Annotated in this window: 52 protein-coding genes and 2 riboswitches (1 of these 54 only partly in view); of the genes, 44 read left to right on the top strand and 8 right to left on the bottom strand. The window is 64.2% G+C overall.

Annotation, left to right across the window (positions count from 1 at the left end):
- The 11 genes from adh to AC0L3X_RS05460 form a co-directional block, all read left to right on the top strand.
- Window positions 1–240, top strand: partial view of an aldehyde dehydrogenase gene (gene adh, locus AC0L3X_RS05510; RefSeq protein ID WP_071913544.1) — the final stretch only. Its footprint begins 1,278 nt before the window's first position; only the last 240 of its 1,518 coding nucleotides appear in the window; its start codon lies beyond the left edge, outside the window; the stop codon is at window positions 238–240.
- A 253-nt stretch (window positions 241–493) separates the two neighbouring features.
- Window positions 494–1,798: a glycerophosphodiester phosphodiesterase family protein gene (locus AC0L3X_RS05505; protein ID WP_473316295.1), complete on the top strand. Its 1,305-nt coding sequence runs from the start codon at window positions 494–496 to the stop codon at window positions 1,796–1,798.
- 254 nt (window positions 1,799–2,052) lie between these two features.
- Window positions 2,053–3,075, top strand: a complete 1,023-nt coding sequence (gene pdhA / locus AC0L3X_RS05500; RefSeq protein ID WP_063983080.1) for a pyruvate dehydrogenase (acetyl-transferring) E1 component subunit alpha — start codon at window positions 2,053–2,055, stop codon at window positions 3,073–3,075.
- Window positions 3,076–3,104: 29 nt separating this feature from the next.
- On the top strand, window positions 3,105–4,505 hold the full coding sequence (locus AC0L3X_RS05495) for a pyruvate dehydrogenase complex E1 component subunit beta (RefSeq protein WP_283016633.1): 1,401 nt from the start codon (window positions 3,105–3,107) through the stop codon (window positions 4,503–4,505).
- Between the two features lie 3 nt (window positions 4,506–4,508).
- Window positions 4,509–4,811, top strand: a complete 303-nt coding sequence (locus AC0L3X_RS05490; protein WP_028149595.1) for a DUF5076 domain-containing protein — start codon at window positions 4,509–4,511, stop codon at window positions 4,809–4,811.
- 2 nt (window positions 4,812–4,813) lie between these two features.
- Window positions 4,814–5,266 (top strand): nucleoside deaminase, encoded by a 453-nt coding sequence (locus AC0L3X_RS05485; RefSeq protein WP_283016632.1) that lies wholly within the window; start codon window positions 4,814–4,816, stop codon window positions 5,264–5,266.
- A gap of 57 nt (window positions 5,267–5,323) precedes the next feature.
- On the top strand, window positions 5,324–6,670 hold the full coding sequence (locus AC0L3X_RS05480) for a pyruvate dehydrogenase complex dihydrolipoamide acetyltransferase (RefSeq protein ID WP_283016631.1): 1,347 nt from the start codon (window positions 5,324–5,326) through the stop codon (window positions 6,668–6,670).
- Window positions 6,671–6,678: 8 nt separating this feature from the next.
- A complete protein-coding gene (locus AC0L3X_RS05475; protein WP_063983083.1) occupies window positions 6,679–6,912 on the top strand; it encodes a hypothetical protein in 234 nt (77 codons plus the stop codon).
- Window positions 6,913–6,929: 17 nt separating this feature from the next.
- Complete coding sequence (gene lpdA, locus AC0L3X_RS05470; protein ID WP_283016630.1) at window positions 6,930–8,351, top strand: dihydrolipoyl dehydrogenase; 1,422 nt, start codon at window positions 6,930–6,932, stop codon at window positions 8,349–8,351.
- Window positions 8,352–8,534: 183 nt separating this feature from the next.
- Entirely contained in the window at window positions 8,535–9,776 is a 1,242-nt protein-coding gene (locus AC0L3X_RS05465; protein ID WP_283016629.1) for a threonine synthase, read from the top strand.
- A gap of 127 nt (window positions 9,777–9,903) precedes the next feature.
- Window positions 9,904–10,875, top strand: coding sequence for a tripartite tricarboxylate transporter substrate binding protein BugD (locus tag AC0L3X_RS05460; RefSeq protein ID WP_259257381.1), 972 nt, complete (start codon window positions 9,904–9,906; stop codon window positions 10,873–10,875).
- A 79-nt stretch (window positions 10,876–10,954) separates the two neighbouring features.
- Here the strand turns inward: AC0L3X_RS05460 and AC0L3X_RS05455 are convergent, their stop codons facing one another.
- The 3 genes from AC0L3X_RS05455 to AC0L3X_RS05445 all read right to left on the bottom strand — a co-directional run bounded on the left by AC0L3X_RS05455 (window position 10,955) and on the right by AC0L3X_RS05445 (window position 14,529).
- Complete coding sequence (locus tag AC0L3X_RS05455) at window positions 10,955–11,341, bottom strand: response regulator transcription factor (protein WP_208087041.1); 387 nt, start codon at window positions 11,339–11,341, stop codon at window positions 10,955–10,957.
- 87 nt (window positions 11,342–11,428) lie between these two features.
- The gene (locus AC0L3X_RS05450) at window positions 11,429–12,106 is read right to left on the bottom strand and encodes a response regulator transcription factor (protein ID WP_085404624.1); all 678 of its coding nucleotides are present in this window, start codon (window positions 12,104–12,106) and stop codon (window positions 11,429–11,431) included.
- Window positions 12,103–14,529 carry a PAS domain-containing protein gene (locus tag AC0L3X_RS05445; protein WP_283016628.1) on the bottom strand — a complete coding sequence of 809 codons (2,427 nt, stop codon included), beginning with the start codon at window positions 14,527–14,529 and terminating at the stop codon, window positions 12,103–12,105. The genes AC0L3X_RS05450 and AC0L3X_RS05445 overlap by 4 nt, the downstream gene beginning before the upstream one ends.
- Window positions 14,530–15,231: 702 nt before the next feature.
- On the opposite strand from AC0L3X_RS05445, the gene AC0L3X_RS05440 reads away from it, so the two are divergent.
- The 3 genes from AC0L3X_RS05440 to AC0L3X_RS05430 all read left to right on the top strand — a co-directional run bounded on the left by AC0L3X_RS05440 (window position 15,232) and on the right by AC0L3X_RS05430 (window position 16,186).
- Complete coding sequence (locus AC0L3X_RS05440; protein ID WP_014495024.1) at window positions 15,232–15,630, top strand: hypothetical protein; 399 nt, start codon at window positions 15,232–15,234, stop codon at window positions 15,628–15,630.
- A complete protein-coding gene (locus AC0L3X_RS05435; protein WP_084795121.1) occupies window positions 15,627–15,815 on the top strand; it encodes a hypothetical protein in 189 nt (62 codons plus the stop codon). Before AC0L3X_RS05440 ends, AC0L3X_RS05435 begins: the two co-directional genes overlap by 4 nt.
- Window positions 15,816–15,883: 68 nt before the next feature.
- Window positions 15,884–16,186 (top strand): hypothetical protein, encoded by a 303-nt coding sequence (locus AC0L3X_RS05430; RefSeq protein ID WP_193560865.1) that lies wholly within the window; start codon window positions 15,884–15,886, stop codon window positions 16,184–16,186.
- 90 nt (window positions 16,187–16,276) lie between these two features.
- On the opposite strand, the gene AC0L3X_RS05425 is transcribed toward AC0L3X_RS05430, so the two are convergent.
- Complete coding sequence (locus AC0L3X_RS05425; RefSeq protein WP_354123718.1) at window positions 16,277–18,463, bottom strand: lytic transglycosylase domain-containing protein; 2,187 nt, start codon at window positions 18,461–18,463, stop codon at window positions 16,277–16,279.
- A 326-nt stretch (window positions 18,464–18,789) separates the two neighbouring features.
- Here AC0L3X_RS05425 and AC0L3X_RS05420 point away from each other — a divergent pair, with 326 nt between their 5' ends.
- The 13 genes from AC0L3X_RS05420 (at window position 18,790) to AC0L3X_RS05360 (ending at window position 34,134) form a co-directional block, all read left to right on the top strand.
- Window positions 18,790–20,526 (top strand): adenylate/guanylate cyclase domain-containing protein, encoded by a 1,737-nt coding sequence (locus tag AC0L3X_RS05420; RefSeq protein ID WP_354123719.1) that lies wholly within the window; start codon window positions 18,790–18,792, stop codon window positions 20,524–20,526.
- A 126-nt stretch (window positions 20,527–20,652) separates the two neighbouring features.
- Window positions 20,653–20,829 carry a hypothetical protein gene (locus AC0L3X_RS05415; protein ID WP_166341944.1) on the top strand — a complete coding sequence of 59 codons (177 nt, stop codon included), beginning with the start codon at window positions 20,653–20,655 and terminating at the stop codon, window positions 20,827–20,829.
- A 151-nt stretch (window positions 20,830–20,980) separates the two neighbouring features.
- Window positions 20,981–21,193: a hypothetical protein gene (locus tag AC0L3X_RS05410; protein ID WP_354123720.1), complete on the top strand. Its 213-nt coding sequence runs from the start codon at window positions 20,981–20,983 to the stop codon at window positions 21,191–21,193.
- Window positions 21,194–21,297: 104 nt separating this feature from the next.
- Window positions 21,298–21,555 (top strand): hypothetical protein, encoded by a 258-nt coding sequence (locus AC0L3X_RS05405; protein WP_354123721.1) that lies wholly within the window; start codon window positions 21,298–21,300, stop codon window positions 21,553–21,555.
- Window positions 21,556–21,684: 129 nt separating this feature from the next.
- Window positions 21,685–21,906 (top strand): hypothetical protein, encoded by a 222-nt coding sequence (locus AC0L3X_RS05400; protein WP_063986347.1) that lies wholly within the window; start codon window positions 21,685–21,687, stop codon window positions 21,904–21,906.
- 75 nt (window positions 21,907–21,981) lie between these two features.
- Window positions 21,982–22,195: riboswitch (cobalamin riboswitch) on the top strand.
- Window positions 22,196–22,309: 114 nt separating this feature from the next.
- Complete coding sequence (locus AC0L3X_RS05395; protein ID WP_473316293.1) at window positions 22,310–24,427, top strand: TonB-dependent receptor plug domain-containing protein; 2,118 nt, start codon at window positions 22,310–22,312, stop codon at window positions 24,425–24,427.
- Window positions 24,428–24,474: 47 nt separating this feature from the next.
- A complete protein-coding gene (locus AC0L3X_RS05390; protein ID WP_354123723.1) occupies window positions 24,475–25,485 on the top strand; it encodes a DUF6925 family protein in 1,011 nt (336 codons plus the stop codon).
- Window positions 25,486–25,546: 61 nt separating this feature from the next.
- Window positions 25,547–26,125 carry a hypothetical protein gene (locus AC0L3X_RS05385; protein ID WP_063983095.1) on the top strand — a complete coding sequence of 193 codons (579 nt, stop codon included), beginning with the start codon at window positions 25,547–25,549 and terminating at the stop codon, window positions 26,123–26,125.
- Window positions 26,126–26,237: 112 nt separating this feature from the next.
- Window positions 26,238–26,455: riboswitch (cobalamin riboswitch) on the top strand.
- Window positions 26,456–26,577: 122 nt separating this feature from the next.
- A complete protein-coding gene (locus AC0L3X_RS05380) occupies window positions 26,578–29,481 on the top strand; it encodes a ribonucleoside-diphosphate reductase subunit alpha (protein ID WP_354123724.1) in 2,904 nt (967 codons plus the stop codon).
- A gap of 10 nt (window positions 29,482–29,491) precedes the next feature.
- Window positions 29,492–30,646, top strand: a complete 1,155-nt coding sequence (locus AC0L3X_RS05375; protein WP_063986348.1) for a ribonucleotide-diphosphate reductase subunit beta — start codon at window positions 29,492–29,494, stop codon at window positions 30,644–30,646.
- Window positions 30,647–30,721: 75 nt separating this feature from the next.
- Window positions 30,722–31,180 (top strand): GNAT family N-acetyltransferase, encoded by a 459-nt coding sequence (locus AC0L3X_RS05370; RefSeq protein WP_071913592.1) that lies wholly within the window; start codon window positions 30,722–30,724, stop codon window positions 31,178–31,180.
- A gap of 412 nt (window positions 31,181–31,592) precedes the next feature.
- Entirely contained in the window at window positions 31,593–33,317 is a 1,725-nt protein-coding gene (ilvD, locus tag AC0L3X_RS05365; RefSeq protein WP_247305303.1) for a dihydroxy-acid dehydratase, read from the top strand.
- Window positions 33,304–34,134 carry a tetratricopeptide repeat protein gene (locus AC0L3X_RS05360; protein WP_071913596.1) on the top strand — a complete coding sequence of 277 codons (831 nt, stop codon included), beginning with the start codon at window positions 33,304–33,306 and terminating at the stop codon, window positions 34,132–34,134. Before ilvD ends, AC0L3X_RS05360 begins: the two co-directional genes overlap by 14 nt.
- A gap of 82 nt (window positions 34,135–34,216) precedes the next feature.
- Here AC0L3X_RS05360 and xth read toward each other — a convergent pair whose 3' ends face one another.
- The gene (xth, locus tag AC0L3X_RS05355) at window positions 34,217–35,014 is read right to left on the bottom strand and encodes an exodeoxyribonuclease III (RefSeq protein ID WP_354131576.1); all 798 of its coding nucleotides are present in this window, start codon (window positions 35,012–35,014) and stop codon (window positions 34,217–34,219) included.
- 133 nt (window positions 35,015–35,147) lie between these two features.
- Between xth and AC0L3X_RS05350 the strand changes: the two genes are divergently transcribed.
- Window positions 35,148–37,478, top strand: coding sequence for a hybrid sensor histidine kinase/response regulator (locus tag AC0L3X_RS05350; RefSeq protein ID WP_063983105.1), 2,331 nt, complete (start codon window positions 35,148–35,150; stop codon window positions 37,476–37,478).
- Between the two features lie 77 nt (window positions 37,479–37,555).
- Here the strand turns inward: AC0L3X_RS05350 and AC0L3X_RS05345 are convergent, their stop codons facing one another.
- Complete coding sequence (locus tag AC0L3X_RS05345) at window positions 37,556–38,254, bottom strand: hypothetical protein (protein WP_473316292.1); 699 nt, start codon at window positions 38,252–38,254, stop codon at window positions 37,556–37,558.
- 445 nt (window positions 38,255–38,699) lie between these two features.
- Window positions 38,700–39,029: an iron-sulfur cluster insertion protein ErpA gene (gene erpA / locus AC0L3X_RS05340; protein WP_014495044.1), complete on the bottom strand. Its 330-nt coding sequence runs from the start codon at window positions 39,027–39,029 to the stop codon at window positions 38,700–38,702.
- Between the two features lie 324 nt (window positions 39,030–39,353).
- Between erpA and AC0L3X_RS05335 the strand changes: the two genes are divergently transcribed.
- The 12 genes from AC0L3X_RS05335 to surE all read left to right on the top strand — a co-directional run bounded on the left by AC0L3X_RS05335 (window position 39,354) and on the right by surE (window position 51,600).
- A complete protein-coding gene (locus AC0L3X_RS05335; protein WP_094184451.1) occupies window positions 39,354–40,562 on the top strand; it encodes a deoxyguanosinetriphosphate triphosphohydrolase in 1,209 nt (402 codons plus the stop codon).
- Window positions 40,563–40,571: 9 nt separating this feature from the next.
- Window positions 40,572–42,362, top strand: coding sequence for an arginine--tRNA ligase (argS, locus tag AC0L3X_RS05330; protein WP_354131575.1), 1,791 nt, complete (start codon window positions 40,572–40,574; stop codon window positions 42,360–42,362).
- A gap of 141 nt (window positions 42,363–42,503) precedes the next feature.
- A complete protein-coding gene (locus tag AC0L3X_RS05325; RefSeq protein ID WP_354131603.1) occupies window positions 42,504–44,105 on the top strand; it encodes an SPOR domain-containing protein in 1,602 nt (533 codons plus the stop codon).
- Between the two features lie 46 nt (window positions 44,106–44,151).
- Window positions 44,152–45,180: a beta-N-acetylhexosaminidase gene (gene nagZ / locus AC0L3X_RS05320; protein ID WP_354131574.1), complete on the top strand. Its 1,029-nt coding sequence runs from the start codon at window positions 44,152–44,154 to the stop codon at window positions 45,178–45,180.
- On the top strand, window positions 45,177–46,016 hold the full coding sequence (locus tag AC0L3X_RS05315) for a segregation and condensation protein A (protein WP_063983110.1): 840 nt from the start codon (window positions 45,177–45,179) through the stop codon (window positions 46,014–46,016). Before nagZ ends, AC0L3X_RS05315 begins: the two co-directional genes overlap by 4 nt.
- Before the next feature lie 21 nt (window positions 46,017–46,037).
- Window positions 46,038–46,787: an SMC-Scp complex subunit ScpB gene (scpB, locus tag AC0L3X_RS05310; protein ID WP_473316291.1), complete on the top strand. Its 750-nt coding sequence runs from the start codon at window positions 46,038–46,040 to the stop codon at window positions 46,785–46,787.
- A gap of 167 nt (window positions 46,788–46,954) precedes the next feature.
- Complete coding sequence (locus AC0L3X_RS05305) at window positions 46,955–47,191, top strand: twin-arginine translocase TatA/TatE family subunit (RefSeq protein WP_028156107.1); 237 nt, start codon at window positions 46,955–46,957, stop codon at window positions 47,189–47,191.
- Window positions 47,192–47,277: 86 nt separating this feature from the next.
- On the top strand, window positions 47,278–47,823 hold the full coding sequence (tatB, locus tag AC0L3X_RS05300) for a Sec-independent protein translocase protein TatB (RefSeq protein ID WP_354131573.1): 546 nt from the start codon (window positions 47,278–47,280) through the stop codon (window positions 47,821–47,823).
- Window positions 47,820–48,632, top strand: a complete 813-nt coding sequence (tatC, locus tag AC0L3X_RS05295) for a twin-arginine translocase subunit TatC (RefSeq protein WP_063983113.1) — start codon at window positions 47,820–47,822, stop codon at window positions 48,630–48,632. Before tatB ends, tatC begins: the two co-directional genes overlap by 4 nt.
- Before the next feature lie 204 nt (window positions 48,633–48,836).
- Window positions 48,837–50,168, top strand: a complete 1,332-nt coding sequence (serS, locus tag AC0L3X_RS05290) for a serine--tRNA ligase (RefSeq protein WP_063983114.1) — start codon at window positions 48,837–48,839, stop codon at window positions 50,166–50,168.
- 197 nt (window positions 50,169–50,365) lie between these two features.
- Window positions 50,366–50,728: a hypothetical protein gene (locus AC0L3X_RS05285; RefSeq protein ID WP_354131572.1), complete on the top strand. Its 363-nt coding sequence runs from the start codon at window positions 50,366–50,368 to the stop codon at window positions 50,726–50,728.
- Window positions 50,729–50,832: 104 nt separating this feature from the next.
- Window positions 50,833–51,600, top strand: coding sequence for a 5'/3'-nucleotidase SurE (gene surE, locus AC0L3X_RS05280; RefSeq protein WP_085404650.1), 768 nt, complete (start codon window positions 50,833–50,835; stop codon window positions 51,598–51,600).
- A 3-nt stretch (window positions 51,601–51,603) separates the two neighbouring features.
- Here the strand turns inward: surE and AC0L3X_RS05275 are convergent, their stop codons facing one another.
- Complete coding sequence (locus AC0L3X_RS05275; protein ID WP_028152469.1) at window positions 51,604–51,975, bottom strand: response regulator; 372 nt, start codon at window positions 51,973–51,975, stop codon at window positions 51,604–51,606.
- 237 nt (window positions 51,976–52,212) lie between these two features.
- Here AC0L3X_RS05275 and AC0L3X_RS05270 point away from each other — a divergent pair, with 237 nt between their 5' ends.
- From AC0L3X_RS05270 to AC0L3X_RS05255, 4 genes are all read left to right on the top strand, one after another.
- Window positions 52,213–52,863 (top strand): protein-L-isoaspartate(D-aspartate) O-methyltransferase, encoded by a 651-nt coding sequence (locus tag AC0L3X_RS05270; RefSeq protein WP_028152470.1) that lies wholly within the window; start codon window positions 52,213–52,215, stop codon window positions 52,861–52,863.
- 109 nt (window positions 52,864–52,972) lie between these two features.
- Window positions 52,973–54,355, top strand: coding sequence for a LysM peptidoglycan-binding domain-containing M23 family metallopeptidase (locus AC0L3X_RS05265; RefSeq protein ID WP_354131571.1), 1,383 nt, complete (start codon window positions 52,973–52,975; stop codon window positions 54,353–54,355).
- 401 nt (window positions 54,356–54,756) lie between these two features.
- The gene (locus AC0L3X_RS05260) at window positions 54,757–55,752 is read left to right on the top strand and encodes a formylglycine-generating enzyme family protein (RefSeq protein ID WP_283016605.1); all 996 of its coding nucleotides are present in this window, start codon (window positions 54,757–54,759) and stop codon (window positions 55,750–55,752) included.
- A gap of 114 nt (window positions 55,753–55,866) precedes the next feature.
- On the top strand, window positions 55,867–57,543 hold the full coding sequence (locus tag AC0L3X_RS05255) for an arylsulfatase (protein ID WP_283018879.1): 1,677 nt from the start codon (window positions 55,867–55,869) through the stop codon (window positions 57,541–57,543).
- The last annotated feature ends 128 nt before the right edge of the window (window positions 57,544–57,671 follow it).

Raw genomic sequence — 57,671 nt, 5'->3', positions numbered from 1 at the left:
TATGGCCTGGGAGCCGGCGTCTGGAGTCGCGATGCCAACCGCTGCTACCGCTTCGGCCGGGCCATCCAGGCCGGACGGGTCTGGACCAACTGCTACCATGCGTATCCTGCGCATGCCGCGTTCGGCGGCTACAAGCAGTCGGGCGTCGGTCGCGAGACCCACAAGATGATGCTCGATCACTACCAGCAGACCAAGAATCTCCTGGTCAGCTACAGCCCGAAGAAGCTTGGCTTCTTCTGATCGGGCAAGATCTGATTGGGCAATATCTGATGGGGCAGGAGAGGGCGGTGCAACCTTGCGCCGTCCTCTCCGCCGTCATCCGTCTGTCAGAGTCTTGAGACAAGACGACAGCGCCGACCGTATTCGGTTCGGCGCCCGCGGCATTCGAAGCGATGCCGGGCAAAGACGGAGGCTTGGTGATGCGGAACAGTCGTTCAGGACGGACAATGGGTGTCGCAGCGATGCTGTTCGGCGCGGCGTGCTGCCGCTGTCGATGGCCTTTGCACAGTCCGGCGCGGCGCCAGCTGGCGCCAAGCCCTTCCTGACCGTCGATGGAAAGGCGCCACTGGTCCTTGGCCATCGCGGCCTGCCGGGCCTGGTACCTGAAGAGACCGAGGCGTCGTACGACCTCGCCGCGGCGCTCGGGACCGATGCGCTCGAAGAGGATTTGCACCTGACCAAGGATTGCGTTCTGGTCGTGCGCCATAACCCCTGGCTGAGCGACAACACCAACATTGCCGAGGTGGCGAAGACCAATGCGGTCGTCGCTGCCCGCAAGCGCACCGTGCCCGGTGTGCGCGTCAAGGCCCCGTCGGCCACCGGCGTGCCTGCCGACTACCTGACGGATCTCAGCGACCAGGCCGATCCCAAGTCGGTGCTGAAGTCGCTGATCGTGGACGGCGAGGATCATACCAACGATTGGTCGATCAGCGACTTCACCATGGCCGAGCTGAAGCAATGGATCGGCGGCACCACCTATGACGCGGCCAACGAGCGGCCGAAAGTCTTCAACGGCAAGCTCCCGATCATCAGCTTCCAGGACGTCATCGACATCGCCAAGGTCAAGAGCAAGGAGACCGGGCGGTCCATCCTCGTCTATCCCGAAACCAAGAACCCGACCTGGAACAATGCCCAGGCGATCGCCAATGGCTGCGGCGCGGCCGGCAGTCGTCCGCTCGAGGATGCCCTGATCAAGATCATCGGGGATAACGGCCTCAATACCAAGGACGCTCCCATCCTGGTCCAGAGCTTCGAACCCGGCAGCCTGAAATATATGCGCAGCCACGGCCTCCAGACGCGGCAGGTCCAACTCGTCGACGGCAACGGAATCGACTTCAAAACCGGCAAGGTTCTCCTCAACAACATCACGAATTCGCGCCCGTTCGACTGGACGGTTGCGGGCGATGCGCGCTTGTACGATGCGATGCTGACGCCCGAGGGGCTTGCCGAGATCAAGACCTACGCCGACGGCATCGGTCCGTGGAAGGCCTATATCGTTCCGCTCAAGATCGCGCCGTGGAAGGACAGCAACGCCGATGGCACGCCCTACAAGGGATCGACGCCGGAGGCCTCGACGCAGGACGCGACCAGCCTTGTCGCGGACGCGCACAAGCTCGGTCTTTTCGTCCATGTCTTCACGTTTCGGAACGAGAAGAAGTATCTTGCCGCCGACTATCGCGGCGACCCGAGCCTTGAATATCTCAAATTCTACCGGCTCGGCGTCGATGGGGTCTTCAGCGACTTCACGCATACCGGCGTTGCCGCCCGTGCGGCGTATTTGCGCGAGTTGGGCTGGTAAGGCTGGCACGGCGAATCGGACGCGCGTGGGATTTCGGATACAAAACGGCGCGTCCGATTTCTCTGCGTTGGCTGCCCACGTTCCCTTCGCTGACCGGTGAGCTAAAGTTGCCCGATCGGCGGCAAAGGTTTTGCAAAGTTTCGGCCACGTTGCAGTGCGGCATAATGAAAGTCGCGCCATGCCGCCGCGGTCCTTTCCAAGGGCGTTTGACTTGGGTTAGAGAGGGCTGAAGTTTTCTCTGACCCGGAATTCCCATGGCCGCACCCAAGAAAGCCGCCGCAAGCACTCCACAGGACAAGACCGACGGCGGTTCGCCCCCGGAATTCACCAGAGAGCAGGAGCTCAAAGCGCTCCGCGACATGCTCCTGATCCGGCGGTTCGAGGAAAAGGCCGGCCAGCTCTACGGCATGGGCGCGATCGGCGGCTTCTGCCACCTCTATATCGGCCAGGAAGCCGTGGTGGTCGGCATGCAGATGGCCCTGAAGCAGGGCGATCAGGTCATCACCGGCTATCGCGATCACGGTCATATGCTTGCCACCGGCATGGAGGCCAACGGCGTCATGGCCGAGCTCACCGGCCGGCGCGGTGGCTATTCCAAGGGCAAGGGCGGCTCCATGCACATGTTCAGCAAGGAGAAGCACTTCTACGGCGGCCACGGCATCGTCGGCGCCCAGGTCTCGCTCGGCACGGGTCTGGCCTTCGCCAACCACTATCGTGGTAACGACAATGTCAGCGTCACCTATTTCGGCGACGGCGCGGCCAACCAGGGCCAGGTCTATGAGAGCTTCAACATGGCGGAGCTCTGGAAGCTGCCGGTGATCTACGTCATCGAGAACAACCGCTACGCCATGGGCACCTCGGTGTCGCGCGCTTCGGCGCAGCAGGATTTCTCCAAGCGCGGTGCGTCCTTCAACATCCCCGGGATGCAGGTCGACGGCATGGACGTCCGCGCCGTGAAGGCCGCGGGCGAGGAGGCGGCGGCCTGGTGCCGCGCCGGCAAGGGCCCCTTCATCCTGGAGATGCAGACCTACCGCTATCGCGGCCACTCGATGTCCGACCCCGCCAAATACAGAACGCGCGAAGAGGTCGAAAAAGTCCGCCACGACCAGGACCCGATCGAGCAGGTGCGCAACCGCCTGCTCGCAGCCAAGGTGAGCGAGGCCGATCTCAAGGCGATCGACGCCGAGGTCCGCGACATCGTCAATGCGTCCGCCGACTTCGCCCAGCATGATCCCGAGCCGGATGCCGCCGAGCTCTGGACCGACATTTATCGCTGAACGCGCGCAAGCTTTCTTTTGGAGTCGATATGCCAATTCAAGTGCTGATGCCCGCGTTGTCACCCACGATGGAGAAGGGCAACCTTGCCAAGTGGCTGAAGAAAGAGGGCGAGACGATCAAGTCTGGCGACGTCATCGCCGAGATCGAGACCGACAAGGCGACCATGGAGGTCGAGGCGACCGATGAAGGTACGCTCGGCAAGATCCTGATCCCCGAGGGCACCGCCGACGTTGCCGTCAACACGCCGATCGCGACCATCCTCGCCGATGGCGAGACGGCCGCCGATCTCGCCAAGGCGCCGGCCGCGCCCGTGCCGAGCGTCGCGCAGGAAGTCGCCGAATCCCGCTCGCCGGTCGGCGAAGGCAAGCCGATGATCTCGGCGCCGAAGGCTGCGGCTGCCCCTCAGGCCGTTGCCGAACCCGATCCCGAAGTGCCCGCCGGCACCGCGATGGTGACGCAGACCATCCGCGAAGCGTTGCGCGACGCCATGGCCGAAGAAATGCGCCGCGACGCCGACGTCTTCGTGATGGGCGAGGAAGTCGCTGAATATCAGGGCGCCTACAAAGTGACCCAGGGCCTGTTGCAGGAATTCGGCGCCAAGCGCGTCATCGACACGCCGATCACCGAGCACGGCTTTGCCGGCATCGGCGTCGGCGCTGCCATGACCGGGCTGAAGCCGATCGTCGAGTTCATGACCTTCAACTTCGCCATGCAGGCGATCGACCAGATCATCAACTCGGCGGCCAAGACGCTCTACATGTCCGGCGGCCAGATGGGCTGCTCGATCGTGTTCCGCGGCCCGAACGGCGCCGCCGCGCGCGTCGCCGCCCAGCACAGCCAGGACTACTCGTCCTGGTATTCCAACGTCCCGGGTCTCAAGGTGGTCGCGCCGTTCTCCGCAGCGGACTACAAGGGCCTGCTCAAGGCTGCGATCCGCGATCCCAATCCGGTGATCTTCCTCGAGAACGAGGTGCTCTACGGCCATACCGGCGAAGTGCCGAAGCTCGATGACTTCGTGATCCCGATCGGCAAGGCGCGCATCGTGCGCTCGGGCAGCCACGTCACCATCATCTCCTGGTCGAACGGCATGACCTATGCGCTGAAAGCCGCCGACGAACTCGCCAAGGACGGTATCGAGGCCGAGGTGATCGACCTGCGCACGCTGCGGCCGATGGACACCGAGACCATCGTCAACTCGGTCAAGAAGACCGGCCGTGCAGTCACGGTGGAAGAGGGCTGGGCGCAGAGCGGCGTCGGCGCCGAGATCGCCGCGCGCATCATGGAGAACGCCTTCGACTATCTCGATGCGCCGGTCGCGCGCGTCTCCGGCAAGGACGTGCCGATGCCCTATGCCGCGAACCTGGAGAAGCTCGCGCTGCCGTCGGCAGCCGAAGTGGTCGAGGCCGCCAAAGCCGTCTGCTACAGGTAGATCATGGCGGGCCCGAAGGAGCAGCCATTGCCACCCGACGTCCTCGCCCGCGACGATGCGGTCGAGATCCTGCGCGTATTCGTGCTGGACGGCGGGCTGTCGATGGCGTTCCAGCGCGCCTTCGAGGAGCCCGACATGTGGGGCCTCCTTCTCGTCGATCTCGCCCGTCACGCGGCGCGCGCCTATGCGCGCGAGAGCGAATACACCGAGGAGGATGCGCTGAGCCGGATCCTCGAGATGTTCCAGGCGGAGATTGAACGGCCGACCGATACGGGCACGACGACACCGCGCGGGAAGGGGCACTGATCGTGGCGATCGAAGCCCATCATTTCGATTTCATGCTGGAGGCGATCCGCGAGGCGGAGGCCTCGATCGCGCAAGGCGGCCTGCCGATCGGCGCCGTGCTGACGCGCGGCAACGAGATCATCGCCCGCGGCCACAACAACCGTGTGCAGGAAAAGAACGTCATCCTCCACGGCGAGATGAGCTGCCTGCGCGAAGCCGGCGTGATCTCGTTCCACGACACCGTCATGTACACCACGCTGTCGCCATGCTCGATGTGTGCTGGCGCACTCGCTCTGTTCAAGGTCCAACTGGTGGTGATTGGGGAATCCGTCACATTCCCGGGCTCCAAGGACATTCTCGACAAGTTCGGCATCTCCTGGATCGACCTTGCCGACGATCGCTCCATCACCATGATGAAGAATTGGCGTTCCATCCCTGCCAACGAACGCCTGTGGCAGGGCGACATCGGCAACTAAACCTGGTCGTCTTCGCTGTCGGAGACGACGTATTGCAAAGTTCTTCTTGAGGTCAGCATGCCCATCAACATCCTGATGCCCGCTCTCTCGCCGACAATGGAGAAGGGCAACCTCGCCAAGTGGCTGAAGAAGGAAGGCGACAAGGTCAAATCCGGCGATGTCATCGCCGAGATCGAGACCGACAAGGCGACCATGGAGGTCGAGGCGATCGACGAAGGCACGATCGCCAAGATCCTCGTGCCCGAGGGCACGCAGGACGTCCCGGTCAACGACGTGATCGCCGTGCTGGCCGGCGAGGGCGAGGACGTGAAGGCGGCTGGTGCCGCCAAGCCCAGCGCCTCGGCCGCACCTCCGAAAGCTGCTGAAGCGCCCGCCGCCGCGCCGGCTCCCGCTGCCGCGCCCAAGGCGGCGCCGTCGCCTGCCGCTGCACCGGCGCCGCAGGCCGCAGCTCCAGCCGCGCAGAGCAACGGCCATGGCGGCCGCGTGTTCTCGTCGCCGCTGGCGCGCCGTCTCGCCAAGGATGCAGGCATCGACGTGTCGATGGTGACGGGCACCGGCCCGCACGGCCGCGTGGTGGCGCGTGACGTCGAGCAGGCCAAGTCCGGCAAGGGCCTGAAGGCGCCTGCCGCTGCGCCGTCCGGGGCGCCCTCGATCGCGCCGACCATGTCGGACAAGCAGATCCTGTCGCTGTTCGAGCCCGGCTCCTACGAGATCGTGCCGCATGACGGCATGCGCCGCACGATCGCGCAGCGCCTGACTGCGTCGATCCAGAACGTCCCGCACTTCTACCTCACCATCGACTGCGACATCGGCAAGTTGCTCGCCGCGCGCGAGGAGATCAATGCGGCTGCTCCCAAGGACAAGGAGAAGAAGCCGCTCTACAAGATCTCGGTCAACGACTTCGTCATCAAGGCGATGGCCGTTGCGCTCCAGAGGATCCCGAACTGCAATGTCAGCTGGACCGAAAGCGGCATGGTCAAGCATCACCATTCCGACGTCGGTGTTGCCGTGGCGATGCCCGGGGGCCTGATCACGCCGATCATCCGCAAAGCCGAGACCAAGACGCTCTCCACCATCTCCAACGAGATGAAGGATTTTGCCGCGCGCGCCCGCTCGCGCAAGCTGAAGCCCGAGGAATACCAGGGCGGCACCACCGCAGTCTCCAACCTCGGCATGTTCGGCATCAGCCACTTCACCGCCGTGATCAACCCGCCGCATGCGACCATTCTCGCGGTCGGCACCAGCGAGGAGCGCCCGGTCGTGCGTGGCGGCAAGATCGAGATCGCGCACATGATGAGCGTGACCTTGTCCTGTGATCACCGCGCCATCGACGGCGCGCTTGGCGCCGAGCTGATCGGCGCGTTCAAGCAGCTGATCGAAAATCCCGTCATGATGATGGTCTGAGATGGCGCATGAGGACGCGCTGGCCCTGGATCTCGATGCTGGTCTCGCTGATCCTCACGCTCAGCCCGCTCGGCCGCGACATCGTTGACTCCGCCTTCTTCGCCGGCGAGGCGCTGTCGCGTAACATCTGGGCGCCGATCGCGCTCACCATCTTCGCCGTCATGGCGGCCGCCATTCTCTCGGAATGGCTGATCAGAACCTACATCCGCAATCGCCGCGCCCGCGGCGCAACGACCGCTTGAGTTGAACGGGAGCCGCCATGGCCGATACATCCTTCGACGTCATCATCATCGGCTCCGGCCCCGGCGGCTATGTCACCGCGATCCGCGCCGCCCAGCTCGGCTTCAAGGTCGCGATCGTCGAGAAGTCCTATCTCGGCGGCATCTGCCTGAACTGGGGCTGCATCCCGACCAAAGCGTTGCTGCGCTCCGCCGAGATCTACCACTACATGCAGCACGCCAAGGATTACGGCCTGTCGGCGGAGAAGGTCTCGTTCGACCCGAAGGCGGTGGTGCAGCGTTCGCGCGGCGTCTCGAAGCGGCTGAATGACGGCGTCGGCTTCCTGATGAAGAAGAACAAGGTCAGCGTGATCTGGGGCGCGGCCTCGATCGACGCGCCCGGTAAGGTCACCGTGAAGAAGTCCGACGTCGAGGGCCCGAAGGGCGCGCTGGGCGAGGGGGCTTACCAGGCCAAGCACATCATTATTGCAACCGGCGCGCGGCCGCGCGTGCTGCCCGGGCTCGAGCCTGACAAGAAGCTGATCTGGACCTATTTTGAAGCGATGGTCCCGGAGAAGATGCCGAAGTCGCTGCTGGTCGTCGGCTCCGGCGCGATCGGCATCGAGTTCGCCTCGTTCTTCCACACCATGGGCTCCGAGGTCACCGTGGTCGAGGTGCTGCCGCAGATCCTGCCCGTCGAGGACGCCGAGATCGCGGGCCTCGCCCGCAAGCGTCTGGAAAAGCAGGGCATCAAGATCATGTCCTCGACCAAGGTCACGAAGCTGGAGAAGAAGGCCGACAGCGTCGTCGCCACCATCGACGACGGCAAGGGCAAGCCCGTCACCACCGAGTTCGAGCGCGTGATCTCGGCGGTCGGCGTCGTCGGTAATATCGAGAATCTCGGCCTGGAAAAGCTCGGTGTGAAGACTGACCGGGGCTGTATCGTGATCGACGGCTACGGCAAGACCAACGTCCCCGGCATCTACGCCATTGGCGATGTCGCCGGTCCCCCGATGCTGGCGCACAAGGCCGAGCATGAAGGCGTGATCTGCGTCGAGGCCATCAAGGGCTTGCATCCGCATCCCATGGACAAGAACCTGATCCCGGGCTGCACCTATTGCCAGCCGCAGGTCGCCTCCGTCGGCCTCACCGAAGCCAAGGCCAAGGAAAGCGGCCGAGAGATCCGCGTCGGCCGTTTCCCCTTCGTCGGCAACGGCAAGGCGATTGCGCTGGGTGAGGATCAGGGCCTGGTCAAGGTGATCTTCGACAAGAAGACCGGTCAGCTCCTCGGCGCCCACATGGTCGGTGCTGAAGTCACCGAGCTGATCCAGGGCTACGTCGTCGCGATGAACCTGGAGACGACCGAAGAAGAGCTGATGCACACGGTGTTCCCGCATCCGACCCTGTCGGAGATGATGAAGGAAGCCGTGCTCGATGCGTATGGAAGGGTTTTGAATATTTGAGGATTGGACGGCGGCGCCGTGCCCGATCCGTCATCCTGAGGTGCGAGCAAAGCGAGCCTCGAAGGGTGAACGGCCGAGATGCAGCAGCCGGGCTCGTCGCCCTTCGAGGCCTCCGCTTCGCTCCGGCACCTCAGGGTGACGAGTTCAATAGCAACCAAGCAGAACAACAAGAGGGGTCAACCCATGCACGATAACGACAACCTGACCATCGAACGCCCGACCTTCGTCACGCACCTGGAATGCGCGATGGAGGGCGATCATTACGCTGCCGACCAGGTCCACAATCTCTCCAAGGCCGGCAAGCCGCTTTTGGTGCGCTACGACCTCGCGGGCGTGAAGAAGGCGCTGACCAAGGACGCGCTTGCCCAGCGTCCTGGCGACATGTGGCGCTACCGCGAGCTCTTGCCTGTGCGCAAATGCAAGGACATCGTCTCGCTCGGCGAGGTCACGACGCCGCTGATCCGGCTGCCGAAGCTCGGCGCCAAGCTCGGCGGCGGCGAGATTATCGTCAAGGACGAGGGACGCCTGCCGACCGGCTCGTTCAAGGCGCGGGGCCTCGTGATGGCGGTGTCGATGGGCAAGGCGCTCGGCATCAAACACATGGCGATGCCGACCAACGGCAATGCCGGCGCGGCGCTCGCAGCTTACGCCACGTCGTGCGGCATCAAGACCACGATCTTTTGCCCGGCGGACACGCCGGAAGTGAACGTCAGCGAGATCGAGCTTCAGGGCGCGACCGTCTATCGCGTCAACGGCTATATCGACGATTGCGGCAAGATCGTCGGCGAAGGCAAGGCAAAAGTCGGCTGGTTCGACACGTCCACGCTCAAGGAGCCGTACCGCATCGAGGGCAAGAAGACGATGGGCCTGGAGCTCGCCGAGCAGCTCGGCTGGGAGGTGCCCGACGTGATCTTCTATCCGACCGGCGGCGGCACCGGCCTGATCGGCATGTGGAAGGCTTTCGACGAGCTGGAGAAGATCGGGTTCATCGGCTCCAAGCGCCCGCGTATGGTCGCGGTGCAGGCGTCGGGCTGCGCGCCGATGGTGCGGGCCTATGATGCCGGCACCGAGCATGCGACGCGCTGGGAGGACGCCCACACGATCGCGTCCGGCATTCGCGTGCCGCAGGCGATCGGCGATTTCCTGATCCTGCGCGCGGTGCGCGAGAGCAAGGGTTTTGCCATCGCGGTCGACGACGACAAGATCTCGGCGGCGCTGAACGAGGTCGCACGCGAGGAGGGGCTGCTGCTGTGCCCCGAGGGCGCCGCCACCTACGCCGCCTACAAGGACAGCCTTGCCGACGGCCGCGTCAGCAAGACCGACCGCGTGATGCTCTTCAACTGCGCGACGGGCCTGAAGTACCCGCTGCCGCCGGTGACCCGCACGCTCGATCGCCACAAGCCGATCGACTACACGCAGTTCTAGGCACGACCAGACCGCCGGAGCGCGATGGTCGCGCTCTGGCGCGTCATTTCGTCTCTTCACGACCGATCCCTCTTCCCGTACGCGGGAGGGCACAAAAAACAACAAAGACATCGCTGGGGAGAAGACAATGAAGAAGGCCATCTGGGCTGGGCTGTTCGGTATTCTCGCTGTGACCGGCGCCGCGCGCGCCGACGACTATCCCTCGCATCCCATCACCGTCATCGTTCCCTTCGCGGCCGGCGGGCCGTCGGATGCGATGGCGCGCGTGCTCGCCGAGCGCATGCGGGTGACGCTCGGCCAGCCGCTGGTGATCGAGAATGTCACCGGCGCGGGCGGTTCGATCGGCGTCGGGCGCGCCGTCCAATCGGCGCCGGACGGCTACACGATCTCCTTCGGCCATCTCGGCACCCATGTTGCCAACGGCGCCGTCTACAAGCTCAAATATGACCTCGTTGCCGATCTCGAGCCGGTGGTGCTGCTGCCGAGCAATCCGATGATCGTCGTCAGCAAGAACGCGGTGCCCGCGACCTCGTTGAAGGAGCTCATCGAGTGGCTGAAGTCGCGGCCGTCGCCGCCGACCGCCGGCACCGCCGGCGCGGGCTCCGGCAGCCATATCGCCGGTGTCTATTTCGAGAGCGTCAGCGGCATCAAGCTGCAATATGTGCCGTATCGCGGCACGGCGCCCGCGCTGAACGATCTCATCGCCGGCCAGATCGACGTCATCATCGATCAGACCTCCAACTCCATCAACCAGGTCCGCGCCGGCACGATCCGCGCCTATGCCATCACCGACGACAAGCGGCTCTCGTCGGCGCCGGACATTCCGACGGCAGCCGAGGCGGGACTGAAAGGCTTCAACATGACGTTGTGGTCGGGCCTGTGGGTGCCGAAGGGCACGCCGAAGGAGATCGTCACCAAGCTCAATGCGGCCGCCGTGGAAGCGCTGAACGATCCCGCCGTGAAGAAGCAGCTCGAAAGCCAGGGCCTCGAGATGACGCCCAAGGATCAGCTCACGCCCGAAGCGCTCGGCGCGCGCCAGAAGGCGGAAATCGCAAAATGGTGGCCGATTATCAAGGCCGCCGACATCAAGGTGGATTGAGGCGGATTGCCTTTTCGGATGCGGCCACAACGTCAAGTGGCCGCACCCTGTGGAACAATCAGGTTCACGCGGCGCCGCGTTACGTCTTGGCTTCGCTGTGCTTCGACAGGGCCGTCTCCAGACAATTGATCAGAGCCGGCGTGGAAAACGGCTTCGCGAGAAAGCAGATGGCGCCAGCTTTCAGCGCGCGGTCGCGCACGGCATCGTCGGGAAAGGCGGTCATGAAGATAAACGGCGTGCGGTGACCGAGGCCGCGCATATGCATCAGGAGATCAACGCCGCTCATGACCGACATCTGCACATCCGCGATCACGCAGGACGTCGTCCTCAGTTCGGCCGACTGGAGAAATTCGAGAGCGGAGCCAAAGATGTAGACGGTGTATCCCCGCGACGTCAGCAGATTGTTGGTCGCAAGGCGGACGGATGGATCATCGTCAATGACGGAAATGACCGAAGGGACTGACAAGATGATCGCTCCTGATCGGGGAGCGGCCGCGCGCGGCGCAGCCGCCCATCGGAAAATGGGCCCCCGGAGCGACCTTGGAAAGCATACTTAGGTTTGCACCTTTCCCCCCGGGCGTGGAATTCCGAGCACCTCGGTCATTCTGACGAGATCGGCCAATGACTTCGCACCCATTTTCCGCATGATCTGCCCGCGATAGATCTTGACGGTAATCTCAGCCAATCCAAGCTCGGCAGCGACTTGCTTGTTCATCAGGCCGGACGCAACCAGGGCGAGAATGTCGCGTTGACGCGGCGTCAGGCCTTCGAAGCGAGTCCGCACGCTCGACACCGACTTCTCGGCATCGCGCCGCTTGCGATCGCGTTCGATCGCAGCCTGGACCGCGTCCAGCATGTCCTGGTCGCGCACCGGCTTGGTCAGAAAATCGATGGCGCCACTCTTCATGGCCCGGACGGTCATGGGGATATCGCCATGACCGGTGATGAAGATGATAGGCGTGCGAATGTCGGCCTTCACGAGGTCCGCCTGGAGGTCGAAGCCGCTCGAGCCGGGCAGGCGGATGTCGAGCACGAGGCAACTGGGGACCACCGGCGGCTTGGCTTCCATGACCTCCGCCGCCGAGCCGAAGGCCTCCACCCTGAGGCCGACCGATTGGAAGAGATTGGTGAGCGCCCGCCGCATCGACGGATCGTCATCGACGATCAGGACGATCGGATCATCGGCCCCCGCCTGTGCCTGCGCCTGCGTTGGCTTGGCGTGGTCGGTCACGACGCGGCCTCGTGTGGGAAGGGCAGGGCAATCTGGAATGTTGCACCGCTTCCCTCATTTGGGAATGCCGAAAGCCGGCCCGCGTGAGCCTCGATGATCGATCGGCAGATCGATAGTCCCATCCCCAGGCCGCTCGACTTTGTGGTGAAGAACGGCATGAACATGCGGTCTGTCACGTCGCTGTCAAGGCCGAGACCGCGATCCGTCACGGTAAGAAGCAGGTGCTCGTCGCCGTCTCGACTGGAGCGAATTGCCAGCTCGCGCGGGAGCTCGACATTGGCTTGCATGGCTTCGATCCCGTTCATGACGAGGTTGATCAGCACCTGCTGGAGCTGGATCCGATCGCCGCAAATGTTGGGCAGGCCCGACGACAACTCCATCCGCACCGACACGGCATGGGTAGCGAGCTCGCGCCGAACGAGGGCCATCACCTCCCTCACGACCTGATTGATGTCGACTGGGACCATCTCGATTTCGGTCTTTTTCGCGAGCGCCCGGATCCGGCGGATCACCTCGCTGGCCCGATTGGCGTCCTCGACGATCCACTCGACGGAACGGCGCGCAGCGTCGAGATCGGCCGGGTCGCGGCCGAGCCAACCGATACAGGCGTCGGCATTGGAAATGACGGCGGCGAGCGGCTGATTGATTTCGTGGGCAATCGAGGCGGTGAGCTCGCCGAGCGTCGTGATGCGCGTGACATGCGCGAGCTCGGCTTGCGCTTTGCGCAGGGCATCTTCGGCCTGCTCGGTGCGGATCGCCGCTGTCACATCGCTGCTGACGCCACGATAGCCGAGGAAGTTACCATTCTCGTCATGGAAGGGCTTGCCGCTGGTACGCACGTAAATCTGAGATCCGTTGCGATCCCTGCTGCGGTAAACCAGGTCGCGGAACGGAAGGTGGGCATCGAGCGCCGCGCGATGCTGCTCCCATTTCTCGGGCTCGAACTCGGCATCGGGCGGAATGTCCCAACGGGTCAGCCCGATCAAGCCGGTCGGCACCGGACTGGCCGTGTCGGCGTGTTCCGATATCCGGGTGATGCGGTGATCCGGCCCAGTCTCCCAAAACCAGTCCGATGCGGTTTCGGCATAGTCGCGGAAGCGCTGCTCGGATTGCTTGAGCTCGTCAAAGGCCTTTTGCAGCGCTTCTTTTGCGGCGAACTGCTCGGTGACGTCCACGTGCGTGCCGATGATTTCCATCACATCGCCATCGCCGCCTTTGACAGGATGTCCCTCCGTATGGACACGTCGTATCGAACCGTCCGGACGCGCAATCCGAAAGTCGATTTCGAAGGGCTCCCCTTGGTGGATTGCGCGACGTTCCACGTCGGCAATTCGTCGAAAGTCATCGGCGAGGATCCGTTGCTGGAAAGCCCGCGCCGGGACATCGATCTGGTCCGGCTCAAATCCGAACAGGCGGTAGAGTTCAGCCGATCGGTAGGCAAACTCCTGACGACGCACGTCCCAGGCCCAGCTGCTCGTATGGCTGAGGCGCTGGGCTTCGGCCAGATAGGCCTCACTGCGGCGCAGCCTCTTCTCTGTTTCCTTTGCAATCGTGACATCGGTGACAGCGCCGGCGAACTCGATGCGCCCGGATGCACGTCTCACCGCGCGTGCCACGGAATGGAGATATTTGATGGATCCATCCGGCATCAACAGGCGATATTCATGGTCGAAATCCTCCGCCTCGCGGAAGGCTCGATCAAGAGTCTTGCGGACCGCATCGCGGTCCTCCGGATGGATGCGCTGAAACACGAAGCCCAGGTTCGGCTGCATGGCCGGGTCACATTGGAAAATGCGAAAGGTTTCCCTCGACCAGAAGATCTCGTCGGTCGCGGGGCTCAAGCCGAAGCTGCCCGTGCGGCTCAGTTCCTGAGCCTGGGCGAGGTAGGCCTCGCTCTGCCGCAGCGCATCCTCCGCCTCCTTACGCTGGGTGATGTTTTCGCAGGCGACCAGCACGACTGGCGTGCCGTCGCCGCGCAGCATCGCCTTGGCGTTTTCACGGACCCAGAGAACCGAGCCGTCCTTGCGGATCTTGCGAATCTCCCAGGTATGCGACTGGTCCACGGTTTCCAGGCACAGCCCTACGCATTGACGGACAAAATCGCGGTCTTCCTCGAAAAAGACGTTCAGCACGGATTGGCCGGTCAACTCGGCCGCCGTGTAGCCCAATTGTGCGGCGCCAAACGTGTTCACGTTGAGCACCGTCCCGGCCGGATCGACCATGAAGTACATGACCGGATTGTGCTCGAACACCTCGTGCCACTGCTTCACGGCGTCGCGTAGATCGATGATGTCCTGTCGCGAGTCATCACCGACCGCGGGACTGTCCTTCTCGCCGGTGCCGAAAGATCGAAGCGCCGCGAGGCCGCCGAGCAGCAATTGTGCGGCCGAATTTCCAAATTTCGCGATTTGGCCAGGCATCATCGCGGGCGTCCCGGCTCGCAGGGGTCGAAGCAAGTAGAGCACTTTGCAACCAGGGGAGCAATTCCCTCCGACCAAAGTAGAACTTCGCGCCGAAACTCGCGGCAGCCGTGCAGCCTTCCGGCCTTGCGCCGTCTCGTTGCGAAGGTGCGGCGAAGGCCCGGAAAACTACGGGACAAACCTACGTATAGCTCGCGCATCCCAAGTCATAGCGCACATTTACCTCCGTACAATTGAGTCGTCCGTTGCATGCGGACTAGTCTCACAACCATCGAAGGGACGCGATGTGCAAGGCCACAAGCCGGCGATTGGCTCGATGTGCTGCTGATAGCTCCGCGTCCATTGCCCGACCTGCCGCACGCTTGGCTGGTCGCGATTGAGAGGCCGCATTTCAGTAACGAGCGTGGATGGTCGGGCGTCAGCGTACGCGCGAAGCCACGACCATGAGAGCCGGGAGGAGAGCATGATGTGCGATACGCCTGAACACTCCGAGCGTGGCCCTGCTGCAAAGGCCTGCGCTGTCTGTAGCGGCAAGTTTGGCCTGATCCGATATTATTCGTGGCGAGCGCCGCTGTGCTCCAGAAAATGTCTCGATCGCTTCAGGGCGCGCCGCGAACGCGACCGCCGATGGTTGTTTCGATTTCAGGCGGCATGAGGATTAGCCCTTCGATCGGCTCCATTCGGCAATTCTGAACCGGAGGCTGCGTGCTGAACCGTGCTTGCAAGCTCCTCTTGATGATCGCGCTGCCGCTTCCGTTGGTAACGGGGGTGAAGGCCGACGAGCTCGGACAGGATGGTGCACATCGTCATCATCCGCTCCAGGATCAGCTCCTGCACGAGAAGTTCTATTCCAGCTGGCACATGCCCGATAATCCTGTGCTCAGCTGCTGCAACAGTGCGGATTGCTACCCGACCGAGGTGCGATACGTCGACGGCCGGATCTACGCGCGGCGCCGGGAAGACGGGAAGTACATCCTCATTCCATCCCAGAAGGTCGAGCGAAACAGGGACAATCCCGACGGCCGCAACCATCTTTGCGCGCCGCCGCCGTCCGCCTCTCTTGTCGACACGGTCTACTGCTTCGCGTTGGGAGGTGCCACGTGAGATTCATATTGGTGAACGGCAGGACCCCTTTCCGCAAGACATTCTGTCTATGGTGCTGCGAGGAGATCAGCGGCGGCTATCTGCGCGACGCGAAGACGCTGCTGCCCTATTGCGGCTACGAGTGTTACGCGCTCCATCATGAAGCGGCGCCGTTGATCGAGAGGCGAGCGCAAGCGGCGTCTTGAGCTGACGGGTGGGCGAGGCGCATCGGCCGATGCGACTGCTGGCAGGGGAGGACAGAACGTTGAAATTCATGCTCGTCAACCAGGACCAACCGCATCATGGCGTCTCCTGCAGCGCGTGCGCCCGGCCGCTGGGCTCGAGCTACGTCCGGCATGTGTCCACGCAACGGCAGTACTGCGAGTATGATTGCTACCGCAGATATCAGCAGACGAGCATGGAAGCGCTCTGGCCTTACCGCAGTTCGCTCGAGATGGTTACGGTGTTGGCGGCCATTTCGAGCTGGAGTTGGATGATGCAATTCGGCGCGCTCTCGGGCGCGCTGACGGAAGCATTTCTGCGCGCGCACGAACCTTCTGACCACGGAAGGAGGTGACGGCTAGCCTAACGATGCGGGCCGCGCAGAGTCGGCGGCCGCAGTCACTGCATCCAGCTTCGCGCCGCGTCCAGCCCCGGCGTTGCGAAGCTAGGGCGCGGCGGCTGCGGCCGCTGCCGTGGGTGCCGCGCTGACTTCGTGCGTCGTGACGCGTTGCTCGGACTTCGCCGTGGCCGTGCCGCTGCCCTCGAACCGGGCGCGGTAGACCAGCACATTCTCCATCACGCGCTGGACGTAGTTGCGTGTCTCCGACAGCGGGATGCGCTCGACCCAGTCGACCGGATCGACCTTGGGGTCGCGCGGGTCGCCGCGCGCCTGCACCCATTCGCGCACCCGGCCGCGGCCGGCATTGTAGCCCGCGAAGGTCATGATCTGGTCGCCGCGATATTCCGACAGCAGCGCGCTGAGCTCGGCCGCGCCCATCTGCGTGTTGTAGACGGGATCGGACACCATCCTGTCCCAGTCATAGGTCAGGCCAAAGCGCTTTGCGGTATCGCGGCCCGCCTCCGGCGTCACCTGCATGAGGCCGACCGCGTTGGCGGGTGACTTGTCGCGCTGGTCGAACGAGCTTTCGGTGCGCGCCACCGAATAGATCACGCTGGTCTCGATCGCGGGCGCGACCTGCTTGTGCTCGGGAATGCCGATGGTCGGGAAGGCGTAATGGTCGAGCGCAAGCCCGCGGGCCAGCGCCGACTTGCCGACCTCCAGCATCACGCGCGCATCGTTGCGCCGGCCGGCGAGCTCGCCGAGCGCTTCCAGGGCTGCGACGTCGGTGCTCTCCTTGGCAAAATCCTCGGCGTAATAGAACACCATGTCGCGCTCGCCGATGCCGTAGAGCATCTCGGCGGCGCGGACGCGCTCGTCCGCGGGCTGCGTGTCGGCCGCGGCCAGCACGGGCGAGGGCGGGCGCAGCTCGATCCCGTCGACGCCGAGCCTGGCGCGTGCGAGCTGGCCGTAATAGGCGGTCGGATAGCGCGCCGCCGCCTGATAGCTCATGCGGGCATCCGCCGTCGCCCCCATCGCCTCGGCCGCGCGGCCGCGCCAGTAATGCGCACGCGACAGCGCGATCGGATTGGCCGAGCCTTCGTCGATCGCGGCGAAATGCACCATGGCCGCCTTGGGATCGTTGAGATAGCGCAGCGCAATCCAGCCGCACATGAAGTGGTAGTCGACGCGATAGACTTCCATCACGGGCACCGCCGCCGCGCGCACCACGTCGTAGGCGGTCTTGAACTTGCCCTGGTCGAGAAGCTTTCGCGCGAGCAGGCGCCGCTCGCGCCACCAGGCATCGGTGTCCTGGGCCGCCATCGTGTCGGGCGCGGCGGCCAGGATCACCTCGGCAGCGTCGTCGATGCGGTCGTTCTGGAGATGCCACTGCGCGCGGCACAGGACATAGCCGAGATCGCGGCGTGCTTCGGTCGAGACGTCCTCAAGATAATCCTTGGCCTTGTTGGCCTTGCCGGTGACGGCCGAGCAGGCCTTGACGATCGCGAGCGCGTCTTCGCCGATCCGCTTGGCCGCGCGCCTTGCACCGGCGTAGTCCTTGGCGCCGAGGCGCTTGTCCATGCGGGCGCGATGATCGTCAGCGGTCAGGAGATCGCGGAACGCCTCGTAGGAATCCTCCTCGCTGCGCTCGGACAATTCGTCCGTGCGCCAGGCCTCGCGCACCAGGCGCGTAGCCCTGTCATTGTCGCCTTCACCCAGGAGCACGCGGGCGAGCGCGAACTTGCCCTTGGCGCTGGTCGGCCGGTCCATCGTGAACTTGTGCACGGCCGCCGCGTCGCTCTTCTCCTGCCACAGCCGCGCTTCGGCGCGGCGGCGGAGCAGGGCGCTGCTCGGCCAGTCCGGATTGGCGGCGAGGAAGGCGGCATAGCGCTTGAAAGGTGCCGTGCTCTCGGAATGGCGGAGCATGAACCAGTCGGCGAGCTTCTGTCCGGCCGGATCGGCAATGCGGTCGCGCGCGGCGCTCGCATCGTCGGTCTTGCCCTTGCGCGCGAGATCGATGGCGTCCTTCAGCGCGGCTAGGTCGCCGGTGAGCGGCGGCGGCGCCGGCTTGTCCGAGGGCTCGTCGTCCTTCTTCGACTTGCGCTTGGCCTCGGCGTGCTTGCCATGGCGCGACTTGACCGCAACATGGCGCTGCTTGCCGCCGGCTTTCGTCTCATGCGTTTTCTTTGACGCCGACGATTTGTGACTGCTCTTCGCTGCCAGCTCGGCAGGAAGAAGGGCCAATGCGGCCACGGCAACGACACACGCGAGCGAGCGTAGGCACTGGTTCATTCGATGGTCCCCCTGCGAAACCACTACAAACCAAGGTCCGCGACGACATGCGGCTTGAGAATCAAAGACGACACCCAAAACGATGCCACGACATCGTTTCGCAGTCCTCACGCTCCTTCAACAATGCGGCAAAATACCGATGGGAACTCGGGAACTTCCGAAATGGCGGAAAGGGCAATGCCTTCAACCTTTGTTAACGAATAGGGCTCGCGCGACGGTTGCGCACGGTCAGGGGCGTCGCACGGGCCAGATTGCGCGTGTTCCCGCCGCCAAAACCGGTGTATTGAGTTCCCAACCGGTCCTTTCAGCTCTTACCCCCACCGCTCATGCCACTTTTCAACCAGTCGATCAGGCGCAAGATCGTCGGGATCGCCCTCGGATTGATCGTCCTGATGCTGGTCACCGCGATTCTTTCGATGGTGATGTCGAGCCAGGTCGGCGTCCTGCTCGACGAGCTGACCGATCGCTACATTCCGGCCTACGGCCATCTGGCGCGCGCCAACATCCGCTCGCTGGAGCGCTCGGTGGCGCTGCGGCGGATGGTCATGATGAAGATGCAGGCACCCTCGGAGGAGGAGGCCTATGCGGCGCGCCTGCGCGAATTCGAGGAGGCCGATCGGAAGATCGACGAGGAAGGCGAGGCCGCGCGCACGCACATCAACGCGATCATCGACGACAAGAGGACGCCTTCCGACAATGCCGGGCTGGCGCGGATCGAGACCCGCATCGAAACCGCTCTCACCGAGCTGCGTCACGACATGAATGAGGACCACGCAAAACTCCTCAAGCAGGTCGAAGGCAAGCAGATGACGGAGGCGCGCGGGACCCTTGAGCATCTCGACACCATACGCGACCAGTTCAACCAGAAGATCGACGCGATCCGCGCCGACATGCTGAAGCAGGTCTTCGCCAGTACGGCGACAGTGATCGGTCGCCAGCGCCAGGCGATGATCATTTCGGGCATCGTCACCATCCTCGCGGCGGTGGTCGGATTTGCTTTCGCGCTCCTCGTCTCCAGTGGCATCACGCGACCGGTGCGGCTGTTGCTCGCCGGCACCCGCGAGGTCGAGGCGGGTCGCTTCGACAAGACCATCACGGTCTCGACCCAGGACGAGATCGGCGAACTCGCCGCCGCCTTCAATCGCATGATCGAGCAGCTGCGGCACAACGAGCGGATCCGTGAGACCTTTGGCCGCTATATCGATCCCAAGGTGGCGCAGGGGCTGATCGACCGCCCGGAGGTCGCCATCGACGGCCAGCGCCGGGTGATGACGATCATGTTCTCCGACATGAGCGGCTTCACCTCGATGAGCGAGGGCATGACCCCGCGTGGCCTCGTCAAGGTGATGAACCACTATTTCACGGTGATGTCCGCGCCGATCCGGAGCCATCGCGGCGTCATCGATAAATATATCGGCGATGCCATCATGGCCTATTGGGGCCCTCCCTTCATTGAGGAGGACGAGCCGGCGCTGTTCGCCTGCTACGCCGCCATCGACATGGCCGATGAGGTGCCGGCGTTGCAGAAGCAATTGCCTGACCTGCTCGGCATCCGCGCCATGCCAGGCCCTTGCGATCTGCGCATCGGGATTGCCACCGGCGAGGTCCTGACCGGCAGCATCGGCTCCGAGCTGATGATGAGCTTCACCGTGATGGGCGATGCCGTGAACCTCGCTTCGCGGCTCGAACTGGTCAACAAGATCTACGGCACGCGGATCCTGATCGCGCAGGCCACGGCGGACGCGATCGGCTCGAACCTCGAGCTGCGCGAGATCGATCGTCTGGCGGTGGCCGGCCAAAGCGCATCGCAGGCCATTTTCGAGGTGATGAGCAAGGCGCACGGGCTCAGCGTCCCGCAGGAGAGCCTGCGCGCACGCTACGCCGAAGGCCTCGCCGCCTACCGCGCGCAGCGCTTCGACGAGGCTCGCGCCGCGTTCAATGCAGCGCTCGAAGCCGTGCCCGGCGACGGTCCCTCGCGCACGCTGCTCGGCCGCATCGCGCAGTTCGAAGCCAATCCGCCGGACGCCAATTGGGACGGCGCCTGGCGGCTGGAGCAGAAATAGCCGTCCTTGCCGGGCTTGCACCGCCCTTGCTGGAAAAAACGTTTCTACTCGATAACGATGTTCGCCGTGACCTATTTCTCAGGCTTAGGTTTGACGTCCCTTGTGGCGTTTGATGGGGACACGCCGATGACAGAACTTCATGACAGGCTGGAACGGTTCGAGACGCTCACCGCCGAATGCGAGCTGATTGCCAAGCTCGCCACCGACAGCACCAAGCGCGAGTTCTATCTGAGACTCTCGGAGCAGTACCGTCAGCTGGCGGTGGATATGCGGAAGGCGATCGCGACCAAGGCCGCGGCCTGACGCCACCTGCAATCCGTTCTTAATGTTTGGCGCGCATCCTTCGGGATGCGAGCGTCGCGATCATGATTGCTCGCATTGGGAATGCCGAGGTCCGTTGCGGTGCAGCGCATCTCGCTGACGTCGCTTTGCCGCTCCTCACCAGGGCAATCCCATGCGCCTTCTCGCAGTCCTCATCTTCGCGCTCATGACGGCCGCCTGCAACCAGGAGCAGGACATCACCGGCTCGACCCCGGTCTGTGCGATGCGGAGCTACACGTCCTACAATCCCCGCGACATGAACCAGTGCGTTGCCGCCTGCAAGGCGTGCGACCACGGCAACACCGTCACCTGCACCACGTCATGCACCCTCAAGGGCGCGCACTGAGCGGCGGCGCTGCCTGAAGCTGAGGAGCAGACGGTGCTCGGGCACCGGAACGATTCACATGGGTTAGTCATTGAAGGGGCAGGCAGGACGCGGAGTCCTATGGAATGGGTATGCTCGATCCCGGTCGGTTCCTGGTGTCGTGCTCGCATTGCGATGCATGGCCGATGGCGGCCAACGTCAAACGTTCGAGCTGGTCGGCGTCGCCGCACGAGGTCCGCTTCGTATGCCCGCGCTGTCGCCGCGAGGAGATCGCCATCATCTCGGCCTCCGGTGAACTGACCCCGATCCGGCGCATCGACGCTCCGCTGCGCGACGTCACCGCGGCCTGGGCTCAGGCCCAGCGGCCAAGAGGGCGGGCGTAGCCCGCCCGTCACAGGACCAAGAGATCGGGCGTAGTCGGCTCTGCGCAACGCCTTGCGCGGTCCGTTTTTTGGAACCCGGCCTACGCCGACGCGTTTCCGCTCCGACATCAACGCATCGAGGCCCTGCGAATGATCAGCGAGCATTTCGACACCCGCACCCGGATCAACATGAAGCTGGCGCTGGATCGGGTCTGCCGCAATCGCCCGGTCGGCGAGGACCATTGCTTTCGCAGGTCCGTTGCCGAGAACATCATCCGCTGCGCGCTCACAGGCCGCACCGGCATCGGCCAGCTCGTCGATGCCGGCGAGCGGGCGATGATCAGGACGCGTTCGGAGCGGGAGCCGGCCTGATTGCGCCGGCTCAATCTCCGGTGCGGCGCTCTGACCGTGATGCAACCGGCCGATTGACTCTTCGCTTGCCCGCCCCGTAGATTGGCTGGTGACGGTTCTCCTCACGGAGATCAAAAGGGAACGTGGTGCGAGGTTTTCCCGATACCGGGATATTCTCAACGCCACGGCTGCCCCCGCAACTGTAAGCGGCGAATCTTTCGTCATATGCCACTGGGAATCTCGGTCCTGGGAAGGCGACGTAAGGTAACGACCCGCGAGCCAGGAGACCTGCCGTCAGCCGTGGTCACACGCGAAGATGTCGGTCGGGGAGTACAGACATTAGCTTCACCGGAGCAATCGAACGCTCCGCCGTGAAACCTCGTTCGCTGTGACGTGCCACTGACGTCATACCGAGGTTACAAGAGTGTCCCGTATTGTCTTTGCCGCCAGGCGCTTCCGCGCCGGCGTTGTCGCGTTCGTTTCCCTGTATTCGCTCGATCTGTCCATTGCCCAGGCCCAGCAGTCGGCATCGCCCGATCTGCTGCCGCCGGTCGAGGTCGCGCCGACCGAGCGTGCGGCCAAGCCGCGAGCCGCGCGGCCTGCGCCCGACCAGCCCGAGCAGCGGCGCGTCGCTCGGCTGCCGAAGCCCGAGCTGGTGCCGGCGTCGCCCCCGGTTGCCGGGGTATCCGCGGCCAACCTGTTTCCGACGGTCGTCGTCAGTCCGACGGGCGTTGTCACTCCGACCAATCTGGTTGCGAGCTCGGTGACGGTTCTGACCGCCAGAGACATGGAGCGCGATCAGCGCCGGACCGCACCCGATGCGCTGAGCGCGGTTCCTGGCCTGAACCTCGTGCAGACCGGCGGTCCGGGTGGACAGACGTCGATCTTCATGCGCGGAACGAATTCCAACCACACCAAGGTCCTGATCGACGGCATCGATGTCAGCGATCCCAGCAACCCGAACCGTTCGTTTGATTTCGGCCAGTTGCTCACCTCCGACATTCAGCAGATCGAAGTCCTGCGCGGTCCGCAGGGCGGTCTCTACGGCGCAGACGCGCTGGGTGGCGTGATCTCCATCGTGACGAAGAAGGGCGACGGTCCCGCCCGCGCCACCGGCTCGGTCGAGGGAGGCTCGTTCGGAACGTTCAATCAAACTGCAGGTCTGAGCGGTTCACAGGACCACTTCAACTATGCCTTCAACGTCGCGCATTTCCACGCGAACGACGTGCCGGTGACGCCGGTCGAATTGCTGCCGCCGGGGCAGAAGGCGATCGGCAACTATTACGACAACATGACCTATTCGACGAAGCTTGGCGTCGAATTGAGCGAAAACCTGACGCTCAATAGCGTGGCGCGGTACACCGACGCCACCCTGCGCTTTACCGGAGACACCTTCGATCCCGTCACATCCGCGAGCTTTCCCGCGGCCGCGCAAAGCACGCAGACGGTGCACCAGCTCTTCACGCGCGGGGAGGCGGTCTGGTCCGCTCTCGACGACCGGATGAAAAGCTATTTCGGCGTCAACTACACCAATCACTGGAACTACAACATCTCGCCCGGCGACGCGATGGCCACGATCACGACCGGCGACCGCGTCAAGTATGATTGGCACACCACGACCCAGCTCGCGCCCAACAACAATGTCATCATTGGCGCGGAGCATGAGACCGAAACACTGCAAACGGCGACGGTTTCGGCGCAAAACGTCAACAAGGCCGGATATATGGAGCTGCAGTCCCAGTTCCGGGATCGCATCTTCTTCACGGCCAATGTCCGGCAGGACGACAACGAGCGGTTTGGAGAGCATCCGACCTTTCGTCTGGCGTCTGCCGTGATCGTGCCGGTCACGGATACGAAGTTCAAGGGAAGCTACGGCACGGGGTTCAAGGCGCCGACGCTCAACCAGCTTTACGTCAGCTTTCCCGCGTTCTTCTTCTTTGCAAATCCCAACCTCAGGCCCGAGGAAAGCGTCGGATACGACGCCGGCTTCGAGCAACCCTTGTTTGGCGATCGTGTCCGCTTCGGGTCGACCTACTTCCGTAACAACATTACCGACCTGATCCAGAGCACGTTCGATCCCGTGACGTTCACGAGCACCAGCACCAATATCGGCAAGGCGATCACGGAGGGCACGGAGAGCTTCGTCGCGGCTGCGATCACCGACCGGCTTCGCGTTCGTGCCGACTACACTTTTACCCGCGCAGTGGATGCAACGGCGGGACTGGAGCTGCTGAGGCGTCCGAAGGAGAAGTGGAGCGCAAATGTCATCTGGAATCCGATCGACCCGCTCACATTGTCCGCAACCGTGTTGCACGTCGGGAGTTTCGTCGATGGCAACCGCGACTTCAGCATTCCGCGTCTGCTGGCTCCGGCCTACACCGTCGTCAATGTGGCGGCCGAATATCTGGTCACCGACCAGGTGAAGGTGTTTGGCCGGGTCGATAATCTCGCCAATGTGCACTATCAAAATCCGACCGGCTTTCTGCAGCCGGGACTGGGCGTCTATGGCGGCATTCGGCTGGCGAATTACGACGTCAGATAGCGAGAGAGAGAGAGAGAGAGAGAGAGAGAGAGAGAGAGAGAAGCCTCATGACGACGGCCGATCCGCTCATGGACCTGATCGCAAGCCAGCTTGCCGACGCTGAGGCCGGCTGGAGCGTCGGCACGTTCGGTGCCATTGCCGAGTTCACACGCGAGCCCGGTGAGGCCCTCGATATGGAGCAGTCTCGCAACGGGATCAGCGCCGTGACGCAGAAGGGTGGGATACGCGTTGTCTCCCACCCGGATCTGCGCCTGATCGCATCGGAATCGCCGACCACGGAGAGCTGGAGCCACCGCATCGCGCTGTGTCTTCCGCATGAAGCCAGCGCCATGAGTGGTCGTACCGTGCTGACCGAGCTCGGTCCGGATGTCGAGGCGCTCCTGACGAGGGATCGCAGCGGCATCCTGTTCGACCTTGGTCTCGGAACGTTGCAGATCGACGCCTGCATCCGCGTCAGCGATGCCGATGCCGTCGCCGCGCTCAGGAGCCGCACGGGCCAATCCGTGTTCGCGCCCGAAAGCGACGCCATGCGGATCATTCTGGCCGCCAATCCGCACCGCGTCTTCATCAGCCGCATCGGGCGCGCCGAGGTATTCCAGCCGATCCCGCCGCCGGGTGGGCGAAGCCCTGACGGCCCGCACACCCACGTCCTGCCAAAGCTGCTCGCGCATCGCCGCACCCATGCCGCCACCGAGCCGCTGCCTGAGGGGTGGATCCCCTGCGCGCATCTCTATCCGGCCCATCCGCTCCGCGATCAGCTCGGCCGCAAGCGCGCTTTTCGGCCGGATCATCACGCAGCCTTCCAGGCGCTGCTCGAGCTCTATGGGCTGCCGGAGCTAACGGTGTGCAAGAGGGCCGTGGTCGACGCGGTCGCGAAGGGGCGGGGACCTGAGATGGCGACGCTTCCGCCCGATCGCACAGCGCGCGCCACCGTTCGCGTGGCCTTGCGCCAATTGGCGGCCAAGGAGCCGCACACGGCGGCACTCGCCGCCTGGCTTGCCGCCTACGACCGGCGCGATCCAGCCGAGACTGAAGATCCCATGGAGGCTCTTCACTGAGTCAGACGTGATGCCGCGTTTCAGCAAAAATGTGCTACAAATCCCGCAAGGAGATCGTTCCATGACTGTCACCATCCTGCCGCCCCACGCCGACCGTTTCCGCCTTCATCCGGTCGCGTCGCGCCTCGCGCCGATGTTCTGCTTTGCACTGCTGACGGTGTCATGCGCGCTCGCGAGCTTCGCGCTTGCCTGCGCGACGCCGTTTGCGGCGTTCGCCGTCGTCGCCGCCGCGATGCTGCCGATGCGTCCGGCGCTGCTCGTCGTCACCGGCGCCTGGCTCGTGAACCAGACCATCGGCTTTGGCGTGCTGCACTATCCCATCGATGGCAGCACCATCGCCTGGGGCTTTGTCATCGGTGCTGCCGCGTTGCTGTCGACGGCAGCGGCATCGACCGTTCTCCGCCTGCTGCCGCAGGGCCGCACGCCGCTGATGCTGGCCATCGCGCTCGTCGCCGCCTACGCCGCCTATGAGCTCGCGCTGCTTGCCGCGACGCCGTTCCTTGGCGGAGAGGGCGCGTTCACTGCGGCCATCGTGACGCGCATCGGGCTGACCAGCGCCGTCTGGCTCGCCGGCCTCGTCGCCGCCTGCGAGATCGTCCGCCTGGTCGATCCGTTCGGGCGCGCGATGCGGAACGCGTAATGCTGGATGTGCGTCATCCCAAGGGTTGCGCGAGCCAGGCGGGAACTCCCGCATTCCACAGGGAACACCGCTTCCGGCCGCAACGAATCGTTGACACCCGGCTGCATATGTCACCACATGTGGGCGTCACGGTTCCGCTGGATCGCAAGATTTAGTGGCTAAGAGGGAAGCCGGTGAACCGCGCGAGAGCGCGGAATTCCGGCGCTGCCCCCGCAACTGTCAGCAGCGAGCTGCTTCCGAACAATCGTCACTGGTGCGTTTCGCGCCGGGAAGACGGGAAGTGGGCGACGACCTGCGAGCCAGGAGACCTGCCGCGACGATCTGAACGTCCACGGGCGGGGTGTCCGGCGGTCGCTTGCACGCACCGCCCGGCAACTCTGCCGCCGGCGTTTCTGCAGCGTCCTTCCTTACAGCCCCGTTCAAACACAACGCGCGCATCACGGGGCCCTTTGATGTCACTCAACCTGCACGACGCGGACACCGCTTCCGCACCCATCGTTCATTTGCGTCCACAATCGCTTGCGCCTGCTTCGAGCGAGCCGGCCATGCAGATCATCCGTCGCAACGGCAAGGTCTCGCCGTTCGATTCCGCGAAGATCGCGGTCGCCATGACCAAGGCGTTTCTTGCGGTCGAAGGCACCAGTGCGGTCGCCTCGCGCCGCGTCCATGAGAGCGTGGAGCAGCTGACGGCCGAAGTCGTCGCTGCGTTGATGCGGCGGGCAGGCGAGGGACGCACCTTCCATATCGAGGATGTGCAGGACCAGGTCGAGCTCGCCTTGATGCGGAGCGAGCACCACAAGGTCGCACGCGCCTATGTGCTGTACCGCGAGGAGCGGTCGCGCCAGCGCGCCGAGGAGGCGGCCGCGGAAGCGACGCCCGCTGTCGCGCCGGCACTTCATGTCACGCTCGCCGACGGTTCGCGCGTTGGTCTCGACACCAAGCGGCTTGCGCTGATTATCGGCGAAGCCTGCGCCGGTCTCGACGGCGTCTCCGCGGCACCCGTGCTCACCGAGACCACCCGCAATCTCTACGACGGCATCAGCCAGGACGAACTGGCGCTGGCCTCGATCATGGCCGCACGCACGCTGGTCGAGCAGGAGCCGAATTATGCTTATGTCAGTGCGCGCCTGCTGCTGGACAAGCTCCGCGGCGAGGTGCTGTCCTATGTCCATGCCGGGCCGACCTTCGCCTCGCAGGCCGATATGGCTGTGCGCTATGCCGAATATTACCCGGCCTACGTGAAGACCGGCATCGCTGCCGAACTGCTCGATCCTGAACTGGCCCGCTTCGACCTCGGCCGGATCGCGGCTGCACTCAAGCCCGAGCGCGACCTGAACTTCCAGTTCCTCGGCCTCCAGACGCTGTACGACCGCTACTTCCTGCACGTCCGCGGCAAGCGGATCGAACTGCCGCAAGCTTTCTTCATGCGCGTCGCGATGGGTCTTGCGGTGCGCGAGATCGACCGAGAGGCCAAGGCGATCGAGTTCTACGATCTGCTGTCATCGTTCGACTTCATGGCCTCGACGCCGACGCTGTTCAATTCGGGTACGCTGCGTCCGCAATTGTCGTCCTGTTTTCTCACAACAGTCTCGGACGACCTCGACGGCATCTTCAAGTCGATCAAGGACAACGCACTGCTGGCAAAATATTCCGGCGGTCTCGGCAACGACTGGACGCCGGTTCGCGGCCTCGGCGCCCACATCAAGGGCACCAACGGCGAGAGCCAGGGCATTATTCCATTCCTGAAGGTCGCCAACGATACCGCGATTGCCGTCAACCAGGGCGGCAAGCGCAAGGGCGCCGTCTGCGCCTATCTGGAAACCTGGCACGTCGACATCGAGGAGTTCCTTGACCTGCGCAAGAACACCGGCGACGACCGCCGCCGCACCCACGACATGAACACCGCCAATTGGGTGCCGGACCTGTTCATGCAGCGCGTCGATATCGACGGCGAATGGACGCTGTTTTCGCCGGACGAGACGCCCGATTTGCACGGTCTCTACGGCGAGGCGTTCAAGACGGCTTACGAGGCCTATGAGACCAAGGCGAAAGCCGGCGGCATGCGCGTCTTCAAGACCGTGCGCGCGAGCGACCTCTGGCGTCGCATGTTGACGATGCTGTTCGAGACCGGTCATCCCTGGATCACCTTCAAGGACCCCTGCAATCTGCGTTCGCCGCAACGCCACGCGGGCGTGATCCATTCCTCGAACCTCTGCACCGAGATCACGCTGAACACCTCGGGCGACGAGGTCGCGGTCTGCAATCTCGGCTCCGTCAACATGCTCAACCATGTCGGGCCTGATGGTGTCGACCAGGCCAAGCTGAAGCGGACGGTGACGACAGCAGTACGGATGCTCGACAACGTCATCGACATCAATTTCTACACGATCCCCGAAGCGCGTCGCTCCAACATGCGTCATCGACCCGTCGGTCTCGGCCTGATGGGATTTCAGGAAGCGCTTCAGATCCAGCGCATTCCGACCGCGTCCGACGCGGCCGTGACGTTCGCCGACACCAGCATGGAGGCAATCTCGTTCCACGCGATCGAAGCGTCGTCCGATCTTGCCGCGGAGCGCGGACGCTATCCGAGCTTCGAGGGCTCGCTGTGGTCGAAGGGCGTCTTGCCGCTCGACTCCATCCAGCTTCTCGCCGACGCGCGCGGTGGTCTCGACGTTGATCGCTCCGCAACACTCGACTGGGATCGCCTCCGCAAGAAGGTCACGTCCAGCGGCATGCGCAACTCGAACGTCATGGCGATCGCGCCAACGGCGACGATCTCCAACATCTGCGGCGTCTCGCAGTCGATCGAGCCGAACTATCAGAACCTGTTCGTGAAATCGAACATGTCCGGCGACTTCACGGTCGTGAACGAGTTCCTGGTGCGCGACCTCAAGGCGAGGGGGCTTTGGGACGAGGTGATGGTCTCCGACCTCAAATATTTCGACGGCAGCGTCGGCCAGATCGACCGCGTTCCTGACGATCTGAAGGCGCTCTACGCCACCGCCTTCGAGATCGACAGCGCCTGGCTGATCGAGGCGGCCGCGCGCCGGCAGAAATGGATCGACCAGTCGCAGTCGCTCAACATCTACATCGCCAATCCCTCCGGCAAGAAGCTCGATGCGCTCTACCGGCTGGCCTGGCGGCGCGGCTTGAAGACGACCTACTATTTGCGCTCGCGCAGCGCCACGCATGTCGAGAAATCGACGTTGAAGGGCACCGATGGAAAGCTCAATGCGGTGTCCGCGTCTGTGGCGGTGTCGCACGCGCCGATCATGATACCGACCTCTGCGGTGCCGGACCTCGACGGCATCAAGGCCTGCCGGATCGACGATCCCGAATGCGAAGCGTGCCAGTGAGGAGATGACGATGCTCGACTGGTCCGATACCGAAACCACAGCGGCCGCTCCTGCCGTCTCAAGTCTCGCCACCGCACTGCGTCCGCAGACCCAGCTCAAGCTCGAGCCGGCCGACCCGACCGGCTTAGGCGCGATCGATCGCGCCGGCGGCCGCGTCTCGGTCGACGAGAAGCGGATGATCAACTGCCGCGCCGACGTCAACCAGCTGCTTCCGCTGAAGTACAAATGGGCCTGGGAGAAGTATCTCTCAGGCTGCAACAATCACTGGATGCCGACCGAAGTCTCGATGCAGGCCGACATCGCGCTATGGAAGTCGCGGGACGGGCTGACCGAGGACGAGCGGCGCGCGATCAAGCGCAATCTCGGCTTCTTCGCAGCCTCTGAATCGCTCGTCGCCAACAACATCGTGCTGGCGATCTACCGACACCTCACCAATCCGGAGTGCCGGCAGTACCTCCTTCGGCAGGCCTTCGAGGAGGCGGTGCACACCCACACCTTCCAGTATATCGTGGAAAGCCTCGGCCTCGACGAAGGCGAGCTGTTCAACATGTACCGCGAGGTGCCGTCGATCACGGACAAGGCGGCCTGGGCGCTCAAGCACACGCAGCACCTGGACGATCCGTCGTTCCAGACGGGGACGCCGGATAGCGACCGCGCCTTCCTGCGCGATCTCGTCGCCTTCTATGTCGTGTTCGAGGGGATGTGGTTCTACACCGGCTTCGCGCAGATCCTGTCGCTCGGCCGCCGCAACAAGATGGTCGGCATCGCCGAGCAGTATCAATACATCCTGCGCGACGAGAGCATCCATCTCAACTTCGGCATCGACGTGATCAACCAGATCAAGATCGAGAACCCGCATCTGTGGACGGCGGCGTTCCAGGACGAGATTCGCGGCATGATCCGCGACGCAGCCGAGCTGGAGGCCGCCTACGGACGCGATACGATGCCGCGCGGCTTCCTTGGGCTGAATGCCGCGCTCTGCGAGCAGTACATGCACTTCATCGCCAACCGCCGCTGTGCGCAGATCGGGCTCGCTCCGGTGTTCGCCGAGGTCGAGAACCCATTCCCGTGGATGTCCGAGGCAATGGACCTGAAGAAGGAGAAGAACTTCTTCGAGACCCGCGTCATCGAATACCAGAATGGTGGTGCGCTGACTTGGGAATAGCACCGATCATGGCTATGCCGCGGGCGTGTCACCTGTGCTTAAACGGTGGCACGCGTGCGACAGCAGGGGGATGAGGTGGAGATCCGACGAGACGATCCGACGGCGCCCTATGTCGCCGACTTGTTGGCACATCATCTCGAGGAGCTGCGCAGCGTCATGGCCGAGCGCGCCTTCGCTCTCGATGCCACCGGCCTTTCGGCTGCCACCGTGACCTTCTGGACGGCTTGGCAGGACGATGTCCTGCTCGGGTTCGGTGCGCTGAAGGAGCTGGATCATACGCATGGCGAGGTGAAGTCGATGCGTGCCGCTCCCGCTGCACGGGGCACCGGGGTAGGGCGCGCACTGCTGAGTCATATCATCGCCGAAGCCCGCAGGCGGGGTTACGTGCACCTCAGCCTGGAGACCGGCACGGCAGCCCTGCACGCGCCCGCCATCTCGCTCTACCGCAGCGCCGGTTTTGTCTCCTGCGCGCCGTTCGCCGACTATGAGGCAAGCCCGCACAACCAGTTCATGCGGCTCGACCTGACGGATTGAGCTGGGCGCTTGGCGCTCATCAGTCCCGCCTCAGGATGACGGTGTTGGTACTGCGGGCCGCCGCGACTCAGGTGAGGCACGCTCCGTTCCCGAGACCCGCGTTTTGGTGTTCCGTAGCAGAGTTGAAATCTAAAGTTGTGGATTGTCATATTCACGAGGGTATCGCGGTAAGCCAACCCGTGTCTTCCCGGTAACGATTGTGCTGTCTCTGCAACACTCATCTTGGATTAAACCCTTATCTCCGTCCGTTCGCATCAGCGCCGCTTTTTAGCCACACCCGAACATGAATAAAATCGCTCTAAAGTTTGAAGGGCATCGGCGGTCTTCGAAGGACGGAAAATCCCAAGGTCGATTCAAATCTTGGCTCTGATTTTTCGGGTCTGAAAGGGTTGGCCGGGGAAACTGGTTTGCGATGGACGCAAAGACCGACATCAAGCAGAGGCTGCCGAGCCGTCACGTGACGGAAGGCCCGACGCGCGCGCCGCACCGGTCCTACTTCTACGCCATGGGTCTGACCACCGAGCAGATCCACCAGCCCTTCGTCGGCGTCGCCTCCTGCTGGAACGAGGCCGCCCCCTGTAACATCTCCCTGATGCGCCAGGCGCAGGCGGTGAAGAAGGGCGTCGCGTCGGCCGGCGGCACCCCCCGTGAATTCTGCACCATCACCGTCACCGACGGCATCGCCATGGGCCATGACGGCATGCGCTCGTCGCTGCCGTCGCGCGAGTGCATCGCCGATTCCGTCGAGCTGACCGTGCGCGGCCACGCCTATGATGCGCTCGTGGGCCTTGCCGGTTGCGACAAGTCGCTGCCGGGCATGATGATGGCGATGGTCCGTCTCAACGTGCCCTCGATCTTCATCTACGGCGGCTCGATCCTGCCCGGCAATTTCCGCGGCCAGCAGGTCACCGTCCAGGACATGTTCGAGGCGGTCGGCAAGCACTCGGTCGGCGCCATGTCGGACGAGGACCTCGACGAGATCGAGCGCGTGGCGTGCCCCTCGGCGGGCGCCTGCGGCGCACAGTTCACCGCCAACACCATGGCGACTGTCTCCGAGGCGATTGGCCTGGCGCTGCCGTACTCGGCCGGCGCCCCGGCACCGTATGAAATCCGCGACGCTTTCTGCATGACCGCGGGCGAGAAGGTCATGGACCTGATCGCCTCCAACCTCCGGCCGCGCGACATCGTGACACGGAAGGCGCTTGAGAACGCCGCCGCTGTGGTCGCGGCGTCCGGTGGCTCGACCAATGCTGCACTGCACCTGCCGGCAATCGCGCATGAGTGCGGCATTAAGTTCGACCTGTTCGACGTCGCCGAAATCTTCAAAAAGACACCATATGTCGCGGATTTGAAGCCGGGTGGCCGTTATGTCGCCAAAGACATGTTTGAAGTAGGTGGCATACCGCTTCTGATGAAGACGCTGCTCGACAACGGATTTCTCCACGGTGACTGCATTACGGTCACCGGTCGAACGATCGCCGAAAACCTCAAAAGCGTTAAGTGGAATCCGCACCAGGATGTGGTGCACCCGGCAGACAAGCCGATCACCGTCACCGGTGGTGTGGTCGGTCTGAAGGGCAATTTGGCGCCAGAAGGTGCGATCGTGAAAGTCGCGGGAATGTCTAACCTAAGGTTCACCGGTCCGGCGCGATGCTTCGACCGGGAAGAGGACGCCTTTGAGGCCGTCCAGAACCGCACCTACCGCGAAGGCGAGGTCATCGTGATCCGCTACGAGGGCCCCAAGGGCGGTCCCGGCATGCGGGAAATGCTTCAGACCACCGCAGCGCTGACCGGCCAGGGCATGGGCGGCAAGATCGCGCTCATCACCGACGGCCGCTTCTCCGGCGCCACCCGCGGCTTCTGCATCGGCCATGTCGGGCCGGAAGCCGCCATCGGCGGCCCGATCGGGCTGCTCGAGGATGGCGACATCATCGAGATCGACGCCGTCGTAGGTACCCTTAACGTAAAATTGAGCGACCAAGAGCTCGCCCAGCGCAAGACCAAATGGAGCGCTCGCGCGACTAACCACACGTCGGGTGCGCTCTGGAAGTATGCTCAGCAGGTTGGACCAGCGGTCGGTGGGGCAGTAACCCATCCGGGCGGCGCGCACGAGAAACAGTGCTATGCGGACATCTAGGCGTGCCATAGTTGCGTTTGTGTTGGGGGTCGGTGCGCTGGCCGCGCCGGCGCTCGCCTTTGACGGCTCGGCCAGCAAGGATGCGGCCCTCCCGGTCGTGACCACCTTGCCGGGCGCCGCGGGTGCCGTGCGCAGCAAGGTGGCGGCACCGGCGACCACGCCCCAGGAAACCTCGCTCAGCGCCCTGCAATATGCCGCCGAAGGCGGTCATCCCGGCGCTCAGTTCAAGCTTGGCCGCATGTATGCCGATGGCGACGGCGTCGCCCAGGACGATGTGCGCGCCTTCGAATATTTCAGCCGCATCGCCAATGCGCATGCCGAGGACAGCCCGTCGGCGCCGCAGGCGCAGGTCGTGGCCAACGCCTTCGTCGCGCTCGGCCGCTACTATCTGAGCGGTATCCCGAACTCGAAGATCAAGTCGGATCCGGACCGGGCGCGGGAGATGTTCTCCTATGCGGCCTCCTATTTCGGCAATGCGGATGCGCAGTACGATCTCGCCCGGCTGTATCTGAAGACTCCGGACGCTTCACGCGAGGATTTCCGCTATGGCGCGCGCTGGCTTGGCCTTGCCGCTCAGAAGGGCCAGCACGAGGCGCAGGCGCTGCTCGGCCAGATGCTGTTCAATGGCGACCGCCTGCCGCGGCAGGCCGCGCGCGGCCTGATGTGGCTGACGCTGGCGCGTGACAGCGCCGGTATCGAGGAAACCTGGATCAAGGAAAGCTACAATCGCGCTTTCGCCAAGGCCTCGGACGACGACCGCGCCATGTGCCTGCAAATGCTGGAACAGTGGGTGCAGGGCGTTCAGGGCCGCCGGTAGTAGGTACCCCCGCCGGGTAGGTTAGCCCGCGGCTGCGCAAAGCGCAGTCCGCCGGCGCCATCCAGCACCTCCAGGCATCGGCTCAAGCCGCCTCCAGATCCAGATCCGCCCATACCGGCACGTGGTCCGACGGCTTCTCCCAAGCCCGCACATAGCTGTCGATGCCGACATTGGCGAGCCGGTCGCTGGCCTGCGGCGACAGCAGCAGATGGTCGATCCTCAAGCCATGGTTCTTCTGCCAGGCGCCGGCCTGGTAGTCCCAGAAGGTGTAGAGCCCGGGCTCGTCGGTGACCGCGCGCAGCGCGTCGGTGAGGCCGAGGCCCAGCAGGGACTGAAAGCTCTCCCGCGTCTCGGCCTTGAACAGGGCGTCCTCGGTCCAGGCGGCGGGATTATGGACGTCGCGGGCATGCGGGATAACGTTGAAGTCGCCTGCGAGGATCAGCGGCTCCTCGGCCTTGAGGCGCTCCCTCGAATACTCAAGAAGCCGCGACATCCATTTGAGCTTGTAAGGATATTTCTCGGTCCCGACCGGATTGCCATTGGGCAGATAGAGGCAGGCGATGCGCAGCACGCCGTGCTTGAGCGTGACCACGCCCTCGAGGAAACGGGCATGGGTATCCTCGTCGTCGCCGGCGAGGCCCGACTTGGTCTCGTCGAAGCGGAGCTTCGAGAGCAAAGCGACGCCGTTGAAGGTCTTCTGACCGTGGGTGACCACGTTGTAGCCGAGCGCCTCGATCTCTAGCCGGGGGAAGGCTTCGTCGACGCATTTGATCTCCTGCAGGCAGACGATGTCGGGCTGGCACTCCTTCAGCCAGGTCAACAGCAGGTCGATCCGCTGCCGGACCGAGTTCACGTTCCAGGTAGCAACTCTGATGGGCATTGGTGGGGCTCCGGGCAGGGGCCATGGTTAGAACAAACTGCAAACGCGCCCGTCAAGGACGCCGCAAAATCTCCCACAAAATTAACCCGGCTTAAGCCGGGCTCGGGCCACTGATACCGAAAAGGTTTTTCGAATGGGATGGCCGGACAAATCCATGAAGCAAGCTGAGCCGCGCGACGGCCTGATCGGCGCGTTCCTGTACTGGCTCGGCGGCTTCGAGATCGAGGACGGCCTGACCGCCGATCTCAGCGAGCGCGAGCTGCGCCGCATCCGCGCCAAGCAGATCGACGCGGTGATGCGCGCGATCCCGGTGACCATGGCCGTCACCATGCTCAACGTCGCCATCGTGCTGATCCTGTTCTGGGGCAGGGGCTGGAACGATTTCCTCGCAATCTGGGGCATGACCCTCGCCGTCACCGCCTCGCTTGCCGTGCGCGCGTGGCGGCGGTCGCATCAAAGCCCGCCGCAGGAAGCGTCACCGCGCGCCGCGCGGCAAATGCTGCGGCAGGCGTTCTTCCTCGCGGCGATCTGGGGCACGCTGCCGCTCGCGCTGTTCAGCCGGGTCGAGCCGACCAGTCAGCTCATCCTGGCCTGCCTGATGGTCGGCATGATGTCCGGCGGCGCCGTCACGCTGTCGACCTTCCCGCGCGCGGGCCTCGTCTATCTCGCGACCGTGACGATGGCCTGTGCCGGCGCGCTGTTCCTGTGCGGCACCGGGCCGTATCTGCTGACCGCGGTGTTCCTGCTGCTGTTCGCGTTCTTCATGGCGCGCAACATCGTCTCACAGGGCAATCTGTTCCTCGGCAATCTCAAGGCCCGGCTCGAGCTCGAACGTCAGACCGAGATCATCTCGCTGCTGCTGAAGGACTTTCAGGAGAACGCCAGCGACTGGTTGTGGCAGACCGACGCCGAAGGGCATCTCGTCGACGTGCCCCAACGCTTCGCCGAAGTGGCGCAGCTTCCGCTTCCGCTGCTGAAGGGCTCGCATTTCGTCGACGTGCTCGACATGCTCTGTCCCGACGACAAGAGCGCAGCCTACAACGTCGTCGGCCTGATGGAGCAGAGCGAGCCGCTGCACGAGATGAACCTCAAGGTCGTCGCCGGCGGCGAGGCGCGGCTGTGGTCGCTGACCGCGAAGCCGGCCTACGACCGCGACGGCCAGTTCCTCGGCTATCGCGGCTTCGGCCGCGACGTCACCGAGCGCTGGCGCGCGGAAAAGGCGGAGGCCGAGAGCCGCGCGAAGTCCGACTTCCTCGCGGTGATGAGCCACGAGATCCGCACGCCCATGAACGGCGTGCTCGGGCTTGCCAGCATGCTGCTGGAAACCAAGCTCGATCCGGAGCAGCACGAGGCCGTCACCTCGATCCGCGAGTCCGGCGACAATCTGCAGCGCATCCTCAACGATATCCTCGATCTGTCAAAGCTCGAGGCCGGTCGCTTCGCGTTCGAGGCGATCGACTTCGCCCCGCAGGCGCTGGTCGAGACGGTTGCGACCGTCGTGCGCGCAGGCGCCAAGAGCAAGGGGCTCGCCGTCAAGGTCGAGCTCGATCCGAACCTGCCGCCGACGCTGCGCGGTGATGTCGCGCGGATCCGGCAGGTGCTGCTCAACCTCGCCTCCAACGCGGTAAAGTTCACCGACGAAGGCGAGGTGACGATCAAGGCCACCTGCCAGGCGCGCCGCGATCTGCTTGCGACCGTCGAATGGACCGTGACCGACAGCGGCATCGGCATTGCGCCCGAGAAGCTCGGGGAGCTGTTCTCCGACTTCGCGCAGGCCGACGCCTCGATCAGCCGCCGCTTTGGCGGCACCGGACTAGGGCTTGCGATCTCCCGGCGCATCATCGAGCAGATGGGCGGCACCATCGGCGTCACCTCGACGCCGGGCGAGGGCTCGACCTTCCGCTTCACGCTGGTGCTGCCCTGGAGCCAGGCGCAGGCCTTCGACCAGGCCGCGGGCAGCGATGAAGCCGACGAGCTCAAGGCGCGGATCGCGGGGCTCGACCGGCCGCTGAGGGTGCTGGTGGCCGAGGACGATGCCGTCAACCGCATGGTCGTGACCAAGATGTTGGGGGCGTTCGACGTCGAGCTGCGCGTCGTCACCGACGGCGTCCAGGCGGTCGAGGCTGCATCGGAGAGCGATTACGATGTCGTGCTGATGGACGTGCGCATGCCGGACATGGACGGCCTTGCCGCGACGCGGGCGATCCGCGCTCAAGGCGGGCGTTTCGAAGCCTTGCCGATCGTCGCGCTGACCGCCAACGCCTTCCCCGAGGACGTCAAGATCTGCCGCGAGGCCGGCATGTCGGATTTTTTGGCAAAGCCGCTGCGTAAGCCCGCACTCGCGGCCGCCTTGTTGCGCGCGCTCGACGGCCACATGATGTCGGAGGGCGCGCCGCTTCAGCCGGAGCTGACGCCGCTCGACGTCGAGTGGACGGACGAGGAAAGGCAGATGACCGGCGTCTAGCCGGTCAGATCGAGAAGCTGGTCCCGCAGCCGCAGGACGGCTACGGGCGCGTGCGCCGGCAATGTAACGCGGCGCCGTTACAGTTTTCCATAGACGCGCCCGGCGACCGCCCTCAGGCGCTCGACCGAGCCGGACTCGGGATGCGGCTTGACCGGCGCGAACAGGATCGAAGCCTGCCTGCCGTTCTTCCAGACATAGATGTTAACGGCGTTGCCGTTGCCCTTGGTGCAGGAATGCTCGCCGAACGCTTCACTGCCGAGCTCGGGTATCGTCAAATGTTTGCAGGGGCCCGCGCGCTTCATCATGCCGATGACCGTGTCGCGCGACATCGCGATCACCGCGACGGTCATGGTATTGGCCTCGCGATCGAACATCATGCAGCTGCCGGCGCCGGTCCGCTGGACCGTCAGCGTGCTCTTGTCGAGAAAGCCGTCGGCATCGGCGGCCGTGAGCCACTCGCAATTGCCAAACCGCTCGCTGCTCTTGCTCACGTTGGCGATGGCAACGCGCGCGGCATCTGTGAGCGGTCCGAGCAGCGCGTCGTCGGCACGCCGGCCGATCGGATAGACGCTGATCTGCAGAATGTAATCGCCGGACAAGGCGACGACCGAGGCTTCCTGGCGTTCCGCGCCGGCGGCGCTCGTTCCGCCCTGGCCTTCGTCGCCGGTCCCCGCGACCGCGTTCAGCGGCATGCGCTCACCAAGCGTCTTGACGAAGGTCGCGTACAATTCCCTGGCGCGGTCGTTGTCGGGATTGCGGAACACGGTCAACATCATCGTGTCGCCGCGCCCGCCCTGTTAGATGCAGCCGCGGCCGTCCTGATTTGAAATCAGTGACCATTTGAGCGCCGGCATCGCGCGGGCGAGCTCCTGGGCGCTGATGAACGGGCAGGTTTCGGCCGCGCGCGCGGGAAGCACCGGGACGGCTGCGATTGCAAGGAATAGAGCGAGGCAACAGAACAGACGATCGAAAATGCGCATTGGATAATTTAATACCGCTATTGGCGCCGCTGACGAGATTTAAGCTTTCTAGAATGATTGGACAGGGGCCGCTTCGGCGTCAGACTGTATCGGACCCGCCGAGCCCCCTTGGGGACCTCGCGATGATCGCAACTTACCCCTGATTTGCCCGACGCGTCAAACAGTTTTCGTAAAGTCCGAAATTCATCGCGCCGGCTCCCGGCTACTTTGCATGGGGTTGTTTTTCAGATTTTAAGTCGGGCTAGATCGAGAAGCTGGTCCCGCAGCCGCAGGACGCCGTCGCATTGGGATTGTTGACGCGGAACGAGGCGCCGATCAGATCGTCGACAAAATCGACCTGCGAGCCCGCCAGGAACGGCTGGGAGGCGGAATCGACCAGCACGACCGCATTCTCCTGCTCGATCACAAGATCGTCGTCGGTGCGGTCGCGGTCGATGTCGAACTTGTACTGGAAGCCCGAGCAGCCGCCGCCCTCGACGGAGATGCGCAGCATCGCGCCAGAACCTTCGCCCTTGAGGATCTCCCCAATCCGGCGTGCGGCGCGGTCACTGATGGTCACGTCAGTCGTCATAGTTCATCTCCGATAGTCCCGCGGTCATACCAAGTTCACTTGCCCAATTCATTTGGTATCCCGCGTCCGGCATAGTTAAGTGCAAGCATACGCAGAATCAAATGGCCTGCTCAAAAATCAACCGGATCATAGGCTTCCCACTGGTTTTTCCCAATCCTCGATGAAATTTCCCAATCTTTTGATTATCAGAATAATTCTGAAAAACAAAATCGATCAAGAAAACACAGAGTGAACAACTATGGAACAAGATTGGGAAAAAACCTATGGGAAGCCATTGAGAACAAAGAATAAAGCCCTGACAAATGGATAGGGACTAAATTCGTCGTGTCCGTCGGAATGGCAGCCCCCCGTGCGCCCTATGCCTGCGACCCCGACCGCAGCCGCGGCCGGCTGGTCGTGGAGCCGCCGAGCCGGACCCGCAGCCCGTTCCGGCGGGATTGCGACCGGGTGATCCATTCCACCGCGTTCCGCCGCCTGAAGTACAAGACCCAGGTCTTCGTGTTCCACGAGGGCGACCACTACCGCACCCGGCTGACCCATTCGCTGGAGGTGGCGCAGATCGCTCGCGCCCTGGCCCGGCAGCTCGGACTGGACGAGGACCTCACGGAAACGTTGGCGCTGGCTCATGATCTCGGCCATCCGCCGTTCGGCCACGCCGGCGAGCGGGCGCTGGATGCCTGCCTGAAGGATTTCGGCGGCTTCGACCACAACGCCCAGACCTTGCGGGTCGTTGCGTCGCTCGAGCACCGCTATCCGGAGTTCGACGGTCTCAACCTGACCTGGGAGTCGCTGGAGGGCATCGTCAAGCACAACGGCCCGCTGACGGATCGCAGCGGCGCGCCGGTCGGGCCCTATCGCGAGCATGGCATTCCGGTCGGCATCGCCGACTACATCAAGACCTACGATCTCGAATTGTGGAGCTTCGCCTCGCTGGAGGCGCAGGTTGCCGCGATCGCCGACGACATCGCCTATGATGCCCACGACATCGATGACGGTCTGCGCGCCGGCCTGTTCCATCTCGATGATCTCAAGGTGATGCCGCTGACCGCGGAGATCATTGCCGAGACCTCGGCGCATTATCCCGATCTCGAAGACGTCAGGCGCGGCGCCGAGCTGGTGCGCGAGCTGATCTCGCACCTGATCGGTGCGGTGTATTCGGAGGCGCAGAAGAACCTCGCCGCCGTGAAACCGCAATCGGCCCAGGACGTGCGCCGGCAGAGCCGGGCGCTGGTCACGTTCCCGGCGGCGGTTGCCGAGGAGGAGGCCGCCATCAAGCGCTTCCTCTATCAGCACATGTACCGCCACAAGCGGGTGATGCGGGTGATGGGGGAGGCGGAACAGATTCTGTTCGACCTGTTCGCAAAATACCTGACATCGCCCGGTGAGCTGCCACCGGAATGGCTGCTGGGGGCGGAGGCGGACAATGAGGGCGACCGGGCCCGCCGGATCGGCAATTTCATTGCCGGAATGACCGACCGTTTCGCCTTGACCGAGCACCAGCGGCTCTTTGACTCGACCCCGGATTTGCGTTAGGCGGCGGCCATGCCCGACACATCCTCAGCACCGCACCTGTTCGCCGACGTGCTCGCACGCGTGCACGCCGCCTGCCGCGCGCTCGCAGCGGACGCCAACTGGCCCGAGGGTATCGATTTCTCCCGCGTGGTGGTCGAGCCGCCGCGCGACGCCTCCCATGGCGACATGGCGACCAACGCCGCCATGGTGCTTGCGAAAGAGGCAAAGGCAAAGCCCCGCGACCTCGCCGAGCAGATCGCCGAGCGGCTCCGTGCCGACGCGCTGATCGCCAAGGTCGACGTCGCCGGCCCCGGCTTCATCAATCTGACGCTGAAGCCGGCCGCCTGGGCCGAGGCGCTGCGGACGGTGCTGCGCGAGGGGGCTGACTACGGCCGCGTCCACGGTGGCACCAAGGTCAATGTCGAATACGTCTCGGCGAACCCGACCGGACCGATGCATGTTGGCCATTGCCGCGGCGCCGTGTTCGGCGACGCGCTCGCAAGCCTGCTCCAGTTCGGTGGCCACGACGTCACCCGCGAATACTACATCAACGATGCCGGCGCCCAGGTCGACGTGCTCGCGCGTTCCGCCTTCCTGCGGTACCGCGAGGCACTTGGCGAAAACATCGGCGCGATCCCGGAAGGCCTTTACCCCGGCGACTATCTGAAGCCGGTGGGCGCGGCGCTGGCGAAGGAGCACGGCGACAAGCTGCTCGCGATGAGCGAGGCCGAGTGGCTGCCGACGGTGCGCGCCAAGGCGATCGCGATGATGATGGAGGAGATCAAGGACGATCTCGCCGCCCTCAACATCCGCCACGACGTGTTTTTCTCCGAACGCTCGCTGATCGAGACCGGCAACAACAAGGTCGCCGAGACCATCGATTTCCTGAAGGCCAAGGGCGACATCTATGAAGGCCGCCTACCGCCGCCGAAGGGCGCGCCGGTCGAGGACTGGGAAGACCGCGAGCAGCTCCTGTTCAAGGCGACCGCTTACGGCGACGATGTCGATCGTCCGCTGATCAAGTCGGACAATTCCTACACCTACTTCGCCTCCGATATCGCCTACCACAAGAACAAGTTCGATCGCGGCTTCGCCGAGATGATCGACGTCTGGGGCGCCGACCATGGCGGCTACATCAAGCGGATGGAGGCGGCGGTGAAGGCGACGACATCCGGCAGGGGCGCGCTCGACGTCAAGATCGTCCAGCTCGTGAAGTTGCTGCGCAACGGCGAGCCGGTGAAAATGTCGAAGCGGAGCGGGGACTTCGTCACCTTGCGCGAAGTGGTTGATGAGGTCGGCCAGGACGCCGTCCGCTTCATGATGCTCTACCGCAAGAATGATGCGGTGCTCGACTTCGACCTCGCCAAGGTCATGGAGCAGTCGCGCGACAACCCGGTATTCTACGTCCAGTACGGCCACGCCCGCGGCCACTCGATCTTCCGCAACGCCCGGGCCGAGGTGTTCCCGGAACTGCCTGAGGATACCGGCAAGCGCATCGCGTGGCTCGGCGAGTCGGCGGTGGAACGGCTGTCGGACCCCGTCGAGCTCGAGCTGCTCAAGCGCCTCGCAATTTTTCCGCGCATGCTGGAGGCCGCCGCCGCGGCCCATGAGCCGCACCGAATTGCCTTCTATCTCTATGACTTAGCGAGCGAATTTCACGCACTTTGGACGAAGGGGCGCGATTTGCCCTATTTACGCTTCATTATCAATAATGATGCAGATCTTACAAAGGCGCGACTGGCCATGGTCCAGGGCGTCGTCTCTGTCCTGGCATCGGGCCTCGCCATCCTCGGCGTCCATGCTCCGGACGAGATGCGGTAGTTTGGGGCGAACTACTTAAGGGGAATTTTGGGGGTAACCGGCAGAAGCCGGACCGCTTAGACTTGGTTGAATGCCTTGTGGGTCGAAAGCCGCGCCTTGGTCGAGGGGCGCGCGGCTTTCCCGAAGGGACGCATCATCACGATGGCCGAACGATATCAGGACAGAACGTTTCCTTCCGATGGCTATGGTCGCGGTGGCGATCAGCATGGGAAGGTGGAAAACGATCCCTTGGCCGAGCTCGCCCGCCTGATCGGACAGACCGATCCATTTGCAGCGCAGGGACGGCCGAGCGCGCAGCCGCCGGCACCGCCAACGCAGAGCTATCAGGACCACGACTATCCGCAGGACGACTATCGGCAGGATTATGCCGAGCAGGCGCCGCCGGCTCCGCCCGGGCCGCCCTCATGGATGCGGCGCGCCAACGTGCAGCCGCAGCCCGCGCCCGAGCAGCCCGACTATCCCGTTCCTGTGAACCCGGTTCATCCATTGCACCGCTATTCAGCCCAGCCGACCGCGCCCGAGCCTGATTTCCATCAGCCGCAGGCCTACCAGGACCAAGCTTACCAGGATCAGGCCTATCAAGCGCAGGCCTATCAGGATCAGGCCCATCAAGGCCGTGCTCACCAGCAGCATGATCAGGCTTACCAGGAGCAAGCCTATCAGGAGCCGCATCAGCCGCCCGATCCGGCGCGCTACGACGACGCGCTCTATGGACGGCTGGAGGGTGGCGAGCAGGATTATCAGCGCGATCCCGCCTATCCGGATGATCCTTACGCGTTCCAGAGCGACTATCCCGAGGCCGATCTCGACGAGCCGAAGAAGCCGCGCGGCGGCATGATAACGGTCGCGGCGATCCTCGCGCTTGCCGTGGTCGGCACTGGCGCGGCCTTCGCCTACAAGACCTATGTCGGTTCGCCTCGCAGCGGCGAGCCGCCGATCATCAAGGCCGACAACACGCCGACCAAGATCGTGCCGGCGCCGACCGACTCCTCGGCCAAGGTGCCGGATCGCATGGCGAGCGGCGACGGCTCCGAGAAGATCGTGCCGCGCGAAGAGGCGCCTGTCGACGTCGCGGCCAAGGCGGGCGGCCCGCGCGTGGTGTTCCCGCCGCTGAACCAGAACGCGAACCCGCCGTCGGTGGCGAGCGTCGCGCCGTCCACGATCCCGCCGCCAAGCGCGGGTCCGATCCCGAGCAACGGCACGCTGCCGGCCAATACGCCGCGCTCGATCAGGACTGTGGCCGTGAGAGGCGATCAGACCGATAGCACCGCGCCGCAATCCGTGGCCGCCAAGCCGGCGGCAGCCGCGCCGAAGCCCGTTGCCGCGCCCGCCGCACCGCCTGCGCCGCGCAATCCGCCGACTTCGGCCAATGCCAGTGCCAACCAGCCGCTCTCGCTTGCGCCGCAATCGACGCCGGTTGCGGAGGTGCCGCAGCGGATGGCTGCGACCAACCCGACGCAAATCACGCCCGCTAGCAATGGTGGTGGCGGCTACGTCGTGCAGGTCTCCTCGCAGCAGAGCGAGGACAGCGCGGCCGCGTCCTACCGGGTGCTTCAGAGCAAATATGGCAGCGTGCTCGGATCGCGCTCGCCGGTGATCAAGCGGGTCGATCTGACCGACAAGGGCAAGGGGGTCGTCTATCGCGCTTTCGCCGGACCCTATGGTTCGGCCGAGGAAGCGACGCAGGCTTGCAACAGCCTGAAGTCCGCTGGCCTGTCCGCCTGCTTCGTCCAGAGGAATTAACGGCCGTTTCCTTGACCCCCTCGCGGGGCAGGGTTAATCGGCCGTTATGAGCACGCGGGCCTTCATTACCGGTGTATCCGGAACGGAACTAACCGCCGTCGAGCGGGAGTTTATCCGTGCCGAACGCCCATGGGGCTTCATCCTCTTCAAGCGCAATGTCGAGGCGCCGGCTCAAGTTGCTGCGCTGGTTGAGGAATTGCGGGCGGCTGCGGGCGCAGCTGACGCGCCTGTCCTGATCGACCAAGAGGGTGGCCGGGTGCAGCGGCTGGGCCCGCCGCACTGGCCGGTCTATCCGCCGGGCGCGATTTTCTCGACCTTGTACGACGCTGATTCGGTACTTGGATTGACGGCTGCGCGCCTCAGCGCCCGGCTGATTGCGTCGGATCTCGCCGATCTCGGCATTACCGTGGATTGCCTGCCGCTGGCTGACGTGCCGGTGCCGGGTGCCGATGCCGTCATTGGGAACAGGGCCTACGGCACTGAGCCCGGCAAGGTCGCCGCGATCGCGCGCGCGGTCACCGAGGGCCTGGAGCAGGGCGGCGTGCTGCCGGTTCTGAAGCACATTCCCGGACATGGACGCGCCACCGCCGACACCCATTTCAAACTGCCGACGGTCGATGCTCCGAGGGACGAACTCGACCGGACCGACTTTGCGGCATTCAAGCCGCTGGCCGACCTGCCGATGGCCATGACTGCACATGTTGTGTTTAGCGCGGTCGACCCCGCCCATCCGGCGACGACTTCTGCGACAATGATCACTCAGGTGATTCGCGGCGTGATCGGGTTCCAGGGTTTGTTAATGAGTGATGACGTGTCGATGAACGCGCTGTCGGGGAATATCGCCGAACGGACCCGCGCCATCTTCGCGGCCGGCTGCGACATGGCCCTGCATTGCAACGGCAACATCGAGGAGATGCGCGAGGTCGCCGGCCAGACACCTGAGCTGTCCGGCACGGCGCTGGCGCGCGCAAAGGCCGCACTTGCGTCGCGCAAGGCACCGCAGCCGTTCGAGCGGGTGGCCGCACGCGCCGAACTGGACGCATTGATCGCACGGGCAAACACGGCATCCGCATGACCGCAGAAATCCTATCGTTTGAAACCGGGCGGCCTGCAGAGCTCGCCGAGGGTGAGCCGGCGTTGGTTGTGGACGTCGAGGGCTATGAGGGCCCGCTCGACCTGTTGCTCGCGCTGGCGCGGCAGCAGAAGGTCGATCTCGCCAAGATCTCGATCCTGGCGCTGGCCGACCAGTACCTCCACTTCATCGAAGCCGCGCGAAAGATCCGGCTGGAGCTTGCTGCCGATTATCTCGTGATGGCTGCCTGGCTTGCCTTCCTGAAGTCGCGCCTGCTGCTGCCGGAGCCGCCGAGTGCGGAAGGCCCGAGCGCAGAAGAGATGGCGACCGCGCTCGCCAACCGCCTGCGCCGGCTGGAAGCCATTCGCGAGGCCGCCAACCGGCTGATGAACAGGCAGCAATTGCTGCGCGACATCTTCCCGCGTGGCGAGCCCGAGCAGATCGCGGAGATCAAGCACCCGAAATACACCGCGACGCTGTACGACCTGCTCACCGCCTATGCCGCGCAGCGCCAGTCGCGCGTGCTGGCGAGCGTGCATCTGGCCAAGCGCACGGTGTGGTCGCTCGCTGAGGCGCGCGCCACGCTGGAGCGGCTTGTCGGCAGCATCAGCGAACAGGACGACTGGGGCGTTCTCGACGACTTTCTGCTCCGGCACGTTGCCGATCCGACGCAGCGCGCGACGGTGCTCGCCTCGAGCTTTGCGGCTGCGCTCGAACTGGTGCGTGAAGGTCAGCTCGAGTTGAACCAGAAAGAGGCGTTCGCGCCCATCTATTTCCGGAAGGGGCGCCCGAAACCGGTCGTGGACGCAGCTCCTGCGCCTGATGCGCCGGTCGGTTAAGTGCAAGAAGGAGAAGCTACCATGGCAAGCCTGGCTGAAGTGCGGGTAGAAGAGGCCGAGCCGATGGAGAACGAGTCCCAGGCACGTCCTGAAGAGCTGCGGCTGCTGGAAGCGCTGCTGTTTGCTTCGAATGAGCCGCTGGACACCGCGACGCTGGCCAAGCGCATGCCTGATGGCGTCGACGTCAAGGCTGCGCTCGACCAGCTCCAGGCCGACTATGCCTTGCGCGGCGTCAATCTCGTGCGCGTCGCCAACAAATGGACCTTCCGTACCGCCGGCGATCTCGCCTGGCTGATGACGCGGGAGAGCACCGAGACCCGCCGCCTGTCGCGCGCCGCGATCGAGGTGCTGGCGATCATCGCCTATCACCAGCCGGTGACGCGCGCCGAGATCGAAGAGATCCGCGGCGTCGTCACCTCGAAGGGCACGCTCGACGTGCTGCTGGAGACCGGCTGGATCAAGCCGCGCGGTCGTCGCAAGACGCCCGGCCGCCCCTTGACCTTCGGAACCACCGAGGACTTCCTGTCGCAGTTCACCCTGGAACAGCTTGGCGATCTGCCGGGCCTGGAGGAACTGAAGGGCACGGGCCTGCTGGATTCGCGCCTACCGACCGGATTCAGCGTGCCGACCCCGTCGGATGACCCGCAGCTGCGCGAGGACGAGGATCCGTTGGAACCGGGCGAGGACCTGGATCTGGCGCTGGCGCCTGCGGTCGAGCCCGAGACGCCGGAAGGCGGCAATGAGGGCGGCGAGGGTGGCAGCGAGGACTGACGTCCCGGCCGTTTAGAGGCTCCCTGCGACCAGTTAACACTGGCAAGATTACGTAGCGCCAACAGCGAATTGGCGCTGCCTTGGTCCTTGTTTTTGAGGCCTGCCAAGCCTAGGTTTCCGGGAAGATCGGCCGGGTCCCCGGCCAGGTGTGTTTGGAGGGTTGCAGGATGGGTTCGCTTAGCATTTGGCACTGGATCCTGGTGATCGCAGTCGTCCTGCTGCTGTTCGGCCGCGGCAAGATTTCGGATCTGATGGGCGACGTCGCCCAGGGCATCAAGGCCTTCAAGAAGGGCATGCAGGACGACGACAAGGTCGCCGACAAGCCCGAGCCGGCCAAGTCGATCGAGCACGCCGCCGCGCCGCCGACCGCGGCCCGGTCCGATGTCGGCAGCAAGGCCGTCTGAGTAAGCGTACGCGAGACGCGGGTGACGGCGCCGATCCTAAGCGCGAAGGATTGGGCCGGTCGCGGCTGGCGTGAACGGAAGGCCTCATGTTCGACATCGGGTGGAGTGAACTGGTCCTGATCGGGGTCGTGGCCCTGGTCGCCATCGGCCCGAAAGAGCTGCCGGGCGTGCTGCGCATGGTCGGGCAGTGGATGGGCAAGGCCCGCAAGATGGCCTCCGAATTCCAGGGCCAGTTCCAGGAAGCGATGCGCGAGGCCGAAATGGCCGACCTCAAGAAGAGCTTTGACGAGGTCAAGGAAGCCGCTTCCGGCTTTGCCGGCAACAATCTAATGACCTCGCTCCAGAAGGATGTCAGCGACGCGCTCCGCGTCGATGCGCTGGACAAGCCGGCCGAGACCACCACGACCACCGCCGTCGAAGCGCCGGCGATTTCAAGCGAAGCGCTGGCGATTTCAAGCGAAACGCCGGCGACACCAACCACGCCGGAAGCGCCGACGCCCGAGACCTTCGTGGAAGCCGAGGCGCATGCGGCTGCGAACGAGCCGCTCGCGATCACCCGCGAGGTCGAGCAGGCCCAGGTCATTCAAGACACTGCGCCACCCGAGGCGATCAAGGACGTCAAAGCGTCATGAGCGACGCCGATATCGAGGCCAGCAAAGCCCCTCTGATGGACCACCTGATCGAGCTGCGGTCGCGGCTGATCAAGGCGCTGCTTGGCTTTGGCGTGGCCTTCATCTTCTGCTTCTTCTTCGCCAAGCAGATCTACAACGTGCTGGTCTGGCCGTTCGTGTGGGTCGCGGGTCCCGAGAATTCGAAGTTCATCTACACGGCGCTGCTGGAATATTTCATCACCCAGCTCAAGCTCGCGTTGTTCGGCGCCGGCTTCATCTCGTTCCCGATCGTCGCGACGCAGATCTACAAGTTCGTCGCGCCCGGGCTCTACAAGCACGAGAAGCAGGCCTTCCTGCCGTACCTGGTCGCAACCCCGTTCTTCTTCGTGCTCGGCGCGGCGCTGGTCTATTTCGTGGTGCTGCCGATGCTGGTCCGCTTCTCGCTCGGCATGCAGCAGGCCGGCAGCGACGAGACCGCGCAGATCCAGCTGCTGCCCAAGGTCGGCGAATATCTGTCGCTGATGATGTCGCTGATCTTCGCCTTCGGCATCGCGTTCCAGCTTCCGGTGATCCTGACGCTGCTCGGCCGCATCGGGATCGTCACCTCGAAGATGCTGCGCGAGAAGCGCCGCTATTTCATCGTCATCGCCTTCGTCATCGCGGCTGTTCTGACGCCGCCCGACGTGCTGAGCCAGTGCTCGCTGGCGATTCCCCTGCTCCTGCTCTACGAGGGCTCGATCATCGCGGTCGGGATGGTGGAGAAGAAGGCGGCGGCGTCGAAGGCCGCCACCGGCACCGATGTGTCGACGCCGGCCAATCCGGCGGAGTAGGGCGCCACGTCCACCGGTGTCATTCCCCGCGAAGGCGGGGAATCCAGTACGCCGCAGCCTGTCGGGGAATCGTCGGGGAATCACGGGCGCCTCTGGAATACTGGATCGCCCGCCTTCGCGGGCGATGACAGCTGTGCTAGGGGGAACGCGCTGACGTACAACGTTCGCCGTTGTAGGTTTATGCGCTGATCCAGGACCACGGCCATGCACGACATCAAATCGATCCGCGACAATCCGCAAGCCTTCGACGCCGGCCTCGCCAGGCGTGGCCTGAAGCCGTTGTCGGCGTCGCTGCTCGCGATCGACGAGAAGCGGCGGGCGGCAATCCTGGCCTCGGAGCAGGCGCAGGCGCGGCGCAATGCGGCCTCCAAGGAGATCGGCGACGCCAAGAAGGCGAAGGACGACGCGCGCGCCGCCAAGCTGATGGCGGAGGTCGCCGAGCTCAAGACAACGATGCCGCAGCTCGAGGCCGTTGCGAAAGCCGCCGACGAGGAGCTTGCCACGGCGCTGTCGGCGATCCCCAATCTGCCGCTCGGCGAAGTGCCCGACGGCGTCGACGAGCACGGCAATGTGCAACGCCATGTCTTCGGCAACCGTCGCAACTACGCGTTTGCGCCCAAACCCCACGATGATCTCGGCGGCGCGCTCGGTGACATGGATTTCGAGACGGCGGCCAAGCTCTCCGGCGCGCGCTTCGTCGTGCTGAAGAAGGGGTTGGCGCGGCTCGAACGCGCGCTCGGCCAGTTCATGCTGAATCTGCACATCGACGAGCACGGCTATACCGAGATCAATCCGCCGCTGCTGGTCCGCAACGAGATCATGTTCGGCACGGGACAATTGCCGAAATTCGAGGACGACCAGTTCTGGGCGATCAAGGGCGAATTGCTCGCCGCACCCGATCTGGAGCGGCTGCGGACCGAGCGTCTCGGCATCATTCCGACAGCGGAGGTGGCGCTCACCAACCTCGTTCGCGAATCCATCCTCGATGAGAAGCAGCTGCCGATGCGCTTGACTGCGCTGACGCCGTGCTTTCGCGCGGAGGCGGGCGCCGCAGGACGTGATACCCGAGGCATGATCCGCCAGCACCAGTTCACCAAGGTCGAGCTGGTGTCGATCACGACGCCGGAGACCAGCAAGGACGAGCATGAGCGGATGCTGGCATGCGCCGAGGAAGTGCTGCGCCGGCTCGATCTGCACTACCGCGTGATGACGCTGTGCACCGGAGACATGGGCTTTTCGTCGCAAAAGACCTATGACATCGAGGTCTGGATGCCCGGGCAGGGCGAGGGCGGCGCGTTCCGAGAGATCTCGAGCTGCTCGGTCTGCGGTGACTTCCAGGCCCGCCGCATGGACGCCCGCTCGCGCGGTCCGGACGGCAAGCCACGATTCGTGCACACGCTGAACGGCTCCGGCACCGCGCTCGGCCGCGCGCTCATCGCCGTGATGGAGACTTATCAACAGGAGGACGGCTCGATCGCCGTCCCCGACGTGCTCCAGCCCTATATGGGCGGGCTGAAGGTGGTCGCGCGCGAGTAGGGCGTTTTCGAGCGAAGTGGATACCGGTTCGCGTCGAGAAAGCGCGTCAAACAAGATAAAAATCTGAAGTCCCGTTCCGATTCTATCGGAACGGGAGTCCGGGGCGCGTTGCCCGGCTGTCACGCAGAAACGTTTGGTTGCGAAGATCGGGCGGCTGGTTATTCTGCCGGCCACCCGACAACACGAACTCACTGTTCATGGCCTTGCACCGCGACATCTTCTGGGTCGGCAGACAATGGGCGGTGACAGGTGCCGGTATCCAGGCCGTCGATCAGCGTCTGCGTGGTGTGTTCGACATCGCGATCGCGCGGCTCTGGGATGACGATCTCGTGTGCAGCCGGCGGGCCAAGCCCGGCGTGAATGCTGCGGATTTCGACAAGGCACTGACGGTGGCGCGCGAACGCTTTCCGCAGACGCTGGAGCCGGACCCGATTCTCGCGCAATTGAAGGCGCTCGGGGTGATCGAGGCTCCGGTCGTGAGCCTGGTGGTGCCGGCGATGAAGCTGCGCGCGGAAGGCAGGCTCGCACGCTTCCTGCCGCAATGGCGCATCCGCAGGTAGCAGGACCAGGCTGGGAACCCGCCGCCGGAGCCAGTCGGCCGGTTTGCCTGATCGGCCCCGGCCGGATAAGACGGCTCAGACCCGCTTCAGGAACGATTTTTAATATGCGCATTCTCTGCACCAATGACGACGGCATTCACGCCCCCGGCCTCAAGGTCGTGGAGGAGATCGCGCGCGCATTGTCCGACGACGTCTGGGTCGTTGCTCCCGAGCTCGACCAGTCCGGCGTGTCGCATTCGCTCTCGCTGAACGATCCGCTGCGCCTGCGCGAGGTCGGACCAAACCACTTCGCGGTGCGCGGCACGCCGACCGACTGCGTCATCATGGGCGCGCGCCATATCCTCGGCACCAAGCCACCGGACCTCGTACTGTCCGGCGTCAACAAGGGCCGCAACGTCGCCGAGGACGTGGTCTATTCCGGCACCATCGCCGGCGCGCTGGAGGGCACCATCCTGGGGCTGCCGTCTTTCGCCCTGTCGCAGGAGTTCAGCGTCGAGACGCGCGAGCGCCCGCTTTGGGATACCGCGCTCAAATTCGGACCCGACATCCTGCGCAAGGTGATCGCCGCCGGCATCCCGAAGGACACCGTCATCAACGTCAATTTTCCGGCCTGTACGCCGGAGGAGGTGCTCGGCATCCGCGTCACCCGCCAGGGCAAGCGCAATCTCGGCTTCCTCAGGATCGACGAGCGCAGGGACGGCCGCAACAATCCCTATTTCTGGATCGGCTTCGAGCGCGCCGCGATGATGGACACGCCTGCCGAAGGCACCGATCTGGCGGCGCTGCGCGAGCGCTATGTCTCCGTCACGCCGCTCCGGCTCGACCGCACCAATGAGGCGTTTTCCGAAGCGCTGAGCGCGACGCTGAAGTAATCGCTAGCCGCCGCGAAGGGCGGCTTCGATGGTCTTGCCGAGCGCGTCGAGCTGGAACGGCTTCTGCAAGGCCGGCCGGTCGCGGTACTGCTCGGGCAGGCCGGAGGAGCCGTAGCCGGTGGCGAAGATGAACGGGCAGCCCTTCGCCCTGATGACATCGGCGACCGGAGAGATGACCTTGCCGTTGACGTTAACGTCGAGGATGGCGATGTCGAACTCGGTCGCCTGGGCGAGCCGCAGGGCCTCGGTGATATCGCCGGCCTCGGCGGCGACCTTGTAGCCGAGCTCTTCGAGCATATCCGCGACCATCATCCTGATCATCACCTCGTCCTCGACGAGGAATACAGAGCGGCCCGAAGGTCCGGTCGCGGTCATAGTCGTTGAGTCCTTGCCCATTTGCGGAAAACGTTCGCAGATAACGCGAATCGACGCAATGCGCGTTTCGGCGAGCGGACACCTGAAAATGGTCTTTGCAGCCAACCCGTTGCAAGCCGATTTATGGTCCAATACCGCGCCCGAACGGCTATCATGGGTTCCTGGGTAGGAACAGGATTCCTGCCCCGGGTCTTAACGAGACACGTGGCCCCGGACCCGACGAGACGATAAGCAGCGATGACCTCCGATCAGCACCCGCCGGAAAAGATGATGTTTCAGCTCTCGCTGAGGCGCCGGGGCATCAGCGATCAGGCGGTGCTGCGAACCATGGAGGAGGTGCCGCGCGATCTGTTCGTGGAGGAGACCGATCGCGACGCCGCCTATCGTGACAGCGCGCTGCCGATCGCCTGCGGGCAGACCATCAGCCAGCCCTTCGTCGTCGCCTACATGACCGAGCAACTCCAGCTCCAGAAGAAGCACCGCGTGCTCGAGATCGGCGCAGGCTCAGGCTATCAGGCCGCCGTGCTGTCTCGGCTCGCGGGCCAGGTGCTGACCGTGGAGCGCTACCGCAAGCTCGCGGAGGCGGCACGCGCCCGGCTCGAAAAGCTAAACTGTCACAATGTCGAGGTGATGCTCGGCGACGGCCTCAACCTGCCGGCCAATATCGGCCCGTTCGACCGCATCATCGTGACCGCCGCGATGGAGCAGCTTCCGGAGAACCTGGTCGAGCGGCTGGAGGTCGGCGGCATCCTGATCGCACCCATCGGCCCGCACCATGGTGTGCAGACGCTGGTCCGCTTCAGCCGGACCGAAGCCGGGATCGAGCGCAAGGAACTCGTCGAGGTCCGCTTCGTGCCGGCGCTGCCCGGGGTGGCGCGGGAGCTGTAGATTTCCGGATCGGCTGTGCCGCCAACATCTTATTGGGAGGGTTAAGCCGTTATTTACTCGCGACGTGTTTACTTAAAAGACCAGTTCTGTTGCGTACGAGTGAGTAACCATGTCTGTAGTCGCCGAGTTGCTTTACTCGCGCCGCGTGCCGCAGGTTGCGGTCTTGGCGCTGATCTCGTTCAGCTTCGCAGGGTGCAGCGCCGACATGCAGTCGCGGCTGTCCCAGTCGAATTTCTCCAATCCTTTCGCGTCTGAGCAGACCGGCTCGGTGCAGCAGGCACCGCCGCCGCAGCGTGAGCTGCCGCAATATTCGCGGCCGCAGACGCAGCCCGGTTATTATCAGTCGCAGCCCTTGCCGCCGCCGGCGGTCTCCGCGCCGCAATCCTATCCGGTTGCGGCGGGTGGCGGGGTGTCCGGAGGCGGTCGCGGCGTCAGCTCCTACGCGCCCCCGGCACAGCCGCATCTGGAGACCACGGCCACCGTGCCGCCGCGCTCGGTCGCGGCCGCCCAGCCGGCCGGCGGGACCAAGATCATCGTCGGCACCAGCGACACGCTCGACGTGCTCGCCAAGCGCTATCGCGTCACGCCGCAGGCGATCCTCGCCGCCAACGGCTACAAGGGCCCGCGCGCGCTCTCGCCCGGCCAGCAATTGATCATCCCGCATCCGGCCACAGCCGCTGCGCCCGCACCGGCGATGGCTCCTGTCGCGGCGGCTCCCGCGATGGCACCTGCTGCGAAGCCGGTTGCAGCCGTCGCCGCGCCGCCGAGCACGCACTTCGTCAACCACGGCGAGACGCTCGCCAGCATTGCCCGCAAGAACCACATCTCGTCGGCTGAGCTTGCCCGTGCCAACGGCCTCGATCCGTCGGCCAAGCTCAAGCTCGGCACCAGGCTGACCGTGCCGGGTGCCAAGACCGCTGCCCTCGCGGTGCCGGTTGCCGCGGCTCCTGTCGCCGGGACGCTGCAGCCCGTTGCGGTTGCTCCCGCACCCGCCACCAAGATGGCCGCTGTCGCCGCACCCGTGCAAAGCGCGCGTCTGGCCCAGGCCACGGCCAATGTCGAAGAGAAGGCCGCCGAGGCTCCGGCGAAAGCTGCGGAGACCACCAGCGCGCTGCCGACCTTCCGCTGGCCGGTGCGCGGCAAGGTGGTCACGAGCTACGGCGCCAAGACCAATGGCAAGTCCAATGACGGCATCAATCTCGCGGTGCCCGAGGGTACGCCGGTCAAGGCGGCAGAAGACGGCGTCGTCGCCTATTCAGGCAACGAGCTCAAAGGTTACGGCAATCTGGTCCTGGTTCGGCACTCCAACGGCTACGTCACCGCATATGCCCATGCGAGTGAGCTGATGGTGAAGCGCGGCGATACCATCAAGCGCGGTCAGGTCATTGCCAAGTCGGGTCAATCCGGGGAGGTGGCGTCGCCGCAGCTCCACTTCGAGATCCGTAAGGGATCGAGCCCGGTTGACCCGCTTCAATTCCTGAACGGGGCGTGACGCGCGGGCCCACAGAGTAGGGCACGCAATCACCACGAGTATGCTGTCATCGCCCGCCTTGCGCGCATTGCGCACTGGTGCGGGCGATCCAGTATTCCAGAGGCGGCGGTCGCCAAGCCGAGAAGCTGCCTCGAACCGTGGCGTACTGAGGCTTTTGTGTCCGGACAATCAATTTTCGAAAAACAACCCCATGCAAAGTAGCCGATGGCTGCCGGGGAGATGTCCTAATGTCCTGAAGCTGCTTCGGTTTCGATGGCGCAGCGGACATGGCAGGGCTTGCTGGTGGCCCAGCTCCGTCATGAGGGACGCGACCAGGACTCTTTGATTTGGATCAATTCTGAAATCTGCCGTTCCGGCTCCGTGTCAGCGCTGGGTAATGACGCACGGGTCCGGAGATCGGCATGAAGCTGGCTGATACGAAATCGTCGCCTGATCGCGGGCAATCGCTCCAGCATCCTGCAGGCGAGGGGATGCTGTATGTGCCGGGCGGCACGTTTCGCATGGGTTCGGATCGGCACTATCCGGAGGAAGCGCCGGTCCACCGCGTCACCGTGGATGCGTTCTGGATGGATCGCCATCCAGTGACCAACCGGCAATTCAAGGCGTTCGCCAAGGCTACCGGCCACGTCACCGTTGCCGAGATCGTGCCCGATCCAAAGGACTATCCGGGAATGCTTCCGCACATGGTCTATGCGGGCTCCCTGATGTTCTCGCCGCCCGCGTATCCGGTCAGTCTCCGGGATTTCAGCCAGTGGTGGACCTTCGCCAAGGGCGCGGACTGGCGGCATCCCTACGGGCCGGGCAGCGATATCCGTGGGCTGGACGATCATCCCGTCGTGCATGTGGCCTTCAGCGATGCGGTCGCCTACGCAAAATGGGCCGGCAAGGATTTGCCAACCGAAGCCGAATGGGAATTTGCGGCGCGCGGCGGACTGGACGGCGCCGAGTTCGCATGGGGAGATGAGTTTACGCCCGACGGCCGTCATATGGCCAACACCTGGCAGGGTGAATTTCCGCGCCAGAACACCCGGGACGACGGCTTCGAACGGACATCGCCGGTCACGGCATTCCCGCCGAACGGTTACGGGCTGCACGATCTGATCGGCAACGTCTGGGAGTGGACGTCCGACTGGTACTCGCCTCAGCATGAAGCCGACGCCGCAAAAGCCTGCTGCATTCCGGAGAACCCGCGCGGCGGCCGCGAGGCCGATAGCTACGACCCAAGAACGACCAACGTCAAGATTCCACGCAAGGTCATCAAAGGCGGCTCGCATTTGTGCGCGCCGAATTACTGCCGACGCTACCGGCCGGCTGCGCGGCATGCGGAGCCGGTCGACACTTCCACAAGTCATCTTGGATTTCGGTGCATCAGGCGAGGAGCCTCTGACGCATCTTAATGGGAGAGCGATGCCATGTTGAATTGCGTATTCAATGATGAGCTTTCGGTCACAATGCCACGCAAGAAGCAAGGGTGGCTCAAGCGGTCCAGCGCAGCGCTGCTCGGTGCGACGATGATGATACCGTCGGCGGGATTGATCAGCACGCCGGTGGCCGCCCAGCCGGCGCAAAAGCCCAACATCCTCTTTATCATGGGTGACGACATCGGCCTCTACCAGCCAAGCATCTACCATCGCGGGTTGATGGTCGGCGAGACGCCCAACATCGATCGCATCGGCAATGAAGGCGCGATCTTCACGCATTACTATGCCGAGCAGAGTTGCACGGCCGGTCGCAACGCCTTCTTCACCGGAATGCATCCGCTGCGCACCGGCATGATTCCTCCGCAACTGCCCGGCAGCCCGTCCTATCTGCGGCCCGGTACCCCGGCGCTCGCCAAGTTCCTGCTCGATCTCGGCTACAACACCGGCGAGTTCGGCAAGAACCATCTCGGCGACCACACCGACGCGCTGCCGACCGCGCATGGTTTCCAGGAATACTGGGGCTATCTGTATCACCTCGACGCCATGCAGGGCGTGAGCTTCCCGGACATCAACAAGACTCCGAGCCAGCAGTCGGTTGCCCCGCCCTGCAAGAATACGCCGATCCCCGGCATCCCGGAGGTACCGGGCGCGGTCGATCCGAAAACGACGGTTTGCCTGACGCCTCCGCGCAACGTCCTGTTCTGCAAGTCCGATGGAACATCCAGGACTCAGCAATGCATCGACCAGGGCCCGCTAACGCTTGAGCGATCGAAGGGTGTCGACGAGGAAATCTCGTCCAAGGTCATCGACTTCATGGATCGCAATGATCCGAAGACGACGGGCAAGCCTTTCTTCGTCTGGTACAACCCCGCGCGCATGCACATCACGACCGTGCTGAATGACAAGTACGCGGCCATGGTCGGCGAGCCCGGCGGCAAGGACTGGGGCCTCAACGAGGCCGGCATGAAGCAGTTGGATGACAATATCGGCTATGTGCTGAAGAAGCTCCAGGACATGGGTCAGCTCGACAACACGATCATCGTGTTCACGACCGATAACGGCGCCGAGACCATCACCTTTCCGGACGGCGGCACGACTCCGTTCAAGGGCGGCAAGCTGAGCACCTGGGAAGGCGGTATGCGCGCTCCGGCGCTCATTCGCTGGCCGGGCGTCATCAAGCCCGGCACCATCAAGAACGACATCTTCGCGTCACTCGACTGGCTGCCGACGTTTGTCAACATCGCTGGCGGCGCAAAGGGAGACGCGCTGAAGAAGCGGATCGAGGCCGGCCAATATCCCGGCATCGTGAAGACGACGCTCGATGGCGTCGATCAGACCGAGTACCTTTCCGGACGTTCGGAAACGTCGGCGCGCGACACCTTCTTCTACTATTCGGGCAAGGACCCGTCGGCGGTGCGGTACAAGAACTGGAAGATCTACTTCACGATGGTGTCCGACGCCCCGCAGGGCTTTATTTCTGGAGCGGCTCCCTATCACTGGGCCCAGGTCGTCAATATCAAGCGAGACCCGTTCGAGACCTCGATCGGTTCACAATACAAGACGCTCATGGGCCTCGGCGGCGTAATCGGCTCCCCTTCTACCGCCTACGTCTATGACTGGAACATGCTGCCCATCGGCCAGGCGCTCTGGCTGAAGGAACTGGAGACCTATCAGGCGTACCCGCCGCTCCAGGACCCGGCCAGCTATAACCTCGATCAGGTGCTGCAACAGATCAAGCAGGCCAAAACTGCCGGTCGCAGCGACTAGCCGCGAGCGTGATCTGACGAAGCGGGGGGCGGGCGCGGGGGGGGCCCCCCCCCGGCATGACGGGGACACGAGTAAAGGCCCCGCCCCCCCCCCCGCCCCCCGCCCCCGCCGCCCCCCCCCCCCCCCCC

It is taken from the genome of Bradyrhizobium sp. MI1.7, from assembly GCF_055811795.1.
This window is presented reverse-complemented; position numbering and strand designations above follow the sequence as displayed.

Coding starts and splice junctions, on each gene's coding strand:
- AC0L3X_RS05505 (WP_473316295.1), top strand. CDS start 494: ATGGCCTTTGCACAGTCCGGCGCGGCGCCAGCTGGCGCCAAGCCCTTC.
- pdhA (WP_063983080.1), top strand. CDS start 2,053: ATGGCCGCACCCAAGAAAGCCGCCGCAAGCACTCCACAGGACAAGACC.
- AC0L3X_RS05495 (WP_283016633.1), top strand. CDS start 3,105: ATGCCAATTCAAGTGCTGATGCCCGCGTTGTCACCCACGATGGAGAAG.
- AC0L3X_RS05490 (WP_028149595.1), top strand. CDS start 4,509: ATGGCGGGCCCGAAGGAGCAGCCATTGCCACCCGACGTCCTCGCCCGC.
- AC0L3X_RS05480 (WP_283016631.1), top strand. CDS start 5,324: ATGCCCATCAACATCCTGATGCCCGCTCTCTCGCCGACAATGGAGAAG.
- AC0L3X_RS05475 (WP_063983083.1), top strand. CDS start 6,679: ATGAGGACGCGCTGGCCCTGGATCTCGATGCTGGTCTCGCTGATCCTC.
- lpdA (WP_283016630.1), top strand. CDS start 6,930: ATGGCCGATACATCCTTCGACGTCATCATCATCGGCTCCGGCCCCGGC.
- AC0L3X_RS05465 (WP_283016629.1), top strand. CDS start 8,535: ATGCACGATAACGACAACCTGACCATCGAACGCCCGACCTTCGTCACG.
- AC0L3X_RS05460 (WP_259257381.1), top strand. CDS start 9,904: ATGAAGAAGGCCATCTGGGCTGGGCTGTTCGGTATTCTCGCTGTGACC.
- AC0L3X_RS05445 (WP_283016628.1), bottom strand. CDS start 14,529: ATGATGCCTGGCCAAATCGCGAAATTTGGAAATTCGGCCGCACAATTG.
- AC0L3X_RS05430 (WP_193560865.1), top strand. CDS start 15,884: ATGCTCGTCAACCAGGACCAACCGCATCATGGCGTCTCCTGCAGCGCG.
- AC0L3X_RS05425 (WP_354123718.1), bottom strand. CDS start 18,463: ATGAACCAGTGCCTACGCTCGCTCGCGTGTGTCGTTGCCGTGGCCGCA.
- AC0L3X_RS05420 (WP_354123719.1), top strand. CDS start 18,790: ATGCCACTTTTCAACCAGTCGATCAGGCGCAAGATCGTCGGGATCGCC.
- AC0L3X_RS05415 (WP_166341944.1), top strand. CDS start 20,653: ATGACAGAACTTCATGACAGGCTGGAACGGTTCGAGACGCTCACCGCC.
- AC0L3X_RS05410 (WP_354123720.1), top strand. CDS start 20,981: ATGCGCCTTCTCGCAGTCCTCATCTTCGCGCTCATGACGGCCGCCTGC.
- AC0L3X_RS05405 (WP_354123721.1), top strand. CDS start 21,298: ATGGGTATGCTCGATCCCGGTCGGTTCCTGGTGTCGTGCTCGCATTGC.
- AC0L3X_RS05400 (WP_063986347.1), top strand. CDS start 21,685: ATGATCAGCGAGCATTTCGACACCCGCACCCGGATCAACATGAAGCTG.
- AC0L3X_RS05390 (WP_354123723.1), top strand. CDS start 24,475: ATGACGACGGCCGATCCGCTCATGGACCTGATCGCAAGCCAGCTTGCC.
- AC0L3X_RS05385 (WP_063983095.1), top strand. CDS start 25,547: ATGACTGTCACCATCCTGCCGCCCCACGCCGACCGTTTCCGCCTTCAT.
- AC0L3X_RS05380 (WP_354123724.1), top strand. CDS start 26,578: ATGTCACTCAACCTGCACGACGCGGACACCGCTTCCGCACCCATCGTT.
- AC0L3X_RS05375 (WP_063986348.1), top strand. CDS start 29,492: ATGCTCGACTGGTCCGATACCGAAACCACAGCGGCCGCTCCTGCCGTC.
- ilvD (WP_247305303.1), top strand. CDS start 31,593: ATGGACGCAAAGACCGACATCAAGCAGAGGCTGCCGAGCCGTCACGTG.
- AC0L3X_RS05360 (WP_071913596.1), top strand. CDS start 33,304: ATGCGGACATCTAGGCGTGCCATAGTTGCGTTTGTGTTGGGGGTCGGT.
- xth (WP_354131576.1), bottom strand. CDS start 35,014: ATGCCCATCAGAGTTGCTACCTGGAACGTGAACTCGGTCCGGCAGCGG.
- AC0L3X_RS05350 (WP_063983105.1), top strand. CDS start 35,148: ATGGGATGGCCGGACAAATCCATGAAGCAAGCTGAGCCGCGCGACGGC.
- AC0L3X_RS05345 (WP_473316292.1), bottom strand. CDS start 38,254: ATGATGTTGACCGTGTTCCGCAATCCCGACAACGACCGCGCCAGGGAA.
- erpA (WP_014495044.1), bottom strand. CDS start 39,029: ATGACGACTGACGTGACCATCAGTGACCGCGCCGCACGCCGGATTGGG.
- argS (WP_354131575.1), top strand. CDS start 40,572: ATGCCCGACACATCCTCAGCACCGCACCTGTTCGCCGACGTGCTCGCA.
- AC0L3X_RS05325 (WP_354131603.1), top strand. CDS start 42,504: ATGGCCGAACGATATCAGGACAGAACGTTTCCTTCCGATGGCTATGGT.
- nagZ (WP_354131574.1), top strand. CDS start 44,152: ATGAGCACGCGGGCCTTCATTACCGGTGTATCCGGAACGGAACTAACC.
- AC0L3X_RS05315 (WP_063983110.1), top strand. CDS start 45,177: ATGACCGCAGAAATCCTATCGTTTGAAACCGGGCGGCCTGCAGAGCTC.
- scpB (WP_473316291.1), top strand. CDS start 46,038: ATGGCAAGCCTGGCTGAAGTGCGGGTAGAAGAGGCCGAGCCGATGGAG.
- AC0L3X_RS05305 (WP_028156107.1), top strand. CDS start 46,955: ATGGGTTCGCTTAGCATTTGGCACTGGATCCTGGTGATCGCAGTCGTC.
- tatB (WP_354131573.1), top strand. CDS start 47,278: ATGTTCGACATCGGGTGGAGTGAACTGGTCCTGATCGGGGTCGTGGCC.
- tatC (WP_063983113.1), top strand. CDS start 47,820: ATGAGCGACGCCGATATCGAGGCCAGCAAAGCCCCTCTGATGGACCAC.
- serS (WP_063983114.1), top strand. CDS start 48,837: ATGCACGACATCAAATCGATCCGCGACAATCCGCAAGCCTTCGACGCC.
- AC0L3X_RS05285 (WP_354131572.1), top strand. CDS start 50,366: ATGGCCTTGCACCGCGACATCTTCTGGGTCGGCAGACAATGGGCGGTG.
- surE (WP_085404650.1), top strand. CDS start 50,833: ATGCGCATTCTCTGCACCAATGACGACGGCATTCACGCCCCCGGCCTC.
- AC0L3X_RS05275 (WP_028152469.1), bottom strand. CDS start 51,975: ATGACCGCGACCGGACCTTCGGGCCGCTCTGTATTCCTCGTCGAGGAC.
- AC0L3X_RS05270 (WP_028152470.1), top strand. CDS start 52,213: ATGACCTCCGATCAGCACCCGCCGGAAAAGATGATGTTTCAGCTCTCG.
- AC0L3X_RS05265 (WP_354131571.1), top strand. CDS start 52,973: ATGTCTGTAGTCGCCGAGTTGCTTTACTCGCGCCGCGTGCCGCAGGTT.
- AC0L3X_RS05260 (WP_283016605.1), top strand. CDS start 54,757: ATGAAGCTGGCTGATACGAAATCGTCGCCTGATCGCGGGCAATCGCTC.
- AC0L3X_RS05255 (WP_283018879.1), top strand. CDS start 55,867: ATGATGATACCGTCGGCGGGATTGATCAGCACGCCGGTGGCCGCCCAG.